This is a genomic window from Leptobacterium flavescens (assembly GCF_010671605.1).
GTDB classification, from domain to species: Bacteria; Bacteroidota; Bacteroidia; order Flavobacteriales; family Flavobacteriaceae; genus Leptobacterium; species Leptobacterium flavescens.
The window spans coordinates 173015-230685 of sequence record NZ_JAABOO010000002.1 but is presented as its reverse complement, the minus strand read 5'-3'; the positions used below and the strand labels follow the sequence as shown (position 1 = coordinate 230685).

Genomic DNA, 57671 nt, shown 5'->3' with positions numbered 1-57671 from the left:
GATCCTGTTGTGGGTTAAATAATCAACCCAGACACTGTTATCATTGTATTTAATAGGTTTTAAGGTTACTTCTTCACCTGAGTCGAATGTCAGGCGGACACTGGATTTGGATTGTATCAGGCCTTCAGCATATAGCAATTCTACGATCGACAGGTAGGAAGCCGATAAGAGGTCCAAAGCAGATGTATTTTCATGGGAAATATATAGGGAGAGTCGCTTTAGGACTTCATCAACCGGATGACCGTTAATATGGGTTAGCTTTTTCCCCAGTAAACGGGCATTGTTTGTCGTTGTGCTTTCCACATAAACCCCATCCGAAAATTTTACGAAGCGCAAGGGTAATACAGAAAACATAGAAACAGCTTCGTTCGGTTTTTCTTCCCTCCTGTGCCCCAGGTACAAGCCCAAATGATCATTATTAACCGGCAGGCTAAGCCGGGTATGTCCCCATTTTAGCAGGGCGGTGAGCTTTGAAAATTCGCTTATGATCTTTTCTTCGGAATAAGTTTCTATATTTTGCTTTATATCGTTTTTTAAACTGTCCAGTGTCTGCTCGGAAACCGTGGTATACGGCTTAAGGTGCCTTGTTTTTATAATATTTACCAGATAGTCCAGGTCTTCTGTCCATTGTTGTGTTGACAACTGATTGCTGTCCGACTGGGCCGATATCAGGTTTAAAGAGAAAACAAAAAGTAAAAAGAATAGTTTTTTCATAGGTAACATCTTTAGTTAATGATCCAAATCTAAAGAGTTAAGTTCCGGGAATTATCTTATATAATAATTCAGGAAGTATAAAACCGGAAAATACTTTCGTGAGGAGATAACCTATAAAAAGTTAGTAGCTGAAGATCAATTACCCTAACCCTTCTTTCTGATAACTGGCAGGAGAAGTACCCGTAATTTTCTTAAACCAGGAATAAAAGGTGGAAGGGGAATTAAAGCCAACGTCAAAACCAACCGCAGAAACCTTTGTATTGCGATAATGATCGGATAACAACAGTTTCTTGGCCTCCCTGATCCTGTACTCATTTATGACATCCGAAAAACTTTTACGGTGGTATTTGTTGAGTAATTCCGATATATGGTGAGAAGGAATATCGGTCTCGGATGAGAGCTCGCTAATCTTATACCCCTCCTTTAAATACGGTTGCTGCTGTTCCAAATACCCGATCAATTTCGACAATAACAGATCGGCATCATTGGCTTTAAGCTTAGAACTCGAATACATAGCCGGAAGCTCTTTATCAAAAACACGCATCAAAGCCGAGTTGTTAAACCCTAAATAACCGATAGTGTAGATAAAGAAGCTTATTAATAAAGACATTATAAAATCTGTAATTATCGGATGGTTGGACAGGGTCATCCTGATCCAGAGATTAGCCAGAGCAATTACCGAAAAGATCCCGAAGAATATGATGATAAGCCTTAACAGTTTTAATCTGGCTGTTCTAAGCTCCCGGGTAAGCAGTTTGTTTTTAGACCGGTAATAGGCATACAAATACACACTGTAAAACAGAATAGAAATGGTATTGGCCGAATTAATAAAAGAGCCTAATGCTTCCCATTTCCACAGAAGCGAATGAATGTCCGGAGAATAACTATAATTCAGATAAACGGGCAGGAAGTAAGCAGAAACAATCATAAACGGAAGAAGATGAAGCAGATCCCTCCTATCTGTTTTTTCAAAAAAGCTTTTAACGTAATAGAATAAAAAAGGACCAATTAATAAGGGGATCGGCCGGTAGATAAAGCTAAGTATATGATATGCATCAAACAATTTGTTCCAGTGACCCACCCAAAAAAGCATTATCGTAGAAAACAAACCGATAAAGGCACTTAAAAAGAGATCAGCCCTTTTATGAGGCCTGTTCTTACGGGTGGCGATCAGGAAACTCAAAAAAAAGCCCTGAATGGCAATACAAAGAAATAAGATGGTCCATAGTTTAACTGTCTCCATATATACAATTGCTTTTAAAATAAGGACGTGATTTATTAAGCAATGTTACAGCCGGTTTATACGGTTCCAGTTAAATATTCGCAACATAAAGTTTTACAATATTTGTAACTTTTTTCTGAACCCCTACACTAATACTGAAAAATAGATCTCAAGATGAAAAAGTTTTTAGGTATTATCAGTTTGTGTTTGCTAACATTCTCCTGCTCAAAGAAAGAACAACCCCTGGATAATTCACTCCTATGGGAAATATCGGGTAATGGTTTAGAAGAACCCTCCTATTTATTTGGAACCATACATGCCATTTGCGATGCGTCCCTGGACGATAAAGTAATAAAGGCCCTGGACAAAACTTCTGTTGTAATACTAGAGCTGGATATAGACGATCTTGAACCGAGTGACGATATGCGGAATCAAGTTAAAATGAAAAACGGTACTACCATTCAGGATCTAACAACTGACAAAGAATACAAAGCTTTGGAAACTTTTGTAAAAAATGAATTGACATTACCCATAGAAGAAATGAATACAATCAAACCATATTTTATTATAGTTCTTACCTATACCAAATTATTTGATTGTCCTATAGTATCCCTAGAGTCTGAATTAATAAAACTGGCATATGAACAAAATGAAGAAGTTTTAGGCCTGGAAACTTTGGAAGAACAATTTAAGATCTTTGATGACATTCCCTATGAGGCACAGGTTACCGATCTGTTAAATTCAGTATCTGATACACTCAAAAGAGATAAGAAAATGTTCAATGAAATGCTTGATCTCTATAATAACGAAAATATAAGCGAGTTACACGATCTACTAAAAGATTATCCAAGCGAAGTATCTGATAAATATTTACATATTTTGGTTGATGACCGAAACAAAAAATGGATCCCTAAAATTAAAAACTACGCTATGGAGCAGCCCAGTTTTTTTGGAGTAGGTGCCGGACATTTACCCGGGAAAAATGGAGTGATCAATCTATTGCGAAAGGAAGGGTATACGGTTAAAGCTGTAAAATAAATATTTATCCCCTCTCCTTTTTAACCCATAAAAAAAGCTCCGGAAATTCCAGAGCTTTTATAGTATCCTTTCCTTCCTTTCCTGCTTTTATAAAACAACTCCCTCTACCCTTCTTTTATTGAATTTTCCAAAGGGCAAAATACCATGAAAACTGCTAAAAACACTGGTCATTCCGGCCTATAACGCCTTATTTTTTTAATCAAAAAAAGCTATTTAACTTGAAGAAAATGAGCTTGTTTTTGCATGGGTTTTATATCGGAAAATAACTTTAAAAAACAATAAAATGAGATCAAACAAATCAATGCTGTCATTTGCCGGCAGAACCATTATCAACTCAAAAATATGCTTGTTATCCGGAATCATGTTGATCGGAACCTTAAATGCCCAGGATAAAGAACCACAATTCGGCCTTACCCTGGGTTATAGCCTGATAGATATAAACTCAAAATCCAGTGATATAGAAGGTGACAGCCAGCCCGGGTTCTTTATCGGAGCTGCAATGAATTTTGAGTTCGGCGCAAAATGGGGGCTGGCTCCTCAGTTATTATATGCCAATTATATTGAAACAGATTTTCTACACATCCCGTTATACCTTCAACTTCAAGTCGACAAAAAGCTCGGGGTCCTGGTAGGGCCTCAAATAACAATTCTCCTGGACGATCCCTTCGATGAGATACATGAGTTCGGTCTGGACATAGGTTTCGGACTTAACTACGATCTATCGGACAAAATATTCCTGAACACACGATATGCCGTTGAACTTGGCAACAGGGCAAAAGATGAACCGGATCCCTTCTTTGAAGAAGATCTAAGCTTTAGTATCAACAGTTTTATGTTTGGCGTTGGCTGTCGTTTTTAATTGAAAGTACTTCAATCGTTTTGCCACACTTTTTTGCAGGATCCGTCTTTAGGGTACTACCGAAAAAATCAAACAAAATGAAAAAGTTACTTTTTATTCTTCTTATGATCCTTCAAACATCCGGATCTGAAGTAATATCCCAAACAGCAGAACTTAAGGAGGTCGGTTCCAGAGGGCGGTACACCACCGTCGGACCTTTTGCAATTTTCGATCCCCATCACGAATCCGTTGAGATCTGGACTCCTCCCAACGGGCAAAAAGTCCCTGTTATAGTATATGCTCATGGAGGTGCCGGTTATCGCGAAGACGACCGTGCCCGGATAGAGATGTTCAGGCGAAATGGTTTTGCTACCATCTCCTTTGATGCCTACGAAATGAATAACATGGATTGGAAATTCGTTACCAGAAGGGTTACCAACTCAGGGAAGCAAAATCTCATTTGGGGTGTTTTTAAAGGAGCAGTTGAATATGCAGCAAAGAGTGATCTTTGGGATAGCCGGAATATTTTCCTTTACGGGGGCTCTAACGGCGGACGGATCATTCTTTATGCGGGAAGCGAATTAAAATATAAAAATATCAGGGGTATTATCTCCGAAGCTCCGGCTGCTACCGGCTATAAGCTTGGCGATCTTAGTATTCCTACTATCATTCCCTTTGGTAAACTGGATACCTGGGCGGGAACTTCCGATACAGATTATGTATGGAAGAGGACCTATCCGTCTTCTCCTATCTCCATAGAACATTGGGTAACCGCACAACAGGAAAAAGGGCATCCGGTTAAATTTATTTTCTATGAAAATGCCGGTCATCTGTTATTTGAAGGCCCTTTAGAAAAAGTTACAGTAAAGAGAGGCAATAGCATTTCATTTACCGCTTATCAGGGAGCAGATCCCGAAGCACTTAAACAGTACGAGCGGGATGTAATTGCATTTGTAAAACGCAATATGGTTCAGTAAAGAATTCAGGTCTGCTCCATAAATAAGCCTGCCGAAAGGCAGGCTTAACCCTACAACCCCACTCTCCTACTTCATTCTTTATCCATTATTAATTTTTACTGTTTTTAAATTGAATCTTTTTCCCATCTAAGGTGGCGCGATAGTATTCCTTTTGGTTTATAATAAACAGAAGTTCCCCATACTCTCCTCCCTTAAGACTGGAATCCACACCATATATTTTGTGATCGTATAATTGAACTACTTCTTTATTAGAGCAATGCCCTACTATAATATGTTTTGAATTTATCCGGTTTAAGATCCCGGAGATCTCTGTGTCTTCTAAGTTATCCGTAAAATAACCCCTATACCATATCGGGCCGCTTCTGCCGAAGTAAATTTTAAAGAGATCCGAAGCTCGTAATTGGTTTGTTTCCCTATCTATCGAATTTCTCATTACCATATTGATCTCAGAAATATCATAGCCGTGAGATAGAAACTGAGAAGAAATACCGCCGTGTACAAAAGTGTCGTTCCCTATTTTGATAACCGTTGCCCTGGAACGTATCCATCGCCCCAAAACCGTTTCAGGCCCGTATAATTCGTCATAACTAATGTTCAAGAGCTTTGAGAGGGTTTCATATTTCTTATGAAGATATCTCAGATCACCCAGTAAGACCATGTATTCATGATTTCCCAGTAAAAAATGAACTTTACCATTCTCCTTTTCTGCCTGTTTTTCAAGTTTATAAAGGAACCATAGCATTTCATTTACCTTCGGGCCTCTGTCAAAGATATCGCCTACAATTACCAGGTGCCCGTTTCCGAAGTTCCAGTTTAATTCAGCGTCGATGATGCCATTATTCTTAAATAATTCGATGGTCAGGTCGTATTGCCCGTGGATATCACTTAGTACAGCAACTTTTTCTACTCCCTTATATTCGCTCTTTTCAGGAGTAAAATCGGTTTTATAAGAGTCTAAGGGTAATTCCTTGCTGTAAACCTTTCCGTTTACGATCCCCTTCTCAATCAGTTTGTCCTTTTCAATAAAAATATACGGCCCTTCATTTAGTTTGGAAATATCTTTGTTATCCGTCCCTGCCGGATTACTATTCGATGATTCCTGCCCGTTTAAATTAAAAAGGGTTATTACCAGAAAGGAAAAAAATAAAATCTTTGTTCTCATTTTGATGTTTTTGTTTGTCAGACTATTATAAAAAACCTGCTATTCAACAATTTTCCCTCGTTTGATCACGAATTTTATGTCTTTGGTGCTTTCTATGTTTTCCAAAGGATTTGTATTTAATACTACCAGGTTTGCTAATTTCCCTTTTTCTATTGTACCAATGTTCTTTTCTTCGCCCAGGCCTTCGGCATTAATGATTGTAGCTGCTTTTATAGCATCTATGTTTGATAGACCTGCCAGGGTTAATAATTCTATTTCTCTGTGAATATTTATGATATTATCCTTAGAGATCATATGGTCTGATCCTGCACCAATCTTTACCCCCATATCATATGCTATCTTAACTGCTTTTACCCCTATTTTATAGCGAGTGGAATCTACTTTTTTTCCGTTTTCAGATGGCTCCAGGCCCAGGGTATAAACAAACATCGTAGCATCTAAAATACTGTTATTGGCTTTCATAGCATTAAAAAGACGTTTTACTTCAGCCGAGTTTTTATCCCAGTTCAGGTTTTGACTCTTCTGTCTGTAAGCTTTTAACTCTTCCTGCGATTTAAATGCGTGTCTGCTTTTTAGATCCCCTTTTATAAATTCGTATTGCACCATAGAAGCTGCATGCGACATTACTTCCGAACCTCCGTTGGTAATATCTATCGCTTTTGTAGGTGGTACGACAGCATGAGACCAAACTTTTAATCTCTGACGTTTTGCTTCTGCAGCTACCTTTCTAAAGAGGTCTTTATCAACATTCAGGTACACTTTTATAGCTGTTGCTCCCAAACCTTTTGCTTCTGCCACAACCTGTCGTAAATCCGAATCATGGGTAATCGCAGTCTGCCAGGGCACTTTTCCCGCTGTTGCACCTTTGGCAACTTCTTTTGGTCTTGGGTCGTTTTCAAAGAATTCCGGTCCTGCGATGATCGTTGAAAAGAATACATCCGGCCCCACATCTTCTCCTATCATTGTATTCTTTTTAAGGAGGGTTAACATTCTTCCGTCACCTCCCATATCTCTTACTCCGGTTACACCTTTTTTTAATGCTGTTTGTAAATGTTCCTGAGCATCTTTTAAGGTGCCATGTGTAATATGGACGTGGGCATCAATTAAACCGGGGATTATATACTTCCCTTCCAAGTCGTAAATAGCTGCTACCTCAGGGATTTGCATGCTATTCGTATAATCAATAGCGGTTATTTTATCGCCTTCGATAAAAACGCTTCCTTTTTTACTTGTATCGGAAATCGCATCGATAATGTTTGCATTTTTCAGAACTATATAGTTTTTATTGGTGACTACCGAATCACTTCCCTTTAAAAGCCTGGCCAGGACTTCTTTTGTATGAGCAGATTTGCTGTTCTCCTGAATAAATACAAGGGCTTTCTTCTTTAGATCTTCATTCGGAGCTGCGCTGATAAAAGACAGGATCTCTTTTTGTATTGTAGAAGCATCTGTTAACTTATCCACTTTTACAGTTAAGTTCTTTAGTCCTTCCTTTATTTGTTCCGGTAACTGTGCCGAAACCGATACAGTGACTAATACGGTAATCAAAAATGCTAAAATTGTTTTTCTCATTGCTATGGTTTTTAATACTCTTCTTTTAATGTTTTGTAATTTTATTAGTTGTTGTTTACAACTATTTTGACAAAAAAATACTGTAAATCGGTTTTGAATATTTGTTAGTTGCTATATACAACCATTTGTTACAAAAAAAAGACATTTTTTTCAGATGCCTTATTTAATCAAGGTTTTTAATTATTTGCTTAATGACTTTAGTAAAGATCTCCAATTCTTCTTTTTCTATATTATCGCCCGCCTTTGCAATAATCTTTTCGGCTGAAGCCATTGCTTTAACTTCAGTATTTTTTCCCTTTTTGGTCAGGAAGATGAGTTTATTGCGCTTGTCTTCCCCATAACTCCTTCTCTCTATCAGCTTTTTCTTTTCCAAAGCATCGATCTGTCTGGCAATAGTACTCTTCTCCTTCTTTGCACGTAATGTCAACTCCTGTTGATTGATCCCATCTTCACTCCACAGATAAAACAATATCCGCCACTGTTCAATGGTAATATCAACTTTATTAGCGGATAGATCCTTTCGCAACTCCCCTATTAATAAGCGTTCTGCAACACTTATTAACCTCGGGAAAGAATCATATGCTTTGTTTTCTTTAATAGCTAAATCTAATTTAGTTGCAATATACAACAGTTGCTTTAATAATCACTAAAATCAATCTGTTTTTATGAACAGTTTATATATTGCTTTTGTGGTATTAGCAAATATCAGGACTCGGTTTCCCTCTCCTATTCCCGGCAGGAAGGAGTGCTTTAATCTTTAAACCGATCGTGAAATACGGCATCAAACTTCTTTTTATTTTCTCCTTTTAAATGTTTTTTGGCCAGGCCAAGTATCCCTTCCGGGCCTTTATTTACCCAAACGCTAAGGTTCTTATCATTACCTTTTGATTCGAGCGCCAGCCAGATCCCAACCGGCAGGGCCGCATATTTCTCTCTAAAGGGGGCACGGGAAACTTTTTCCTGTATCCATTTCTTCTGCTCTAAAGTCAACGCTTTTGTAGTATCCATTGTGATGATCTTATCGGTAAAAACGGGTGACAGCTTTTCGAGTGTTTTTTTGGCAATCGGAGATAAGGAATCTCCCTTTGGGAACCATTTAGGCGACATGGAGCGATAAACACCAAAACCTTCATACCAGATCTCCCATAAGATATGCTTTCTAAAAGCCGTATCCGAAGCATAATGATTGGCAGGTATCTCAAAATCATTATCATCCATCCATTTTTTGGAGAGCAAATGTGTGTATTCATGGCTCATAATACGCATGATCCGATCTTTATTGGTACTATCCCCGGCAGATCCGTAATTGTCGTTTAGAGCTGTTAGATCTAAACACATGGTCCGGTCTTTATACGTAAAAGCGTCATCACGTCCTCTGTAACCCAGCAAAACATAGATAGTATCTGATATCCCTAACTTGCCGAAAGGGACATTTATAGAATCCCGCATTGCATCCCATTCACCGGTTATGGATTCTATCAATTGCTGCCATTCCAGTTCTCCTTCAGACAGAGGTCTTTTTAACTCAGCAATGGAATCGCGGTATGTCTTACTTTCCCTTGTTCGCAATGCTTCCAGCCATTCCCGGCTTATCTTCTGATTTTCCACACCGGATCTTACGATAGTTGTAGTTCCGGTTATTACGCGTTCATCTTTTTTATTCGGGCTTTTGCAACTCAATATCAGCAAGATGATGACAAAAGTTACGATCGTGATTTTTTTCATTATTTATTGGCCTTAATTCGGTTATTCTTTATCGGTAAAGATCTTCATGTATTAAGACAATGAAAAAACATAATTGTTACAGTATAACTCATGGTTTTAAACGCGTAGTTTAAGCTTCCATTAAAGCATAATAATAGCAGCTTATCGCTTTAACGAGCTGAATTTTTCTTCAATCTACTTTCTTTCAGGGATTTAAGGATATCCGAAGCCGGAAGATTAGCATATATTTTCTTGTCTTCCTGTTCTTCATAAACAGATAGTTCTATTCTGTTTTTTCGATCCAACTAACAGGATAGGCTTTTAACCCGCCTCTTTCCTTTTTTACCAGGTAAACCTGCTCCGGAAAATCATATTTAAAAAGTACTTTAATACTTCCTTTTTTTTCTCCTTCCCCTAAAAAACGGACTGATTCTTCGTAATGCATTTTGAGGAGGTCTTCAATAGAAACGAAATGTAGCAACGAAAGCTCTTCCTTCCTGAGAAGCCTGACACGATCCCGATCGGATACTGGAAATGAAAAGGTTTCATTTTGAATATTATATACATATTCTGCCGGATTCTTTTCATACGATTCCTGAAATGATTGCTTATAATCGTATTTCTCCAGGTCTATATAAACAGTGTCCTTGATCTGTGCATTTACTGCCAGGGTTATAAGAAGTGCGGATACTACGGTAAAGGTTGTTTTCATATAAATTAGTTCATTTTAGATAAGTTCATGATCATCGGTTTAGTTGTTCTTTACTACAGAAGGATATTCCTTTTCTATCAGGTCCTTTAGCACTTCAATCAAACTCAGATTTGCGCTTAGGGCCTGTAGTTGCCCTCCGGAATCGGCAAAAATTACCGACAATATATTTTCAAACTCTCTGGATGCGAGTAAATCGTTGTAATTGCTTTTATGGGCGGAGGGCGGTACCTGCATGCCGTATTGCAGCAACAGGGCTTTTAAAGGATAGTTTTTTACGAAATAGGGTAATATAAGGAGTTTAAAATCATCTTCTGCATAGCGGTAATACAAGGCGGCTCCGTCTATAGAGGTTTTATAATCGGAGAGTCTCTTTTGTAATTCCGTAGACCGTATCAGATCTATCTGGTCCGATCCCAAAACCCGTTCCATATCCGCTTTTATCGGTGTATAAGGTGGAAACAGGAAAGCGCGGACCATAATGGAATCAAAGACATGGACAGGGATAGCCGCTTCCTGAGCAGCAGTATAGCCCATAAGGGTAATGGTCATATTAAGGCGGCCCTCAATTTGCGAAGCCACGGAAGTGCTGTATTGCAGGTTTTGATTCAATTCGTCATAAATAGTCTGTACAACCAGTTGTTCTTCATTGCGGTCCTTACGCGATTCGTTCCAGTTGTTCAGTTGTAAGGCGATCAGGATCCCGATAACCACCAGAAAGATCTCTCCGATGGCATATAGCAGATATTTACTGAATTTACGTTCTCTCAGTAACTGTTGCCTGATCCTCCTGAAGAATTTTATCATTAGTTGGTTTGTTAGTTAACAGAACAAAAAACAATGGGAGAAATTAAAAGTACAAAAAAATAAGACCTGATCGAACATTTGGAAAACAGCGATCATTTTAATTACATAAGCAAGCCTCACTCAGATTCGTCTATACATTTCCCGGGTTGGTCTATAAAAACCGGCAAGAAAGCCCAATTTTGCAGAACTTTGTGTAGTTTTTAGGTCGGGAAGGATTTTTGAAGATGTCGATAAGCAATTGAAGTGTTAAATTCTACAGTCTTTACGATATGAATAAGATAAACAGGCAGGTTTTAATACATTTTCTGATATGGTTGGCTATAATCTTAATGGCTGTCCTCGACGCTACATTAGAAGATGATGAATCGCCTGTTCTGTTTTTGATTCGTATTGGGGTTGGGATCATTATCTTCTATATTAACTATCTTATCTTAATACCCAAGCTTTTCTTCAGAAAGAGGATCGCCCTGTATATTCTAAGCGTATTTGCATTGATTTATACCGGCGGTACCATAATATATGAAGTAGAACTTTTAGAGCATTTTGATGGCCTCCATGATGATCCGAATCACGAACACCATAATTCCAAAGCCATTGGTTTTTTGGTCTATACTATTTTTATGGTTTTGGGTACCATTACCAGGACTTATAACAAACTGAACAAAAACGAACTGGATAAGCGGGAAATTGAAAGTCAGAAAAATGCGTCCGAACTGGAGGCTCTGAAAAACCAGATCAATCCTCACTTTTTATTTAATTCATTAAACAGTATTTGTTCACTGGCCGTTAAAAAATCTGATGAAACCCCCGAGGCCATTATCATGCTTTCCGGGTTAATGCGTTATATGCTCTATGAGGCAACCGACGAACTGGTCTTACTGGAAAAGGAGATTGCCTATATAGAGAACTATGTAAATCTGCAAAAACTCCGTTTGGCCAATAAAGACAGTGTATCTCTAACCGTTAGCGGAGCTGTAAATTCTCAGAAGATCCCTCCCCTGCTATTGATCTCTTTTATAGAGAATGCTTTTAAATACGGAGTTGATATTTCGGGAGATACGAATGTAACCATTACGATTAATGTCAATAAAAATACTGTTCGGTTTTACTGCCTTAACCGCATCAGTAAAAAGCAACAGAACGATGAGAACTCCGGTATAGGCCTGCAAAACACCAAAAAACGCCTGCAAATGCTATATCCCGATAATCACAAATTATCCATTGCGGAAGAAAATGGTAATTTTATAGTAAACCTCTCTTTAAAGCTCGATTAGAACTATGAAATGCATAATTGTAGATGATGAACCTTTAGCTGTAGATCTGATCGTTGCATATGTTGAACGCGTCGGGAACCTGGAGATCGTAGCCACAACCAACGATCCTCTGGAGGCATTAAATTTGTTGCAGACGGAGGAAATCGAGTTGGTGTTTTTAGATATTGAGATGCCGAATCTTACCGGCCTGGAACTTGTAAAGACTCTGTCTAAACTTCCGCAATTCATCTTTACGACAGCCTATCCGCAGTATGCTCTTGACGGATTTGAACTCAATGCTACCGATTATCTGGTAAAACCCATTCCGTTTCCCCGCTTTGTAAAAGCAGTCTCCAAAGCCAGGGAATTCCATGAGTTAAAACTTAAAGAAAATAACCCTTTAGCCGTACAGGACGATTTTATTTTTGTAAAGTCCGAATATGAAAATATCAAGATCAAAACCACAGATATAACCCATATTGAAGGGCTAAAGGATTATATTAAGATCCACATTCACGGTTCATCCAGGTCTACACTTACTTTAATGAGCTTTAAGGATATCATGGAAAAACTGCCCACTCAGAAGTTTTTGCGTATCCACCGCTCCTACATCATCAATATAGATTATGTAAGCTCCCATCAGAAGAACAAACTAGTGGTAGGGAACGAGCGCTTACCTATAGGAGAGACTTATAAAAATGAGGTCATGAAAAGATTGGGTATATAAAACTCATTCTATCTGCAGCAAGCTTCCTTAAAACATTAAATACTTTCCAAAACCGTGTTCGTCGATACTTTTTTCGGACTGGTATATTAGATTTCTGCATCCGGTACCCCCATTATACTTTTGGTCAGTAATCGCAATAGGCGATAAGCCAACAATAAAAACCACAAAAATGCGAGTGATTAGATGCCAGCTAATGGCACATGTTTGATTGATGACGAGAGGATGGAGAATAAGTTTGGATTGAGCTCCATCCTTTCTTTCAACGATACAGGCGCACTCTGCAACAACACCAATAAACACCGAAGGCATATGACATAAAATTACACTTGAATCAAAACTAAATTTAATTATATGATTAGAAAAGTGTCCAATTTTATTTTCAAACCTTCAGGAAAAAACAATCTGTTTTTTATTTTTTTGTTCACTCCCCTGTTTTTCTACGGTCAGCAGAATTATACGGTCAGTGGTGTGGTGACCGACATTAATAATGGGGAGACCCTGCTCGGTGCATCAGTCTTCCTTAAAGGAACATCCATAGGTACCACCACCAATGAATACGGTTTTTATTCGCTTACGGCTCCAAGAGGCAATTATACCCTGATAATTTCCTATTTAGGGTTTACCACCATAGAAAGGCAGATTGTACTGGATGGTAGCCAGAAAATAAATATTGAATTACAGGAGGACGCCTCCCGGCTGGATGAAGTGGTAGTTACAGCCGAAGAATCTAAAAAGGTAAATCTCCGAACCCCGCAAATGAGTGTTGCTAAATTGTCTTCAAAAACCATAAAACAAATACCGGCGGTCCTGGGCGAGGTTGATATTATCAAGTCCATCCAATTGTTACCGGGAGTTACCAATGCCGGGGAAGGTGCTTCAGGCTTTAATGTAAGAGGTGGAGCCGAAGATCAGAACCTGATCTTGTTGGATGAGGCCATTATTTATAATTCCTCGCATTTATTCGGTTTCTTTTCCGTCTTCAACGCCGATGCGATCAAAGACGTAAAGCTTTATAAAGGCGGGATCCCTGCTCAGTTCGGAGGGAGGGTATCTTCTGTACTGGATATACGGCAAAAAGACGGTAACAGTAAGAATTTTGCATTATCGGGAGGTATCGGGGCCATCTCCAGCAGGTTAACGGTTGAAGGTCCCACATTTAAAGACAGGGGCTCCTTTTTACTAGCGGGTCGGGCTTCATATGCTCATTTGTTCCTTCAACTGGCAGGGAATGACAACAGTGCCGGTTTTTACGACCTTAACCTCAAGACAAATTACAGGATAAACGATAAGAACAGATTGTTTTTATCAGGTTATCTGGGGCGTGATAATTTTAGTATCTCCAGCTCATTTGCAAACAATTACGGAAATATCTCAGCAAACCTAAGATGGAATCACATCTTCAGCGATAAATTGTTTTCCAATCTGTCTATGATCTACAGCAGGTACGATTATAACCTGGAATTGGTTCTTAACGGGTTAGACTGGGAATCGGATATTAAAAACTATAATCTCAAGTACGACTTAAGTTATTTTCTAAATGACAAGTTGCAGTTGAACTTTGGGGCCAGCGGTATCTATTATCAGTTCAATCCCGGGTTATTACAACCTCTGGGTTCTGATTCCGGTATCAACAGACGAAAACTGGATGATAAATTTGCTTTGGAAGGAGGGCTCTATGCAAGCCTGGAGCACAAAATTACCGACAGGCTTACCGCCCAGTACGGTTTGCGCTACAGTGCTTTTAACCGTTTGGGGTCTCAAACATTAAATGAGTATCAGAATAACCTGCCCGTAGTTTACAATGAACAACTGGGTATTTATGAAAGAGGCGAAGCTATCGGTGAAACAAGTTTCTCCAGTGGGGAATCCATTGCCTCTTTTGGGAATTTTGAGCCGAGGCTTGCCCTCTCCTATCAACTTAACGACAAGTCTTCCGTAAAAGCAAGCTATAACCGGACAGCACAATATTTACATCTTATTTCCAATACCACCTCTGCCACGCCGTTGGATGTTTGGGCTCCCAGTGGAAAATTTCTAAAACCACAACTGGCAGACCAATATGCTGTGGGGTACTTCAGAAATTTTGGTAAAGATAAATACTCTATTGAGGCAGAGGTGTATTATAAAACCGTAGACAATCGTGTAGATTATATAGATGGTGCCGATCTGATTGCGCAGAACAATATTGAAACCGAAATTTTAAACGGAGAATCACGCGCATACGGTTTGGAATTCCTGTTGAGGAAAAACACGGGGGATTTTACAGGCTGGATCTCCTATACCCTCTCCAGGGCAGAACAGAGAACCCTGGGAGGTGCTGCAGGTGGTCCCGGGATAAATAACGGGGATTGGTATAAGACCCCATACGACAGAACACACGATATTTCCTTTACCGGGAATTACAAACTGAATGACAAATGGAGTTTCGGAGCGAATTTTGCCTTTCAGACGGGCCGGCCGGTTACCTACCCCAATGGTCAGTTTCAATATAACGGACTTTCCATCCCTACCTATTCCGACAGGAATGCAGACAGGCTCCCTGCCTATCACCGCCTGGATCTGTCGGCAACCTTAACCCCGAGAAAGAACAGGAACCGGAAATGGCAGGGCGAATGGGTTTTCAGTATTTACAATGTGTATAACAGAAGTAATGCTGCCTCTATCTCCTTCGGTCAAAATGAAGATATCGGAGTTAATGAAGCGACCCGTACCTCGATTTTCGGGATCATCCCATCAGTTAGTTACAATTTTAAATTTTAAGAAGATGAAAAAATCATATATAAAAACTGTCCTGAGCTGTACCTTATTCTCCCTTTTCCTTTCCTGTACCGAAACGGTAGATGTAACTGTTCCCAATGGCGGTGATCGCTTGGTGGTCGAAGCTTCCATCATGTGGGAAAAGGGAACTTCAGGGCAGGATCAATCCGTTAAACTTTCAAAATCCACAGAATTCTTTGCCAGCGACCTGGATATTGCAGTAACCGGGGCATCGGTAGTGATCATCAATAATGACACCGGCGATCAGTTTGTTTTTGACGAACAGGGAAACGGTATCTATTCGACCGATGGTTTTATACCGGTTATAGATGTGTCATATACTATGGAGATCATTTATGATGGTAATACCTACCAGGCAACAGAAACCCTGGCTTCCGTTACCGAGATCACTTCTATAGAGCAAAATGAAGTGAGTGGTTTTGATGGAGATGAAATATCCGTTACCTTATTTTACGAAGATCCTCAGGGTGAACGGAACTTTTATCTGGCAGAGTTTATCCCGTCAAACAGCCCCTTATTGGGACTGGAACCTTCCGATGATGAATTTTACAACGGAAATGAGACCTTTATAGAATACGATGACGGAAACCTTGCTGTAGGGGATGCTGTCGATATAAGTTTACAGGGAATATCTCAGAATTTTTTTAATTATATAGAGCTTTTAACCAGTCAGATCGGTGAGGACGGGCCTTTTCAGACCACTCCTGCCAGATTAAAAGGCAATTGTATTAATATAAATGATCCGGACGAAGAGGTTCTGGGTTATTTCAGGCTTAGTGAAGTTGACAGAGCAAACTTTGTAATTAATTAAGGTTCGTTTTAATAATTGGTGTAGTTTTTTATTAGCCTATGAGTTAAACTCATAGGCTTTTTTTTATTGTTATGATAGGCCTTAATTAGTCCTGTTATAGGTAGGGATTCCCGAATGTTTTATGGAAATGATACCGTCGAATCGCTTTGTTGGAATAAACCGGATATTCCTGCCATTCTCCAATTCGAAACCGGTAACAGGTTCAAACAACCATTGGGTAGAAGGGCCCGGTTTTATATTTGACAGATCCAGGAAGGGAGCGTCTTTATCAATATTCATAAACCGAAACTCAATGGCGGTACTATCGTTGTTTTTAAAGGGAACAGTATTGGCTGTCCAATGTTCATAGGCCTCTCCCTCATAGGCAAAAAGACCGAGTGAATAATAATCTTCACCATAGCGTTCTTTTAGATAATGCCCCATAAGCTTATTGTCATATCCTTCAACAAAGCTTTTTTCTATATGACCATTATGAGCCCATATAATAACCTTTGCTTCCGGATATATTTCATCCAGCAACCAGGTCAGGTTTTCTGCCATAAGTTTATCCCTGAGCTGATATCCCTGAAAGCGATCTTCATAACTAAGATCTGTAGATCTGACAAACATATCCAGGGTTCTCCGGATAATCAAATATTCCATGTTGCTGATCATATTTGTTCGTATAAGGGAATCCTTTTTTGTTTGAAGCAACTGACCAATATCGATCGCGTTTTTAATATAGATATCACGATACTTTATATACCCGACAGAATCGTGTTGACGTGAAGCCCGAAACGATTTTTGAAATGCGTACATCCGGTTGGATAAACTATCTGCCATGGTTTTGTCCAAGGGCTCCAATAACCGCTTGAGTTTTATCATAAAATAATCTGAAGAAAACTGAGTGTCATAACCGGTATATATCAACGGTTTTTTTGTAGTACTGCTTTGCTTTATATAACTAAAAAGCGTGTCGACTTCTTTAGCTTTAAAATTTCCAAAAAGGGTATAGTCTCTTAAGTTTTTCGGGGATATGGAATCGATGTCTGTATAGGCCAGGTTAATATCGCCCAGCCCTGCTTCCATAGCCAGGATGTCATATCCCAGTTCTTTATGCAGGTACATCACCAAAGCCGATTTCATAGCATAAAACTCTCCCAGGCCATGAGTACTTTCACCAATCGCAACAATACGCCGGTTTTTAAGTACATCTTTTAATCCGGAAAAGTCATAAGTTCCGTTCGGTTGAAATTCAAGAGTGTTCTTAGTTAACCACTCCGATTGGGATAATTGATTCTGGCTACAGGAGAATTGCACAAAGCCTGCAAGCATAATAATGATCAAAGAGAAATTCTTCATAACTGATGTCGTTTTTAATTTGTCACAAAGATTAAAGCCCAACCGTCATGAAAAAAGTAATTCTTAAGTATATATGTGCGGAAACCCGGTTTCTGGACGTATTTTATTGTTCGGAGATCTTCTTTTTATAGGCCGTAGGGGTCATTCCGGTGATCTTTTTAAAAGCAGCGTTAAAAGATGATTTCGAGCTAAATCCCGCTTTTTCCGATAAGCTGACCAGGGTATATTTTGAAGCATCTTCAGAAGCCATGAGTTGTTTGACTTCCTCAACCCTGTGCATATTGATATACTCGGAAAAATTCATCCCCAGCGTGTCATTGATGTGCTTTGAAAGTTCTTTAGGTGTAATCCCTAATTCCCTGGATAGATCCGATAAACTGAAATTCGGATTGAGGTATACTTTTTTTTCCAGAATACATTGTTCCAACTTCACGGAAATATCTGAAGCAGTTACACCGGAGCCATCACCTGCATACTTAAACCTATTAAAGAATAAGTGCGAACGGGTGAAGCCCCTGAATCCTATCCAATAAATAAAAGCAGCATTTATGATTAAGGTGGCATAATAGAATCCAAAAGTTTCAATACCTGAATGCATTACCAAATCAAACGTATAGAGTAGAATATCGATAAATGTAATACCGATAAATACCCGGGAGAACTGACTAAGCCAGTTTAGTGCCGGTGCCGATTTTGAAGTTACCCTGTCCTTGTTCTTATTTAGAAATCGCAATGAAGCAATCCCCATATAAAGAGTAAAAAACAAAAAGAAATATTCGTGGATCCTGAAGAAATTCGATTCCACCACCACTTGGGTAATACGATAGCTGTTCTCTTTAACGGCAATGGAAAACCAGTACGTTCTCAAAAACAAATAAACCACTGCAGGAGCTAATAAATACCACTCTCTTCTATGATACACCGGTTTATCGGCAGGAGCAGGAAACTGATATTTAATATAAAAATAAAAACCGGGGCCAATAAGCCATTTATAAGGAAAAGGGAACATGTGCAATGGCCGGTAATATTTAAACAGATCCATATCCAAAAGCGCATAGATCAGATTAAAAAAAGCCAGGGAGAACAGGAACAGGAGAAAAAAATTGACAGACTGCGGATTGGTGTTTCTTTTCTGGTTCAAAAAAATACAGAGGATAAAGCCCTGAATAGCCCCAAACAGAATAATTATATTAAAGAGGTTATAGTCTAAACTCAATAGTAGCGGTTTGTCTTAAAAACGGTTGGTTGTTTATTTCCCGGCAATTTAAATATGTTTTACAAATTACCAAATTTATTCGACTGTGACTTTTTCGGTTGAAATCAGGATATAATTGAGTGTTCTTATAGTTCTGTATTTAACTATAACATCTTCCTCTTTCCTTCTATGCTATCTGGTTATAATTATATTCTCTTAATTTGAGGAATATAGCCCCACCCGGTCCAGGCAAGGCTGCAGGTCCTCTCTAGTCTTTATTATTAAAAATGTTCGACTTTATGAAGTTGAAAGAAATAGTTGGGTGGTATCGCAGCAATTCTTGAACTAAAATTACTGTATTATAATGAGATGTTGATATAGAGCAAAATGCACTTTATATCTCCCTGATCTTCTTTATCAGCTCTACATTTTGGGAATGTTCTGCGCTATACGACATTACAAGGGTGCCTTTTAAGCCATCCTTAGCCGCTATAGCAAATAACTCCGTTTCATCTGCCGGGTTGGTCATTCCCTCAAATCGAAAACTATGAACTATTTTAAGATCTTCGGGTTGATATTCCTTTTTGGAATACAAGGCTACGATACAATGCTCCTCCGCTTTAAAACTATCAGTATATCCTTTTCTGGTAAGGCTGTCTACAGCTACTGAAAGGGTGTCAAAATTATCTGTTTCCATTGCTCTTTGCTTACAGTTTCTTCATCTGTCAATTGTACAATCATTAAATGCCCTTTTAAGGTCATTTATAGCCTTCAGTTTCACTATTTCGTACTAACACTTTACGGTTTTCTGTTTTTCTCCCTGGTAAAAGGTACAAACCGTACTGCCATCAGTTCTTTTTTAACTACTTTGTTCTTCTTTTTATGGACCAATACCAGCTGACGAATGGAATTGTGAGGGCCTACCGGAATGATCATCCTCCCTCCCACTTTTAGCTGGTCGATCAGGGGCTGAGGAATGGATTCGGCTCCGGCGGTTACCATAATGGCATCGAAAGGAGCTTCTCCAGGCCAGCCGTTATAACCGTCTCCCCATCTGACCTCAATATTATCGTATCCCATGTTATACAGCTTTTTCTGAGCCCTTAAAGCCAGGTCTTTTACAATTTCAATAGTATATACGGAATCCACAATTTTGGCCAGGACAGCTGCCTGATATCCGGAACCTGTACCTATCTCCAGCACCTTATGGTCCTGTTTTAATCTCAATGCCTGCGTCATAAAGGCTACGATATAGGGCTGGGAAATGGTCTGACCGTTCCCTATGGGTAACGGGCCATCTGTATAGGCATATATTTTCATACCTTCGGGAACAAAAAGGTGCCTGGGAACCTTAGACATGGCCCTTAAAGTAGCAGGGCTTACAATACCCCTTGCTTTGATCTGTGCCTCCACCATCAGCTTTCTCTTAGCGATATAATCCTCCTGACCAATAGCAGCACCCGTCATTAAAAAAACACATATTAATATACCGGCAATTCTGCTCATGATCAGGCTTATATACGTTGCTCTATAAGTTACGAAACTATTGGTACAATTCCTTCTTTTAAGGGGGAGTTTTTGACAATTATTGATGCTATATTTAAAATCTTATTAGTTTTTAACATCTTTTGGAACAAAGCTTGATGCTATATTTAAGTGGAAAACCTAAAACCCTGATGAAAAATGAAAAGGCTAATTGAATGGTATTGGAAGATCCGTTCTTCCGGGGAAACATTGGCGGATATTGATGAATTTTACGGAACAATCGTGTCAAAAATGCCCTGTGACCAAAAAATAGATTACTGCAGATCCCTGGTTTACCGAACCGAAGATGATCTTAGATATTGCGAATGCAAACTCCAAAGAATAAAGCTTAAACAATTGTTGAGAGCTTCAACACTGGAGTTAAAATACCTGAAAATGGCTGCTGCATAGAATACAGCCCTGCGCTGATCTGCCTAATCAAAAGACCCGTATCCTAAGGAATACGGGCCTGATCAATTTTATACAGTTAAGCGGTCTAAACCCGCTATTTTATCTTCTATTGCTCTTTCGTTATCTCTTTAAGCATTTCACTCGCATTCTTTCCGGTGGCACCTTCAGGGTCCATAGAAAGCGCCTTGCGGTAATACTCGATCGCTTTTTCTTTTTGTCCTGCTTTTAAATAACCTTCGGCCAGGCTGTCCCAGGCATTGGCAGAATCCGGGAATAATTGGGTAACAAAAGTAAAAACCGCAACTGCAGTCTCATGGTCACCTCTTCCCAGCATATCATAGCCGGTCTTATTCAGTTCTCCCTCGAAATCAAAAAACTGGTAAGCCGGGTCATTTATCATCCTTACCGCTTCTTTCTGAAGTTTTTCCATTTCCCCTGCTAGGTACAGATCGGTCATATATTGCATAGGATCAGTTATATACTCAGAATCCGAGAAAGACAGGCTAGCATCGAGAACCGGGTCTCTGTTTTCCTTATAATCCTCAAAGCTCATATCGACGGCTATTTGCGGAGCAGTCCAGGGTCCGTTTTCCCATTGTGGCTTGTCCTGCCACCAGGCAAAGGATAAGAACATGGGGATCTTACTGTTCGGAAGTTCTACCCGTCTGTTATCACCATAAAAGTTGATGTTCTCACCCGTAGGCTCTCCTATAAATATGGCATTCGTATAATTATCAAACTCGTTAACCAGGTTCTGACAGGCAGAAAAAGTTCGCCTTCCGATGATCACATACAGCTTCCCGACCTGATTTATTTTTTTGGATTCAATAATACGGGTAATAACAGCTTTGTTTTTATAGTTGTTTCCACCTCCATTCAGGCGTACATCTATCACTAGCCGTTCTACATCGTTATTTGCTATAAAATTGAAGACTCTATCGTAAAAATCCGGAATGTTTTCCGAAGGATCATCCTGTATCTGACTGTGTCTTACATATACTGTTTTCTTTTCCGGAAGATATTCGTAATAATATATTTTATCAAGGTTCTTAAGGTATAGAGGCGTCTTATCCTGCTTGCGCGCATCCAGCCAGTCACCTTCCTGCTGAACAAATCCGTATTTTATAGGAGCTCTTTCATCAGCAGACATCACCTTCACCGTCTGTTTAAAAGTTTCAGTCCCTTTTTTCAGGCTAAGCTCAACATTATCTGACAATTTATCGATCACCCCCTGTGCATGCAGTATTTCCGGACTTATCATATACCGTAATCCGTATGCCTTAAAGAACTGATCGTTCTCGGCAGGTACAACGGGGTAAACAGCTTTTAGCACATCCTCAACAGGAACGCCTGCAACAGCTGTTACTTTTGCTCCCAATAACTGTTTGTAATCTTTGTGCACTCCCTGTACATAGATCCCATCTTTAAAATAGTACAGATTAAGCGGCAAACTATGGAATTTCCCCGGGATACTTCTGAATCCGAGAGCCGTATGCCCGTATTTAAACGAAGAAATAATCCTGGCTAGGCCTACAATTATTTCATGTTCTTCTAAAGACGGAATGGCTTTGGATAACTCACTGACTGATTTATCAAAATCGGATGCGGTGGTTTTTTTAAATAAAAAGGAATAGTCCGAATGTATCGTATTCTGAAGGAATTTAAGATCGTCCTGCCACTCTTCGGCAGATTGCATGTTTTGTGCGGTCGCCTGCATAGCAAAGCAACAAAGCACCATAATAATTAGTTTTTTCATTTTGACCGGTTGTTGAATATATTATAAGGATATAAATTGTCCTGAAATGTTACACCTATACAGGCATAACATTGACTTATTAGCCTCAAAAAATCAGGCCTTAAGTTGTTTAACTATAAAATATAGTGAATTTATCCCATAAAGGAGGAATCTCCATATAAAAACAGCACTAGTCAAAAGGAAGCAGATCCGGTTTTAAATAAATGGTTCTGGCCGCTTTGGAATTAAAAATATCAAAACTGTAATGACTACCGATCAGTTTTTTAAAGTTGTTTTTTAAGTCCGGGAACTCGCTAATAAAATCTTTAAAATTATCTGATCCTGACCGCTGCATAAAATGATCAACCGCCCTGATGGAAGCGATAGTCAGGGTTGTATTGTACTTATCTTCAGCTCCCACAAAACTTACAAAAGCTTGTAGCTGTGCCTGAATGTTTTTTTCGGCTTGTTCAATTCCGTATTCCTTAATATGTATCCATGCCAGCCTTAAGTGTGCCTCGTGACTAAAATCTAACGGATCCAATTCACAGTTCGCAAACTGTTTTTCGAATTCCTTATCTGTTAATTGAAAATGCTTTTCCATTCCGTTGTATTATACTGTTTTAAGAATACAAAGTAATGGAGCAGCAGCCTCTTTCTCATTTACATTTGTCGATAAATTGTTTTCGGGCCCGGCTTAATTGAGTGGGTGTTATTCCGAGGTAGTTTGCTACATAGTAATGCGGGATACGATTGATCAGATTCGGGTATTCTTTAAGGAAGAGTTCGTATTTTTCCACAGAGCTCAGATTTAAAAGCGATACTAATCGCGACTGTAGCTGATCATTCAGCTTTTGAAATTCCCTGGTGATGATTTCTGTAATCTCCCTGTCTTTATTGACCCAGGACATAACTTCCGCATAATCGGCAATAGAAATCTCGCAGTCTTCCATCGCCTGGATGGTCATCGTCATACTTATATTCGGAATATAGCTCCCAATAATCACATCGCCTTCCTGATAAAAATGAGTGGTTATTTCATCGCCTTCATCATTATAAACAAAACCCCGCATCACCCCGCTTATCAGTTTCCCTATTCGAGTACACGGCTTCCCATATTCAAGAAAGACATCCCCGTTTTTGAGGTATTCGGTTCTGTGTAAAGATTCGTCAAGGGTGCTCCTATGATCCATAAGGTTACAATATTCAGTAGTACCGAAGGTACATAAAATTGAGACTTGGGTTCTCTATCCTATTTGAGGTTTTCTTTAACTTTCATTATCCTGTCGTACGATTCCCTGATACGTTCTTTACTGATCTCCCCCTTCTCTACCAATTCTATGATATGATCTACGGCTTCCTTAGGGATCAGTTCATCATATTCCAGGTTATTACCAAAAACCAGTACATCCACACCGGAATTGATCGAATTTTTAAGGATGGTCTCCGTATCGTAAAGCTTATTCACAGCTTTCATCTGCAGATCGTCCGAAAATATCAATCCCCTGTATTTCCATTGATCCCTTAAAATATCCTGAATGATCTTTTTGGAAAGGGTAGCCGGATAATCAGGATCGAGTTTGCTGTTAAAGACATGAGCCGTCATAATACCCATGCGGTAATCCATCTGACTTAAGCTTTTAAAGGGTTGAAGCTCTTCCTCCGACCAGTAGGCTGTAATATCTGTAAATCCTTCATGCGAATCGGAATCCGAGCTGCCATGTCCCGGAAAATGCTTTAAGGTAGAGATGATCCCTAAAGAATCATGTACCTGTATCCATTCTTTGGCATGGGTGATCACCAGTTCGGCATTGTCTCCGTAACTTCTTTCGTATTTTCCGATCACGGGGTTCTGCGGATTAAGATCTATATCCACTACAGGTGCAAAATTTACATTAAAGCCCATAGTCCTTAAATTATGCGCATTCAGCGAAGCGTAATAACGTGTGGAATCGGGATTATTGATCTTTCCGAGATATGCAGCAGAAGCAATTTGAGGAAAGCCATATTTGGGTTTAAGCCTGTTTACCAATCCTCCCTCCTGGTCTACCGCCATAAAAAGCGGAGTTTCCGACCGTTGCTGGAGATCTGAGATAAGTGACCTTAGCTGTTGCGGGGATCGTATATTTCGGTTGGCAGATCTGCTTACCAGGTCGTAATCAAACAGGATTAACCCTCCCACATAACCACTGTCTATCTGATTGAGGATCTCCTTATCAATACTATCTACTTCCATTCCCCTGAACCCGATCATGATCATCTGACCTATCATTTCTTTTAATTCGGGATCAGCAGATCGCTCTTTATCCTTCCCACAGGAGAATATCAATATACCCAGCAGTATTACTATAAGCTTTTTAAACATCTTTTGGATTTAAGTTCCCGTAAATTTATGTCTTTTCCCATTTAATCCCTTCCGGCAATACCTTTAATTGCCATGATATTGAAGAAATTTAACGGTTATTCCGATTTCGGAGTGACACCTATACTAAATTACGTTTCAACTATCCCTTTCAGCTCAATTTTCATCAAATAAAAAATTATTTCATTAAATTCTTCTTAAGAGAATGCTTATCAGTACTTTATAAAAATCGAAGAATAATTCCATTGCATAAAAGATGAACAGTATGTCATAAAATCAGAAAGTCATTCTAACAAAAAAGGAACTATTACGAAATAGTTCCCTTTATAAATTATTCTCCCACAGTAAATAGGTTCTGATACTCTTTTGAACAGTTTGTTCCTTAAATAGCTTCCTGTAATAACCGGATCTTATTATGTAAATCGGTATTTAACTCTTTATCTGCAATTCCCTCTTCAGAGAAGTTGTTATGGAAAGAAGGCAGGGAAAAATCGGCAACGATATTTCCTCCCAAATGTGGAAAGGATGTTTTAGCGGTCTGAAGCACCGTAGCTCCTCCCCTTGCTCCTGGAGATGTTGCCATTAATAACATGGGTTTGTTCTTCCATACTTTCTGATGGATCCTCGACAACCAGTCGAATGCATTTTTAAAGGCGGTAGAATACGAACCGTTGTGTTCCGCCAGGGAAACCACCAGGCCGTCTGCAGACGCGATCAATTCGTTAAACCTGTGTGCATCTTCCGGAATACCATTATCCTTCTCTTCATCTATCCCGTACAGAGGTAAGGCATAATCATTCAGATCTGCAACCACAACTTCCGAATTATCTATTTGCCTGGCTGCATAGGTTGCCAGGGTTTTATTGATAGAACTTCTGCTATTACTTCCTCCAATGGCTACTATTTTCTTCATTTTTGTTCTCCTTTTAATTTTTTGATTAAGTTTTTTAAAGTTTCTGCTTCCTGCTGACTGAGGTTATTCTTCATAGGTTTATGGAGCGCTTCAACTTTCCTGTTCAGTTTTTTTAATAATGCTTCTCCTTCCTTTGTTATCACTATATCCATCTTTCGCCGGTCGTCCGGACATAGCGTCCTTTCTACTAAACCTTTCGCTTCCAGCTTGTCGACAATACGCGTAACATTACTGGAGCGCTGTACCATACGATCCAGGATATCATTTACCGAAACAGCTTTTCCCCTTGCTCCCTTAAGTATTCGCAACACATTAAACTGAGGTTCATATATCCCGAATTCCTTTAGCTCCCTGGATACTGAATCTGTCATCCAGTGACCTGTTCTGATAATTTCGAAAACAGCTTCGTAATAAGAATTCATTACACCTACATTATTTGTAGGTACAAATATATTAGGTTATTTTAAATAATACAAATATGTACTATCTGTCTTTACAAATTAAACTGAAACTGACTTCTATCCTGCTTTAAAACCTGTAACCCAGTCCGATACCTAAAGCTTTAAACCGGGCATCGTCTACCGGAGAAAGGATATCGCCAAAAATAAGAATGTTATCATTGGCCCTGTCGGTAATTTCAAAGGCATACCTGGCTTCTATAAAGATCCTTTCCGTAATATCAAAACCAAGGCCGAAACTCAGATCTATACCAAACGTTCGAAAAGGATCTCCGAAGGCATTATCGTCGAGCAGTAAAGTAGCCTGCGGGCCTGCCTGAAGGTTGAATCTTTCCCCCAGATAATACTTAAACAATAAAGGGATATATAAAAACTTACTATCCGTTCCATTCCCATAAAGTACTTCCGGTTGAAAGCGGAACTTTTCATTAATATCTATCTCTGCTAGTACTCCCAGGTAAAACCCGTTCTCTGTGTCTTTAATTTCAAAACCACTTGTATCCAGTTTTCCCTCGGTATACAGATACCCCGCCGTAAGACCAAATTCTACTTTCTGGGCATTTGAAATAAAAAGGGAGCCCAGAATTGCAATAATGCTGATTGCCAGTGTTCTCATAATTGTATTGGTTGTTTTTGTATAAGATGCCGGATCAGGAAAATGGTTGCTCTTCTGTGAGAAATTATATGGAAAACCTCCCGAAATTAAAACCTGCTCTTCAGGGTGTTCTTGGTCACTTTTCCCAAAACGTTTCTGGGAAGTTCCTTGTTGATAAGGTATTTGCGGGGAACTTTATATGAAGGCAGGTAGCTTTTAAGCCAATCCGATAGCTGTTTAAAGTCGATCTCATTTTCCTCTGTCACAATACAGGCTGCTACTATTTCTCCCCATTCGGGCTCGGGGATCCCCACCACGGCGCAATCTTTTATAAGTTCGTGCTTTCTAAGAACATCCTCAATCTCCAGGGCAGAGATCTTATATCCCCCCGATTTAATAATGTCTACACTATCCCTTCCGAGGATCTTATAGGATCCCTCATTCAGCACCGCTATATCTCCTGTGATAAACCAGCCGTCCTCCGTAAATGCTTTCCGGGTAGCTTCTTCCTTTTCCCAATACTCTTTAAATACACATGCGCTTTTCACCTGTATTTCTCCTGCAGTACCCTCTTTTACGGGTTGGTTATTCTCATCTACCAGGCGAATAGAAACTCCGGGCAGAGGTAATCCTACATGCCCCGGCCTTCTTTCTCCTCTGTACGAATTAGAGAGTCCCATTCCTATTTCTGTCATCCCGTAGCGCTCCAAAAGGGTCATTCCGGTAATTTCTCTCCATTTTTCAAGTACAGGAACAGGTAATGCCGCCGAGCCGGAAACCATTAATCTAAGCCGTGATGCAGCTTCAGACATCCGGTGCTTCTCATTAGCGCCGGAAGCTTCCCAAAAGGCAATTAATTTATAGTAGATCGTAGGCACGGCCATAAACAGGGTCAGTCTTCCTGAACTGATGACTTCCCATACCTTCCCGGCATCAAATTCCGGTAGAAACTCACAGCAGGCACCTGTCCACAACGCACAACTCATTACATTAATAATCCCGTGAACATGATGTAGGGGCAGGATGTTCAGGATATGATCGTCCTTTTGCCATTCCCAGGCATCTACCAGCGTACTGATCTGCGATTCAATATTGGCATGGGTGCTTACCACTCCTTTCGGTTTGCTCGTAGTACCACTGGTGTACAGGATCATGGCCCTCCTTGTGTTTTCTATATCGGGTAAGACAGCAGAGGCTTCTTTCATAATCTCATCTATCAGAAGCAGGCGTATCCCTATCTCTTCTTCCAGGGGCCTGAGAAAAGCTTCGTAATCCCGATGTGTTATAACAATTCGGGCTGCCGTATCCTCCAGCACATATTTAATAGATGGCAAAGGATGTAACACACAAAGAGGAACAGCAATCCCTCCCGCTGCCCAAATACCCCATTGTACGGCAGTGTATTCGAAGGAAGGCGGAACCAGAAAAGCAATACGTTCTTCTTTCAGATCGTCCTGTCCTGAAAGTAATTGGGCAGCAACATTCCCGGAGGATCTTAAAAGTTCATGATAACTAAAGGATCTCCCGTCAGAGACAATAGCTTTTCGCTCCCCGTATGAAGCGGCTTTTTCTAATAGCTTGATCATCGGCTAAAATTAAGAAAAGCATTTGGCAAATTGCAACATAAACACGGAAGAATATCACTATTTCCTTTCCTGATCTCTCTACTTCCAAAAACAGCTTCCAACGTTATAATCAAATTGGAAAAGCACCTCGAAAACTGCTATAAACATTGGTGTTTACGTCCTATGAACCATGTTTTTTTTAATCTGAATTTTCCGCTTACATTTAATTGAAAAGCAGGGTTTTTAGTTGAAAGTTGATGAAATATTGACCCTGAATTAAAAAGAGTAAAATGAGTAAAACAGATTTGGTAAAAGTGTACAATTCTCAAAGCAAAATGTACAAAAAAGGGTTTAAAACTTTTCTAAAACACACGGATCAGAAAGTGAAGCTATTAAAATGGCTGGAATCGTATATAGAGGCCTTACCTCAGCGATATCAGTTTATCGATGCAGGAGCCGGGACCGGAGAGCTTACCTCCTGGGTGGCCCGTTACTTCAATTCTACACTGGCCATTGAACCCAATGAATATTTACGCAGAGAGTTTCGCAAAAATTTCCCCCGTTGTCTGCTCTTACCCGGCTTTATAGCCGAATCCAAAGTACCGGCGGCAGCCGATCTGGTACTTTGTTCTCATGTGTTTTATTATATAGATCCTGCCCTGTGGATGCTTAATCTTGAAACACTCGCATCCTGGCTAAAACCCGGAGGCGTTGCCCTGATCATTCTTCAGAACGGGCAAACAGATTTTAATAAGATGTCCGGGCACTTTCTCAATAAACACGCAGATCTCAACTCTCTTGCAGATCTGTTTAAAAAGAGACACGGAAAAGCCTTCTCCCTGAAGATGGATACCATATACGCTTATTGCACACCTCCCGATATCTGCTCCGCCTATATGGTTACCGAGTTTATGCTTAACCTCCACCCTATTATAAACCCGCCGGTACGAAAGGATGTCAGGGCATATATTGAGAAGAACCACCTCAACCCTCAGGGAACCTATAGCTTTCATGCCATCAGGATATCCTGCAAATTCGCAGGAAGCCTTAATTCAGGTGAGGAAGTCTTCTCCATATCCGATCCATCGAAGAGCTTCCATAAAACTTCCTCTTTAAAAACTCCGGCAGTATGTGACGCGGTTTACTGTTAAACTTTTGTTTACAGCCGTAAATCAGTGTTTTATGCCTTTACTTTTCTAAAAAAAACAGCTAAATTTATTATTGATTATTACCATCGATTAAAATTGCTATAACTATTAAAAATTAACACTATGAAATTGAAAACACACACTTTTGTTTTTGTATTAATCGCATTGATCAGTTTAACAACAGTAAGGGCACAGACCAAAGATAAGGGGCCGTGGTGGCCGCATCCTATCTGGGGAGCCGGTGATCAGGCCGGAGCATCTAACTGGATCACTCCCGAAAAAGTCCTCGAGGCCACAAGTCTGGTTAAAACCGGGAAAGTTTACGAACTGGGGCAGGTATACGAGACCGGGATGCCACTATTCGGCGCCCGCACCTACGAACTAAGAAGTCCCGGGGCTCCGACAGGTGGGCCTTTTGGAGAGAACAAGCTGGTTTACAACGATGAATTCATAACCACAGAGATCGGCCAGGTCGGGACTCAATTCGACGGTTTAGGGCATATTGGTACACGCCTGAAGTTTGATGATGGTAAGGAACGTGATGTCTTTTACAATGGTCATACGGGAGATGAGATATACAGTCCTTATGGTTTAAAGCAACTGGGAATTGAAAATATAAAACCTATTATAACCAGGGGTTATCTGATAGATATTGCAGGTTATAAAAATGTTGAGGCTCTCGATCATAGCTATGAGGTTACTCTGGCTGATGTAAAAGGGGCTATGGAAAAGCAAGGGATCAAAGAAGCCGATCTTAAAAACGGAGACGCGCTGTTCTTCAGATATGGCTGGTCGAAGTATTGGAATAACCCGGATAAATACAATACGAATCCTCCCGGGATCGGTATGGAAGTAGCCCGTTGGCTGGCATCCAAAAATGTATCCATGATCGGATCTGATCAGTACGGGACGGAAGTTGAACCCAGCTCAGTACCCAATGCGGCCTTTCCTGTGCATCAGTTCCTGATAAATCAACACGGTATTCTGAATCTGGAAAATCTCACCTTCGACAGTCTTGCAGAGGACAGGGTCTACCAATTCATGTTTGTTTTCACCCCGGTTCCTTTTAAAGGTGCAACGGGATCTCCGGGACGCCCTATTGCTATCCGATAAGTATATTTAAAAAATAAGCCCTGTCGCCGTCGGGGTACAGGGCTTTTTCACACATTGCCACTTCAATGGTTTTGGAATAAATCACGTGTGAAGGATTATAAAAACTCGTGGTTTCTCAGTATTTTAAAAATTAAGGACCTGTACCAGGGGCTTAAATCACAACAAAAATGGTTCTCCGCTACAGGTCCTCTACAAAAAGAAGAATTCGTAATTATCTCGAAATTACACATACAATTAATTTTCAAATCAAATCTTCTTTTTGCCCTCCAATAAACATCCTACAAAACGATACGTCTTTTTTTCCATTACCAAAGAAAGTGTATATCAGAGTTCCGATACCTGTTCCAGTAAAATAGAGATTATGAAAAGCGTAATAACCAGATACAACCCTTCTTTACCTTCTTTTTCTCTCAACACCCTGTGTGTGCTCCTGTGATAATCCTGTCAGGAATAAATATTGGCAATCAGAGACAGAGCGCAGAAAATCACTTTAGCGATGTTCCAGATCATTTTGCAAATGCTATGAACCTAAAATACTACAGAATACTAATCGTTTTGACAGATTTTCATCAAATACAATTCTGTTTCACGAAATCATTTTCAGAAGGTTGATTATCAAATGTTTAAAAATAAGACAGAGTGATTTTATGTCATGAAAATACATAGGTAGTCTATCAACTGTAGAATTTAAAGGAGGTCGCTGGAATGATCACGGGTTTTCCCTGAAATAATCTCTCATCAATGCCCTAAGTTGGTTATTGGTCATACTATCTGTTTTTTGCACGGTTCTGATCTTAGCGGCGATTTCTCTATATGATTCTTTTAATTCTTTATCCAGCTTCTGATAGGTTTCTGCCGGGCCGTAAATAGCAATCACTTCTGCCGTTTTAAGATAATCGATAACTCTCTTAAAATAATCTCTTAACTGGTGTTTCTGACGTTCCAGGTATTTGCTGTCCTGAACCACATCCTGAGGCCCCCATTTAGTCTTTGATCGGGAGCCACCGTGTACACGATAATTTTCCACCCCGGAGAGAACGGTTATAAATTCTTCCTTTCCTTTATTGATCAATAATAGGTGTGCCTTTTCTTTATCTATCCAGACCCCTGCTTTTTTCATTTGTTTGGTTTTATTGTTTTAAAATATTCTCATGTTCAATTTTAATAAGAGATCTTAGCCGTATCGGGCATCACCAAAAAAGGTATCTTCACATGAAACCCGATAGAGTCTACATTTTGTTTTAAAAGGAGACGCTCAAGAAAAGAGTGCTTTCTCTTCATCATTGCAAGCATATTAAAATCGTTATCCCTGATATAATTGTGTATGGCATCGGGCATAAGTTGCTTGTGAATTTCCTTAAAATGATGATCTGTTTCCTCAAGGCACTCATCGAGAAATTCTCTGTTAGATTTTTGTTTTTCCGTTAATTCCCTTTCACCAACAACATGCAATACAGTAATCTTTGCATTACGGGCTTTAGCCATCCTGATCATCGGTTTTAACTCTCTTCTTTTGTAAAAGGTCATATAATCGGTTGGAAAAAGTATTTTTTCCAGTTCATGGAACATGCTCTTTTCGGGAATTACAAGGACAGGTACTTTAGCTTTACGGATAGTGAACACCGCATTAGTACCAAGAAATATCTCCTTTGAGCCTGTAGCTCCCTGGGTGCCCATAACTACGAGGTCTATCTTCTCTCTTGCCACTACTTCATTGATCTCGTCGGTCAGAAGATTAAAAGCGGACAGGCATTCATATGAGTGCTTGGAGTTGGAATAACGCTCCTTTACGTTCGTAAGTGTCTTTTCCAGCCCGGCAAGTGATATCTGCCTTAGAGCATCCGGAGTACTGTACATGGCAACCCCTCCCATAGTATAATCCGTTCTGTAAAAATGAGGGATATAAGTATGGAGGAAATAAAAAGTACACTCCTCATCCTTAAAAAAATCCAGAGCGTAGCAAACAGCATTCCAGGCATTAGATGAAAAATCGGTGGGTACTAATATTTTTTTCATGATTTCTTTATTCTTTTATTAAAATTACGGATCAGGTTCTGCTTATTCCATGATAATTATCAGGCAAAGAACATACTTCAGGTATCCCTGTTTAGTTGAAGGGTTTAATCTTCCTTACTTCAGGCAACCTCATTTCTAAAATAGTAGATATCAGCGACTTAAAAAATGACAAATGTCATAAGGCCCTCCCCGGGTAGAAAAGATAATGGGAGAGAAAACATAAGCTTTATATCTAACGATATCCATCAGACACAAAGCAAAGAGATATTGATCCACCTCTGTAAATAGCTGTTGTATTAAACAGCTCTAAGACGGTAGTAAAACATATTCTAAACCAATCGGATTTTAAGCAAATGCGGGTAGCTCGTATTTCGGACGGTCATCCTCAAACTCAAACAGTTTGGAGTAATCCATTACATTTGGAACCCCGTCAAGTTTGCATAAGAACTCCACTACCGCACAGAGCGCGTTAAATAATAATTCTTTGTCTGCGGGGTCCTTTGGTTTTTTAGCATTAAATGCCAAAGGGATCTCATATCCGCAAGCGGTAAGGAACACTGCTTCAATCTGAAGTAGTTCCGAGGGAGAATAACCGAATACCTTTCTTCCGAAAGCTTCATTTAACTGTCCAATATAACTCAGTTGCAGGGAGCCGTGTCCGTTTGTGAGATGGGTCCAGGTGGTCGTATTATCGCAGATATTCCCCACTGCACAACTCATCCGGCACTCCGGATGTAAAGTATTCGTGTGAAAGGCTGTATATAGTTTGCTTATAGCGTTTTCCAGTCGTTGTGATATTTTCATAGCGTATTTCTTTAATCAACACTCTAAATTACGCATAATTTGCTAGTTTTCTATTAAATAATATACAAAAAACATGTGAGTAGTGAGTACAAAGTATTAAGTCCCGATAGCTATCGGGATGAGAAGGGTGTCACTTCGAGCGCAGTTGAGAAGTTGGAATTTGGTTGTTGCTCTTTCGTCAAGACTTCAGAGCACGTTGTTAGTTGTTGGTTGGTGGTTGTTAGCGGTCAGTATTGTCCCCTTGAGGATTTCGTTCTCCCCTGGAGGGGAGAAAACAAGAGGGGTACACGAACCACCCCGCCTACCTAGAGGTAGGCACCCCTCCTTTGAAAGGAGGGGAATTTTGTATATCTCCTGCTTAAAAAAATTCCTTCCCTTAAATAAGGGAAGGTGGCTTTAACACAGTTAAAGACGGAAGGGTTAAATCTGCAGGAAAAAGTATCGAGAACAGTTATAAAGGATAAACACAAAATTCGATTCTCGATACAATCCCTTTGGGACCACTCGAATTGACAAATTTTGATTTCACTCATTTGGGATTTGATATTTCTTCATATATGTGGTAAATGTGAAAACACAGCAGCTTAAACATTCTCTGAACAACTATCCTAGCTTAAATTATTTATCCGATCTTGTATATGAAGGAGTTTGATTTTCTTGCTAATATAATCCTTGTCGAGGCAGTCCAATCTGAATGCGACCTCTTCTTTATAGGTGGGTTTGGTAGGGTCTTCTCTTTTGGTTTCCCTAAATGATAAAACGTGCTTTTCTATGGTCGGATCAAGGAATAGTCCCAATCTGGATTTACATGAGTTACAGATCGTATAACCATATAATTCTTCGAGTTGGTTTTTGGAAGTATCTCCGCATTTATAGCATTGTTCCTGAGTTTTTTTCATCATTCAATTTTTATTAGATCCCTATATTTCAAAAATACGATTTAGTTGTTAATTAGCATTACGTAGTGAGTCCCGATAGCTATCGGGATGAGAGAAATGTCAGTTCGAGTTTTTTCCGCAGGAAAAAGTATCGAGAACAGTTATAAAGGATAAACACAAAATTCGATTCTCGATACAATCCCTTTGGGATCACCCGAACTGACAAATTTTGTTTTCATTCATTTGGAATTTGGAATTTGGAATTTGTTAATTGTTAATTGATCATTGATCATTGCTCATTGCTAATTGCTTTACTCACCTGGAATGCCCTGGAGATATTAAAGCCGAAATGAATATCTCCTTTAAAGAAATCACCTGTGGTTTCGGCAATAAACCCTTTTTCTATCATGGAAACCGCATTGGTAAATATAAGCTGGAATATATGTCCGCCTGTTTCTATATCTACTCCGAAGGCGATGGAATTCTTAACGTCTCTGGATTCGAAGGGGTTCAGATTGTAATAATACTCTCCGTTCAGAGACACCCTCTTACTGATCTTAACCCTGGTCCCTGCCCCCAGAGCAAACATATTGTGAGGATCGTCCGGAGAATTCACCCGATTAAAATGTATAAAAGTCGGTGCCAGTTGAAATGAAAAATTCTGATTGAACTTCCGGGCTATCAGGATCTGACTCGTATAACTAAGCCTTCTTCCAAAAGTAGCATCGCTCTCGTCTTCAAAATCATCTATGGTCTTAATCGTCATACTGCCAAAAAGAGTTGCACTGATGGGAGAAGCCTTTTTTCCTGTTTTCTGTCGAATCAACCTGTATTTGACATATCCATCATAGGTCTTTTCAAAAGAACTTCTTCCGACTGCCAGTGTGAGTCGATCGTTAAAGGCATATTCGAATGCAAAGCGGATATTGGAATCGTCCAGCCCGAAAAACTCATCAAAACCGGAGTTGACACGGTCAAATCTGTGAGAGATCAGGAATTCGAGCACTCCTTTTTTCCTCGTTTCTATAGAATGTCCGTTCAGTAAACGGGTACCGTTAAAGCTTCCTAAAACCAGCTCCGTCCCGTTTGCGGATTCCTTTTCTAAAATAGCTTCCAGTTCCTGCGAATTCGCTGTAAACGAAAGCAGACCTATAATAATGGTTAAGAGAAAATATTTCATGATTTTATTTATATGGTTTGTGGTGTAGTTCAAAACTGACCTTTACAATTTTGGCAATATTATCCCTTACCAATGCAGGGATCTTGATATTGTAATCTGCAACGACAACATTAAAATCTCCGCTAAGGGTAATTTTATCTGCTTCTATTCTAACCTGAGCTTTGGTACTGACTTCCTTTTCAACACCGTGAATACTGAGTGTCCCCGAAATTTCGGTTTCATAAGGGTTCGTATCATTTAATTTTATTTCCGCGATCCGGCCTGTGAACTTTGCCTTGGGATAGATATGCGATTCTACATAATTCTCATTAAAATGCTCCCGCATCAAGGCTTTTTTAAAGGTAAAAGACCGCATTAAGAGCTGTATTGCAAGCTCTCGGCTCTCCGTATCGATCACGCTTAACACCTGGTGGTTATCGGCTTTTATATCCTCTATCAATGCATGCGAATAAAAGGAAATATGGCCGTCCTTAGTAAAATACCTGGTCTGGGCATTAACAGCTACAGTTGCCAGGAAAAAACACAGGCATATGGTATAAAGTTTTATCATGATCTTAATCTTTTAGTATGCATTTAATCATCATCACATCGATCAGGTAGCCGGTACAAACGCCCTTTAAGGTTATTTGCTGCTCTTTTTGTAAGCGGGTTACTTTTGAGTTTTCTTCCGGAAGCATATGGCAAATAATGCCCGATTCCGTTTCATTCCCATACAGGCTTATTACATGGTATTCCATTACCTTCTTTATTTCGCTGATCCTTCCGCTTACCTCTATGATACTTTCGGAGTACTTTTTATTCGCCAGGGCCTCATCCTTATCATAATCCGCTATAAGATTACCGGCAGACAGAATGTAAGTAGCCTCTGCCCTTCTGATATGGGCATAAGGTTTACTGTTGTAAAGCAGGTATATTGTTATTCCCCCAACAAGGAATACCAAAGCAATTAGTGTGATTTTGAGTTTTCTTGAAGCCATATGCTAATTGTTTTGCGCTCCCTGTTCTACCCAGCAACGTATATCGTTTATCTCCTTATCGGTAAGGCTGCCTCCCAGGGGCATTCTTCGCGACTGAGTAACTTCTCTCACCAGGTCTGCAAGGTTGTTAACGGCATTAAAGGTGGTCAGGTCTGGAGCACCGGGCTCGGTGCCATCACCATTGTGGCAGGGCATACAGTTTAGATTGATCAGCGGACGGATTGTTGTAGTATAGGAAACCGGATTTTCACATTGAACATCTATTGGCTCTTCCTCATTTTCCACAAAATTTTCGCAGGAAGCCAGGAACACTGAAAGCCATAGAAATAGACTGAAGAATTGTTTTTTGGTCATGGCCGGATTGTTTTTGACTGTTTCAGGAGTCAAAGTAAGTCCTCTGTAATCCGGGGATCAAATAAAACTTTCCGAAGGGGAAAAACGAGCTTTGAAAAGGAAATTTCCGTGTTAAAATTTCCGCTGAAAAAGGGTCGATGTCATCTTTTTTTCTTCAAATGAAGGACATAGGTGAAATTAAAGCCGAAATGCAGGTTCCCGTCATTAAAATTAAAATTATTGAAGGTCTGAGTACTAAAATTACCTACTTCTATATTTCTTGCATTGGTCAGGTAGAACTGTAGGATCACATCGCTGGCCTCCCAGTTCACTCCTATCGCAAATGCATCAAAGGTATCTACAGCCCGTATAGGGTTGGTGAGATAGTGATACTCCGAAACCACTGCTAAATGATTGTTCACTTTATATCTTGCTCCCAATCCCAGGGCAAACAGATTCTGACGATCTTCCGGAAACAGTAGCGAGCCCCGGTGAATATAGGTTGGTGTTAGCTGAAGGGAGAAATTGGGAGTAAATTTCCGCGCTATAAGCAGTTGACTGGTAAATGATAACCTATTGCGAAAATTATCTGTGGCTGTTATATTCGGATAGGAATCGCTCCGGTAGCTTGCATTCTGAAAAAGGGTAATACTAAAAGGAGCTCCTTTTTTATCTGTTCTTTGCCATATAAGCCTGTATTTCAGGAAACCGTCAAAGATCCCGTCCCAGGTGGTTCCTCCCAAACCAAAACTAAGCCGGTCTGAGACTCCATATACAAGGCCTATTCTGGCGCTTACCTTATCTGCAATGAAACTTTGTGTCCGTCTGTCGGGAATATTCCAGAACCTGCTCATAAACTGCCATTCCAGAACTCCTTTTTTGCGTGTTTCTACCGATTGCCCGATAGCAATACGTGTGGCTTTAAAGGTAGCCAGCGTATAAAGCACAGTATCTTTCTGTTCCTGCTCTATGAGTTTCAGCAGATCCTGTGCGCTCAAGCTGTAAAATCCGCTTAAGAACAAAAGAAGTATTATATATAGCCTGTTATTTTTCATAGGGTATATATTTAAAACTGAATGTCACAGAAATGGTTTTGGCTATATTCCTCGCAAGAATGGGAGGTACTTTAATTTCATAATCTTTGATCCTTAGTTCAAAATCTCCGGAAAGGACATAGGTTCTGCCCGTTTTCTCTATTTTGGTCTTGATCTCTGTTTCTCTGGTAACCCCGTGAATGGTCAATTGTCCTTTTACGATCCGTGTCTGTTCTCCGTTAATAGAAGGATCGAAATCCTGTATCTGTCCCTGGAAGGTGGCTTTGGGGTAAATATCGGATTCTATATAACTCTCGTTAAAATGTTCTTCCATCAGCGACTTTTCGAAAACGAAAGCCCGCATCAGCATACTCACAGCAATCTCTTTTTTGGAGAGGTCAATAATGCTCAGCACCTGGTTATTGGTAGCCTGAATGTTCTCTACAGAGGTATATGAAAAAAACGACGCCTGCCCCTGACGGGTTATGTACTGATCAGGTTCCTGAGCGCACCCGATCCGTACTATCAATATGAGTATTAGCGTAATGGTTTTATTCATTTATTTTTTGGTTAAGCAATACACAGTTTAACAGGATAGCATCTTTTAGAAATCCCTTGCATATACCTTTAAGGAGGACTTTTTGACCTGGCTTCAGCTTTTTCACCTTCTCAATCTGATCGGGTTGCATATCGCACATCAGGCAGGACCACTTATCCCCTCCCTGCAAAAATACGGTATAACGATCATTTAAATAGGTGATTTCGTCAATAATCCCCTGAACCTCAATTACTTTCTCTACATACCGGTTGTTTGCCAGAGGTTCATTTGCTAAAAAAGATGCCACCAGATGCTCCGAACTGATACGGATCTCCGCAGGGGTTTTGATCATATCAACCTCCTTAAAAAATATACGGTACAAGCCGGCATAAAGTATGAGCAAGCCCACAAAAAAAAGTATTGCAATGTTTTTGATCAACTGCTTTTTCATCCCATCAAACTTTTATCTCATGCCAACTCCCTTCAATATGCATTTTAAAACCCATAAAGCAAATCAATTAATGTTTTGCAATATGGGTTTTCTTCGGTAAACCGGGAATACGGGTCTTTTTCATAACAACCAATTCCCACTACAGTGATACAGGATCAACAGATCACTATTTTATTCTCAGTTATTACCGCTACCTAAGGTGGGGGTAGTATCTTCACTCCAATCGGCGGAGGTATCTCCGGTACCATCATAGGCTATACTGGACCCTACTGCGACATTGGGGACAAATCCTCCGGCATCCCAGATACCGGCATCAACGGCAACACTTTCCCTTGCATTCCCTGCTGCTCCCCATTGTACAAAGTCCCTGATGGTAGAAGAATCGGCAAAATTACTGTCGTTTATATACAGTCCGATCGCACCTGCTGCATCCGGGGCATCCAGGTTTACTGCCGAAACCACCAGGAACTCTCCCGGTGCCAGGCTAATATTTCCGCTTATGATATCGGTCATAGCAGGATCGCCAATCCTGAAATAAGCTCCGGGACCGAAGCACAACCAGTAATCGGTCAGATCTACGGGTGTATCACCACTGTTGTAGAGTTCTATCTGATCATCTACGAGATACTCCACCTCATTTATAACAACAGAACGTACCGGAGGAGTAACCGAATTTGCCGCTCCCAGGGTAGGTGTTGTAGTTTCCGCCCAATCTGAAGCTGCATTTCCGTTTCCGTCAAATGCAATACTGTTATCCGCATCAGAAACGACCTCTACAAACTCTCCTGCCGTCCAGATTCCTGCTGCTACCGCAACATTTTCTCTGGGGCTGCCATCGACTCCCCACTGTACAAAATCAGCCAGGGTATCAGGGTCTGCGAAATCGGAATTATTCCTGTAAAGCCCCAATCCTCCTTCGGCCCTTGGCATTGCATATGTAATTACCAGGTATTCTCCAGGTGCCAGGTTTGCATTTCCTTGAAGTTGCAGGTCCCCTATTCTTCTATAGGTTCCCGGCCCCAGGCACAGGAAATAACTGCTGAGATCTACATTGACATTCCCATTATTAAAGAGCTCTACCTCATCACCCAGGTAGGCTACCTCATTGATCACTACGGATGGATTACCCGAAGGCGGGGGCGGCGGAGTTCCACCATCATCATCGCCAGAGCAACTCCAGGCTGCAAAAATTACCGTTAACACTAATAGGTACTTTTTCATCTTATTATGCTTTTAAAGGTTAAATCAGTACCAAAAGAACATATTAAGGCCGGGGATACATAAAAAAAGAGTGTGAAAGGGAAAAACAAGCCTTAAGAGGGAATAATTCCGTTTTCGGGAACAGGTAAAGCGCTTCTTAAATCTGATAATCATACAGTTACAAATTATAGTTTATCTTAGCATATACTATTGAACATTGTCATCCCATAACCCCCGTGTATCATGAAAAAGGACAAATTGTATTTTTTTACTTTTTTAGCGATATCCGTCATATTTATCATTATTGCCGGGATTTCCATCAGGTACTTTATACAGGCCAGTGCCAATCAGTTATTAAACACCCAATTGGAATCGAGTAAGAGAGAGGCCAAGGAGATAGCCAGTCTCATTAGCTATCAACTGGCCAGCGGACTCCCGAAAGATTCCATTATAAATAATATTCAGAAAACCATAGAGAACACAGACCTGGAAACGGGATCAATCAGTATGTTCGATTGGTCGGGGATTGAGATCTGCAACCCGGACATCAAAAAAGTGGGGCAACAGTTAAGCCCTAATGAGTCTTTTGTTTCCGGTATAAAAGACAATATAAGTTCCGAAGATTTCTACGATCTTCTGATGAGCAGGCGCCAGGTGGGTGGTATCCGCGATTTTGGGAATGCAGAACGGGAATCGGAGATCATCTATCTCTATCCGGTGGATAATTCTGATTGGATCATCGCAGCCCATGCCAATATTACCCGGATATACACCCAGATCGACGGCCTGAGGAATACCTTTTATGTCATTTTTACCATTATGGGCTTCTTTATTATCCTGTCTTCGGTTATCATGGTTCGCCTTATCGGAAGTGCGTATGAGAAAAGGCTGGAGCTCAAAAATCAGAAGCTTGAAGATGAGATTATCAACCTGGCCAAATTAAACAGTGCCCTGGAGAAATATCAGCAGAGGGCTATCGATGAAAAACCGCAGATCAATACGGTCGGGAAAAAGACGGAAAAAGGAAAAAAGAGGATCCTTACCTATTTGCGAAATGAGCTCTTACCGGTTCCAACGGAGGAGATCGCCTATATTTTTACCGAGCACACCATTACCTATGTGGTAAATTTTGACGGTAAACGCTCAACTACCAATAACAGCCTGGATGAACTCTTCTCCAATTTAAATGAAAGCGATTTTTACCGGGCCAACCGCCAGTTTATTATTGCTATCTCCGCCATAGAAAAGATCATCCGCTACGGAAATAACCAGCTAAAGATACTGGTGAGTCCCAATTCTGAAGTAGATGTAATTATCAGTAAGAACAAAGCAGCAGAATTTAAACAATGGCTTAATTTGTGAAGTAGTAGTTATGAGTACAAAGTATTGAGGTTCATAGATTATGAATGTTCAATTTTAAATGTTGAATGTTGATGTTTTGGTTGTTAGTTGTTGGTTGGAGGTTGTTAGTGTATAGTCTCTGGAGTTGTCATCTCGAGCGCAGTCGAGAGATTGGAATTTGGGTTTTGGTTGTCACACCTTCACTAAAGTTTGCGCCTCCGCTGGAGCTATGGCGGCACGCGGGCGGTGTACGTTGGTGGTTGGTGGTTGTTAGTGTATAGTTTCCAGAATTGTCATCTCGAGCATCTCGACTACGCTCGATACAGGCTCGTCGAGAGATTGGAATTTGGGATTTGATTATTAGTTGATTGTTTTTAGTTGTTAGCAATTGGTGATTAGCATTGTCCCCTTGAGGATTTCGTTCTCCCCTGGAGGGGAGAAAACAAGAGGGGTGTATCTTAAGTACTGGACACAAAGAATTGAATATTAAGAGGAATGTCAGTTCGAGTTTTTTCCGCAGGAAAAAGTATCGAGAACAGTCATAAATGGCAAACACAAAATTTGATTCTCGATACAATCCCTCTGGGATCACTCGAATTGACAAATTTTGATTTCACTCATTTGGAATTTGGTGCTTGGAATTTGGTTGTTAGTGCATAGTTTCCAGAGTTATCATCTCGAGCATCTCGACTACGCTCGATACAGGCTCGTCGAGAGGTGAAACTCAAAAATACAAATACCGAATCTGAACCTAAAATTCAAATCCGGCATCTGCTTAAGGTGGAGGATCAATCCCTCTCCTCTCTGTTCACCCTTTGATTGATAATTATTTATTGATTATTGTTCACTGTTAATTGCTCATTGCTCATTGCTAAAGCATTTCTCTCCTTCCTCCGTTATCAAACACTCTATAGTACTTCCCTCCTTCTATCATTAATGCTTCCGATCTCCTTTTTGGCCAGCTTTTGCTATAGTCCTTAGGATGGTGAACATCTATTCCTATAACTTTCCCCTGGAACTTGCGATTTACTTTTCGCTGGATCGTGTGTCCCACGATTACCGCTTTGGCATCAAACTTATCCAGTCCGCGTTCTACTTCTTCCTGAGTCAGGTTTTCTCTAAAATAACCGCGGTACCACGACGGGCCAATTCTGGTAGAAACAAGCATTTGTTCCGTACTTTTTGTTGCTTTGGGATAGTAAGCCTTGTAATAGTTCTTTCGTACGGTTTCATTAAGTTGTTCCAGGCTAATGTTTGTATCGGCAAGATCGGGATGAAGGCCTCCGTGGGTAAAAAGATTCCCGTTAATACGTTCTACGGTATTCTTACTGCTCAGCCATCGCCCTATAAAAGAATCGGAGTTATACAGTTCAAATTGCTGCTTTTCCAGAATATTGGAAACTGCCAGGTATTTGTCGGAAGCAGCCCCATAATTCCCCTGAAGGTTCTTTAATTCATGGTTCCCCAGAATAAAATGTACCATTCCGCCTTTCTTTTGAGCTTCCTGTTCCAGTTTATAGATAAACCAAAGCACCTGGGTTGTCGAGAAGCCCCTGTCTACAAAATCGCCTACCAGAACCAGATGTCCATTTCCGAAGGTCCAGTTTAATTCGGCATCAATCACCTTACTGTTGATCAGGAAATCCCTGAAGGTTTTGTATCCGCTTTCAATATCAGATATAGCCAGTATTTTATTTCCGTCATCATAGGTAGTTTTCGGAGTTTTAAAATCTGTTTTCAGGGAAAAATTAAAATCCGTGGCATCGAGTGAAAAATAACTGGTAGCCTCGATCTCGGAACCGATCGGATATTCTTTTTTATCTACATAAAAGCCTTTATCGCGATTTCCCCTGATATGGTTTACGCTTAAAACACTGTCATTTTCAAAAAAGACATAAGGTCCTTCCTTCTCCATGTTCCATTTTCCGGGCCTGTCTGCATAATTCAGGCTCGCCCCCATATAGAGCCCGATCAGAACAGCTGTGATTCCCAATACAAGGATGGTTAGAAATAAATGTTTGAAGTATCTTAATAATTTAGTTTTCATTTTTTAATGTTTTTAAAGGATTGAGTAGCAAACTTAGATCCTGCCTAAGGCCTGGAGTAATAAATGTGATAAACAGACAGTTAAGGAACACAGATAACCCGCAGTTGTATATTAAGGGATTTGATCCCGTTTCTGAAGAGGTTGATCCCCCTAAAATATACGTTTGTCAACTTCTTTGGCTGCCATGTTTTATTTAAGTAATATTGGACATGCAATTTTTGAGAAAAAGATTTAGATGGATATTGATGGCGGGGATCGGAGCCTTGCTGATCGTAATGGAGAATTATGATACCGAGCCTTTTTTCTCCCTGTTTACCTTCATATACTTCATGGTCATATTTTTCTGGATCATCCGGGAATTAAGGTCGCTGATCAGGCTGAGAAATGAAAAAGCCAAAACCGAATTGCTTCACCTAAAAAGTCAGGTGAACCCTCATTTCTTTTTTAATACCCTGAACAATCTCTACGGTTGGGTGGAAAAGGACGGTAAAAAGGCCCAGGAACTTATCCTGAAACTATCGGATATGATGCGATACAGTATTTATGACGGGCAAAAGGATTGGGTTACTTTGGAGGAGGAAATAGACTATCTGAAGAATTATACCGAATTGCATCGTATGCGTTATCACAAGGAGATAGACATTCGGTTTAATGTTAATATAGAAACCGAAGGATATAAGGTGATGCCCCTGTTGTTTATTATTCTCCTGGAGAATGCCTTTAAACACGGAGTAGAAAACCTTAGAGAAAATGCCTATGTTCATATAGAGTTCAACGCCACTTCAAAAAGCATACAGTTTATTGTGGAGAATAATTTTGATGCCGAAGATGTTCGCGAAGGAACCGGTATCGGGCTGGAAAATCTAAAGCGTAGACTGGAACTCGTGTATCCTTATAAACACTCCCTGACCTTTTCTTCTTCCGGAGATATGTACAGGGCCAGATTAATTTTAAAACACTTATGATAAAATATCTGATCATCGATGACGAATTTGTAGCCCATGATATTATTAAGGGATACTGCGATCTGCTTCCGAATATGAAGCTCATGAAAAACTGCTACGATGCCCTGGAAGCATTTGAGTACCTGGCAAAAGATGAAGTAGATCTTATCTTTCTGGACCTGAATATGCCTAAGCTAAAAGGTTTTGAATTCCTGAAAACGCTTCCCTCTCCGCCTAAAGTTATCGTGACGACTGCTTATAAGGAATACGCCCTGGAAGGCTACGAACTCAATATTACGGACTATTTACTCAAGCCTTTTGGTTTCGAGCGATTTCTGAAAGCCATTAATAAAGCAATAGGCTCTGCCGGGAAATTACCAACACCGACGGTTAGCGGAGAACCTGTTCCCGAAACAAAAAGCATCTTTCTTAAAAGTGATAAAAAGTATATTCAGGTAAATATTGATGACATTCTCTATATAGAAGCAGCAGGAAACTATACCAAGGTGTTTACCCAAACAGAGATGATTACCGTTCGGGAAAAGATATCCGATCTGCTTGGCTCATTTTCGGGAGACGACTTTATGCAGGTTCACAAATCTTTTGCAGTGGCAGTAAAACACATCAAGAGTATAGAAGGAAACAGGATCTTTATCGGAGAACATATTGTTCCTATCGGAAAGCTTTATAAAATGAATGTTTCAGGCTTACTGAAATAACCCCATTATCCCGATTTAAAAGTTTCTAACAGGAGTTTGTTTATTTTTCTTGTTTTCTACGGATGGAATACCGTTTTTAATTTCTTTATTTTGATGGTACTAAAACCCACCAATGAATATTGCAGAGTATTTAAGGCGACTCCGTTTCTCTGATGATAGCCGGGCAGATAAAGATACTTTTATCCGCCTGCATCGGCAGCATATTCTCAATATTCCGTTTGAAAACCTGGATATTCAGAATAAAAGGGAGATTGTTCTGGAAAAAGAAGCTCTTTTCAAAAAAGTAGTCGATAGGAACCGGGGCGGGTTCTGTTACGAGCTTAATTATTTATTCCATTGGCTCCTGAATGAGATCGGGTTTGAGGTAAGGATCATTTCTGCAAGTATATTCGATGATCAGGGGATACTTGGGCCTCCTTTCGATCATATGGCTTTAATAGTAACTATTGAAGGGAAATCCTGGCTGGCAGATGTGGGTTACGGAGACCTGTTTATCGAACCTATACAGTTGCTTCCCGGGTTAAAACAAACCGATAAGGCGGGTGTTTTCCGTATAGACCGCTCCGACAATGGCAAATATCTCCTTTCGGGAACCGCTAAGAACGGAAAGTTGGAAAAGAAGTATGTTTTTGATCTGCAGGAAAGGCATATCGCTGATTTTATGGAGGAATGCGAGCTTAAACAACATACTCCCGATTCTCATTTCGTAAAAAACAAGATCTGTACCCTGGCCACGTCAGACGGGCGTAAGACCATTTTAAACTCCAAATACATCCGAAGATCAAACGGAAACAAAACGGAAACTCCGCTGCTTACCGAAGAACAGGAAAAGGACATCCTGAAAAATGAATTCGGTATCCCCGATTAAGGAGTCTTATTTCCGATTGTTATAAACCGGTATCAGAATTTATAGTGGTTTGAAATAAACTCTACGGTATTTTTTTCAAAAGCCGCATCATCGATAAACTTTTCCTTAAAGGTATTGAAGTCCGCTTGGCTGATCCCGCTTTGCATGGCGGCCTTTTCCCAGAGATCGAGGCTAAGCGATTCGGTATTCGCAAAATTGATCAGGGTTTTTAAGGTATTATTGGTTTTTTCTCTTCCGAAATTCAGATCAAAACACTTGAGGATGAGCGGGGCCATTCTGTAACGGTAGGTATCCCCTATCTGCCCGGGGCTTTCAATCTGACTCAGGGGAATAAAATCTTTGTTCTTTACACTGTTGACATGGTTTTTAAGTATCCCTGACAAGTATTCTTCTCCGGACATTTCCTCGGAAATATTATAGGACAAATACTCGGCAAAGGATTCCAGCCAGAACCAGGACAAATTCCCCGACATTACATTGTTCCCGAAATAATTATGCGCAAACTCATGCCCGAAGTATTTAAAGATGTTATCGGTAAAGCGTCCTTCTTCGTTCACCAGAGTACCGAAGTCCAGGCCGGTAAACGCAAAGGCGGGATAGGTGTTAAATCCCCAGCTACTTCCCTTTCTTCTTTTGTTGATGGGTTTATGTTTTATTAAATAAATATTATCGGTAAAGGCAATATCCAGCTTTTGGGCCAGATAGGATTTTATGGTTTCTATATTGCGGAAGATACCGGAGGCTATCTCCTTGTTTATAGACGCGTTTAATATATAGTTGCCGTTTTCACCCACAAAATCATAATCCCCGGCAAATAGTAAAAGGGGTACAGCTTTGGTTGAAGAGAATTGGGCCTTCTCAGCCTGCTGAGGCGCCGATCCGTTAATAAAGATGGTCTTCGCCCCTTTAACTTCCACCGATAACTTATAAGTATAACTGTTTATGTGGCGGTCGTTCTTTGCATCGTAGATCACCGGATACCATTTGGTCTGCTCCGCTGCCCTGATGGTCTGGTCATTCAATGCGATGATCCCCTTAAAATCGATATGATTCAGGGAATCCGTATACTTCGGAAAAGCTCCGATATAGGATACTTCAAATTCCGAAGGCAAATCCTTTTCCTTCCTTTTATCATCCGTCAGGGCATATTCCGTACCTTCTCCCCTTACATTAGGATCATAATAACCACTGTAAGGTATGATCTCACCTCCGGCGCCCTTAAAATATTTGATATTCATCCCTTTATTGAGCAGGATCTTATACTCCTTCAGCTCCGGAAGCCCGGACAATTTAAGATTGCATTTAAACAAGCCTGTATCCATATCAATAAATACGTTTCCGCTTATATGAGGTTGTGCATTTACAACAAGAAGGTTTATAAGAAAGAAGGCAACTGAAAGAATTAGATATTTTGATTTCATTGATCAAAGGTTTAAGGTCGGTTATACTAAATAGTAGTTCGTTCTATCCAAAAAGTTACATTATTGGAGGTTTTTAGTTGTTAGGGTTTAGTTGTTGGTTGTTGGTTGTTGGTTGTTGGTTAGTACTAAGTACAAAGTAGTGAGTATTGAGAGGTTGGAATCTGGAATTTGGTCCCGATAGCTATCGGGATTGGAGCTTGGAATTTGGTTGGTGGCGTTTAGTTGTTCGTTGGTAGCCCTTAGCTTTTAGCGGTTAGCATTGTCCCCTTGAGGGGACTTTAGGGGTGTGTTTTTAGAATTAAGTACTGAGTACAAAGTATTAAGTAGTGAGAGGTTGGAATATGGAATTTGGTCCCGATAGCTATCGGGATTGGAGATTGGAATTTGGTTGTTAGCGTTTAGTTGTTCGTTGGTAGTGAGTAATGAGAGGAATGTCAGTTCGAGTTTTTTCCGCAGGAAAAAGTATCGAGAACAGTTAAAGTGGATAAACACAAAATTTGATTCTCGATACAATCCCTCTGGGATCACTCGAATTGACAAATTTTGTCTTAATTGATCATTGCTAATTGTTCATTGTTTATTGCTCATTGTCTATTGCTCTTATACCACAGATTCAACAGCAATCCTCCTATGATCATTGCCATTCCGGTAACGCTGTACCAGGAATAGGTCTCTCCCAGAAAACCGACCCCTACCAGAATAGCGAATACTACTTCCACGTATTTTATAGGAGCAATAACATTGGTTTCTCCCAATTGAAAGGCTTTGGTCATAAACAACTGCCCAAAAAAGCCAAAAACACCAAGGCTTAGCAGCAACAATGTATCTTCAAAAGTAGGCGGTATCCAATTAAAGATGGACAAGATTCCTCCTACCAGTGTGGCTACACACATAAAATAATTGACAATCACGACCGGATGTTCCGCCTTCCCCAATCTTCTGATGATGATATATACAAATCCGCTAAAAAGTGCGGATATCAACCCTAAAACAATCCCTATGGTACTTATCTCCCCGTTAAATCCTTTAAGGACGAGAACTCCGGCAAAGGCTATGGCAAAAAACAGCCATTGAAGGGGTTTTATAGTCTCCCTTAACAATAAAACAGCAAAAATAGCTGCAAAGATCGGCGATGTATAACGCAAAGCCACAGCAGAGCCTATGGGCATATAGTGAACCGCCATAAAGAAGAGAGACATTGCCGTTACCCCTACCAGTCCGCGGACCAAAAGGAGTTTACGGTTATTCCCAAGTAAGGGCACTTTATATCTGAATAAATATCCGAAGGTAAATACCAGCGACCCCACCGATCTGAAAAATACCAGCTGGTATGCTGTATACTCGGTCAGGTACTTGATAAGCCCGTTCATTCCGGTAAAGGCCAGAGTACTCAGGATCATAAAGTAAATGGCTTTCCGGAGCTCCATAATTTTTCGCGGATTAGTCTATTTGGTCCGTGAGAGTTTCTTTTGATATTTTGACTGGATAATATCGATCACCACCAGCACGACGATCACAAAGTAAAAGGTGGTCTTGCTCATTGGAGTGATCTCATTTCCGAAGAGCTTCAGATGTGCCAGGTGTCCTCCTTCCGATAACAGCATGATCCCAACGATAAAAAGGATAAACAATCCCAGTACCTCGTACATCCTGTTCTTTTTAAGGAAACTGGTTACCCTGCCCGAAAGCCATATCATAAGTAATCCTCCAATAATAATGGCTGTTGCCATCACCCAGAAAACATCGGTCAGTGCCATTGCGCTAAGAATAGAATCGAAAGAGAAAACTATATTCATGATCACGATAGAAGTGATGATCATATTTATGGATTTAGGCTTCTTATCCTGAGAGGCATGATCCTCTTCCATTTTCAGCATATGCCAGATCTCCTTTACTGCGGTATACATGATAAACACTCCTCCTGCAAGGACGATCAGGCTGTGAATATTAAAGTGCCCTTCGATAACATCTTTGGCATCGAAGCCAAAAATAGGGTCCTGGAAATAAGCGATCACACGAATAAGCAGGAATAAAAGCGCAATACGCAAAATAATAGCGAGTCCGATACCTATAGATCGAACCCGGCTTTGTTTTTCTTCCGGAGCCCTTTTGGATTCCAGGGAGATATAAAGCAGGTTATCGAGACCCAAAACTGCCTGAAGCAGCGTTAACATTCCTAAAGTGATAAAATTGTCCAGCGTAAAAATCTGTTCCATAAGAGATATGATGTATTTTCTGTAATGAAGTCTCAAATATAAGTTAAAAAGCACATGCCGAGCAAAATTGCAACTCCTTCCCTTCTTCTTTTTTTCAACAACCTGCTTTGGCATTAATATTGTGCTCATTTCCACAACATTAAAACCATATATTATGAGAACTCCGAGAAGACAAGAACCGGTAAATGCCGGCTCCATGGCAGATATTGCCTTTTTATTACTGATCTTTTTCCTGGTAACCACCACTATCCAGGACGACGAAGGGATCAATCGCCGACTTCCAAGGGATTGTGAAAATCCACCCTGCACTGTAGACCTGAATGAAAGAAATGTATTCAGGATCCTGATCAACAAACAAAATCAGCTCTTTGCAGAGGATAAGGTTATAGAATTATCTGAGTTAAGATCGCTTGCCGTTTCCTTTATCGATAATAACGGAGATGGGACTTGTACTTACTGTTCAGGGAAAAAACTGGCCGACTCCTCAGATAACCCTCAGGAAGCGATCATCTCACTTACCGCAGACCGGGAAGCCTCCTATCGTTATTTTGTGGCTGTACAGAACGAACTCTCCGCCGCATTTACCGAATTGAGAAATAATTATGCACTAAGAGAATTTGGCAAATCTATAGGTGAACTCACCGATTCCGAGATCAAAAAACTGGAAAAAGCCTACCCTCAGGTGATCTCCGAAGCAGATACGAAGTGATTGTTTGGTTGTTAGCGTTTAGTTGTTGGTTGTTAGTTGTTAGCCTTTAGCTTTTAGCTGTTAGAAGTTGGTCATTGCTAATTGATCATTGGTTATTGGTTATTGGTTGTCACACCTTCACTATCCACATGCTGCTGAAGCTTTAGCGGAGGCGCAAGTTTCGGTGCGCGTTGGTGGTTGTTAGTTTTTAGTTGTTTGATGTCACCTCGAGCATCTCGACTACGCTCGATACAGGCTCGTCGAGAGGTGGAATTTAAAAACTTTCTAATCCAAAGATCACACATTCAAAACTTAAAATTCAGCATTTATAATTTCAAAATTTGAAGCAAAATCTGATAATTAACAAAAAGTAAAATTGAGTGCGTTTTTTACCGTTCGTCGATGATTTTTGACTGATTATCAGATTTTTACTATATTTAACCAGCCTTAAATCTTAAAAATCATGTTATTTGGAAAAAAATTACTCCTATGGATTAGCCTCGGGATGTTATTTTTACCTTCTAAGACTGAAAACAAAATAACCATCCTGGATAAGGAAGCAGAGATCAATATTCATCTGGCTTCAAAAGATATTACGGGTTCTATTGGCGGACTTACCACCAAAGTATTCTTCGACCCGGATAAACTGTACAATTCCTATGTTCACGCCGACCTAAAAACAGAGTCCGTCCGGACCGGAAGTAAGATCAGGGACATCAAACTGATGTCTAAAAAATTTCTTTATAAAAAGAAATTCCCCACTATCAGCTTCCGAAGTACCAAGATCATGGAAATGGATCACGGTTATATAGTGGATGGAAAGCTTACCATCAGAGATGTTACAAAGAAAGTATCCCTGGATATCATGTATTCAGAAGGTATTATAGCGGGTTTTGCTTCTATCAACCTAATGGATTTCGGAATTGAAATGGCCGATCTGCGTCGTGAAAACAAGCTGGATGTCTATATCAAAGTACCTGTAAACCGGCATGCAAAGGAAGCCGACGCTACCGATCTGGATAATTAGTCGTCAGTACTATATGCTAAATCCCGTATTTGATAAAGACAGGGTAGTTTTAAAGTAAAAGGGAAGCCAAATTCTTTCTTTTATTTGGGATTTGTTGTATACTTACTTCAAATTTGAATACAAGAATGGACGACTCTATCTTAAATGACTTGCTGGAAGCTTTGTCATTCTCTCCTCAAAATATCCCCCTGAGATGCAGGATCGCTAAAATTTATCATCAGCAAAATCAATACAAAGAAGCAGAAGAGCACTATCTGGAAGTTTTAAGGTTGAACGATACGCATACAGAGGCGAAGTACGGCCTGTCTGCCAATTACTTTAAACAGCAAAAATATATGGCTGCTGAGGTTATTCTGGAAGAATTGATCCAGCAACATGCAGAAATACGATTCCTTGAGCTACTGTGTTACTGTCATATAAATCAGGAACAATACCCGGAAGCTAAAGAAAATTATGAAAAGATACTTCAAACAGATCCCGCCTACGAAAATGAGGACTTTGATGCTGTTTTAAAATTAAAGTCGATTCCAGTTTCAGATGAGAACTTTACCGATGAAGATGCTTTGCGTTTTATAAAAAAATCCGATGTCAGATTTGCCAATGTCGGAGGAATGGAAAATGTAAAGGAGGAGATCTCTCTGAAAATTATAAAGCCTCTGGAGCATTCTGAGTTATACAAAGCATATGGAAAGAAGGTCGGAGGAGGTATCTTGCTATACGGACCTCCCGGATGTGGAAAAACACATTTGGCAAAGGCAACTGCGGGTGAGATAAACGCTAATTTCATCAATGTGGGGATCAATGAGATCCTCGATATGTGGATAGGGAGTTCTGAGCGAAATCTTCATGAAATTTTCGAAACAGCCAGGAAAAACAAACCCTGCGTAATATTCATCGATGAAATAGATGCGTTGGGAGCTAACAGGAACGACATTAATAAAACAGCAGGACGCACTGTTATAAATCAGTTTCTTGCCGAATTAGACGGAATAGAATCCGATAACGATGGGGTTCTTGTATTAGGAGCGACCAATGCCCCCTGGTATTTGGATCCAGCCTTTAGGAGACCAGGCCGTTTTGACAGGATTATTTTTGTTTCCCCACCTGACCTTGAGGCTAAAATAGCCATCTACAATATACTGCTTAATGATAAACCTATAGAGAATATCGATTACAGGTCTCTTGGAAAAGCTTCCAAAGATTTTTCCGGTGCCGATATTAAGGCGGTGATCGATATTGCCATCGAAAACAAACTACAACAATCATTTTCAGACGGGATCCCGAAACCCTTAAGTACAAAGGATCTGCTTAAAGCAATAAAAAAAGTAAAGCCTAGTACAAAAGAATGGTTTAGTTCTGCTAAAAATTACGCTTTATATGCAAATGACAGTGGTTTATATAACGATGTTCTCGATTTCCTAAACATAAAAAAGTAAATGGAATCCAAAAATTTAGACAGAGGTACGCAACTCTTTGAGATGGGGCGTTACGAAAATGCCGAATCATTTTTTCACAAAACACTGCAGGAAGATCCGCATAACTGGAATGCTAAATTCTATTTGGCTTTATGCTATTTCAATACTGAAAAGTATAATGAAGCCAATAAATTGTCAGACGCACTTCTATCTGAAAACCCGAATGAACCTCATGTGTTTTATCTCAAATCGAAGATAGCTGCTGAAAAAGAGGATTTTAACAATGCGCACAAGTTTATTGATGAAGCAATTTCTCTCTTTCCGAATGATGCAGATTTCTTTGGTCAGAAAGCAGCGGTCTTTATGTCTGAAAAACAATATTCTCTGAGTCTTGAATATGCAGACAAAGGTCTGCAGATCAACCCTAAGAATCAATTTTGCCTGAATTTAAGGGCGCAGGCGTTAACTAAATTAAAACGAAAGGTAGAAGCAAGTGAGACGGTAGAAAACATCTTGTATGATGATCCGGAAAATGCAATGTCTCAAACAAATGTCGGTTGGGTAGCGCTGGAAAACGGAGACCATAAAAAGGCCCTTAATCATTTTAAGGAGGCATTAAAACTGGATCCCAATAACGATTATGCCCGTAACGGAATGAGTACGGCTTTAAAAGCCAGGAATATTGTTTACAAATGGTATTTAAAATATGCTTTCTGGATATCTAATAAATCCGATAAGAATCAATGGTTCTTTATTATTGGTATTTACCTTGTATACAGATTTGCAGTTAAAGCACTTAGTGCAACCGGAATGACTTTTTTAACCGTTCCTATCATTGTAGCCTATCTGGTATTTGCTCTTGGAGGATGGATTATGGAACCTCTCTCCAATATGATACTCAATTTCGATAAATACGGGAAATACTTGTTGGATAATGATGAGAAATATAGCGGTCTCAGCTTTTTCTTCCTCCTTATCTGGGCTACGATTGCCGCAATAGCCTTCTTTGTATTAAAATCGGATTATTTTATGGTGCTGACAGTTGCAGGTTTATGTGCGCTACTCCCCATACCCCGTGCATTTTTGCAATACTCCAGAAATGCCAGGATCTTTGGTCTGGCATATGGAGGAATAATGCTTTTACTTGGTGTTTTCGGCTTTCTTTTTATTGAATCCTCATTCACCAACGGTCTTGTTATAGGCGGAATGCTGATACTTTTTACGTGGATAGGGAATGCAATTAAATAAGATCTAATACTCCAGCAGATCCTTTAGCTCCTTTTCAAAGCGGCCTTTAGGAAGGAACTGGTCCTCCAGAGCCTTACTGAACGGAACCGGGGTATCCATACTGGCAACACGTTTAACCGCTGCATCCAGGTGTTCGAAACAGTTCTCCATGATAAGGGCTGAAATATCACTTGCTATACCTCCAAACATGGTATCTTCCTGCAAGATAATTGCTTTCCCCGTCTTTCGTACGGATCGGTATATCGCTTCCGTATCAAGAGGTTGAAGGCTTCTAAGATCGATAAGATCAGCATTTATATCAGGATTGTTATCCAGGGTTTCCAGGGCCCAATGTACCCCTGCTCCATAACTGATGATAGTGATATCGTTTCCTTCTCTAAGCAAGGAAGCCTTTCCAATTGGTAAAGTATAGTAATTAGTCGGAACATCTCCGTACACACTTCTGTACAGGGCTTTGTGCTCAAAGAATAATACCGGGTTCGGATCGTTGATAGCACTTATCAACAGGCCTTTGGCATCTGCAGGAAATGCGGGATATACAACCTTAAGTCCAGGAGTTTTGGTAAACCAGGCCTCATTGGTCTGTGAATGAAAGGGTCCTGCCTGAACACCGGCCCCGCAGGGCATTCTGATAACCACATCGGCATTTTCATCCCATCTGTAATGTACCTTGGCCAGGTAATTGACTATCGGGTTAAATCCGCTGGAAACAAAATCGGCAAACTGCATTTCCATTACCGCTTTGCACTTATTGATAGATAATCCCATAGAGGCCGAGACTATAGCCGATTCGCAGATAGGCGTATTACGGACTCTTTCTCTGCCAAAAGCTTCAACAAAACCTTCGGTGATCTTAAAGACCCCGCCGTATTCTGCTACGTCCTGCCCCATGATCACCAGGTTGTCATATCGTTCCATGGATTGCTTCAACCCCTGGGAAATCGCATCGATCAATCTTATGTTTTCTTTCTCGCTTCCCGCTTCAACAACTTCATCTTTAAAAGACTGATAAACATCATCCAACTCTCTGCTCTCATCAGCTTCTACCGGTTCCTCTGCAAAAGCCTTTTGCAAATGACTTTCGATCTCCGCTTTGATAAGGAGCTTTAGTTTGTCATCTTCTTCTTCGGAAAGCAGACCTTCATTCTTTAAAAAGTTACGGTAATTGGATAAGGGATCCTTTAACGCCCAGGTATCCATTAATTCCTGAGGTACATATTTTGTTCCGCTGGCTTCCTCATGGCCACGCATCCTAAAGGTTTTGAATTCCAGGAGTACGGGTCTCGGATTATTTCTTATATCTTCTGCAAGTTCGGATACTTTGGTATAAACTTCCAGGATATTGTTTCCGTCTATAATATGGGATTCCATCCCGTAGCCTATTCCCTTATCTGCTATATTTTCACATCTGAATTGTTCGCTGGTAGGTGTGGAAAGGCCATAACCGTTATTCTCCACACAAAAGATCACCGGAAGTTCCCATACAGAGGCTACATTCAGGGCTTCGTGAAAATCGCCTTCACTGGTTGCACCTTCCCCGGTAAATACTGCACAGACATTCTGTTCATTTCTCAGTTTATGTGCCAGAGCTATCCCGTCTGCCACTCCCAACTGAGGCCCGAGGTGAGAGATCATTCCCACTATATTGAATTCCTGGGTCCCGAAATGAAAACTCCTGTCCCTTCCTTTGGTAAATCCACTTTCTTTTCCCTGCCATTGAGAGAACAAGCGGTATAAAGGGATATCCCTGCCGGTAAAAACCCCCAGGTTCCTGTGCATCGGAAGGATATATTCCTCTTTGAGAAGAGAAGCAGTTACCCCTACCGATATGGCTTCCTGTCCGATCCCGCTAAACCATTTGGATATCTTACCCTGCCTGAGCAAAATAAGCATCTTCTCCTCTATCATCCTGGGTTTAAGCATTTTCTTGTAGAGGTCGATCAGCGTTTGATCTTCCAGGTTTCCCCGGTCGTACCGGATAAATGTAGCTGTTGGAACGGAATTCTTCATCTGTTGTGTTTATGAAAGCGTAAAATTAGAAAAAATAAAATCGCATTTATCACTTTCTTTTTTATAAATTTTTATAGCACTCCCTGTACGGTGCAGGTAGATTTTCTTTACCTTTGTAGGTGCTCCCTTTACCTTCCTGTTGCGGATAGCGTAATCGGAAAGCAGAAAATAAAAATAAGGCAATCCCTAATTGCATAATCACTTATAAACAAAATTAAAACAGATGAAAAGTATTCCAAGTGTAGATTTAAGAGATTTTCTAAGCGATGATCCGGCATCAAAGCAAAAATTTGTCAATGAGATCGGTAGTGCTTATGAAAATATTGGTTTTGTGGCGCTTAAAGGACATTTTTTAAGTGATACACTGGTAGAGAATTTATACGGTGAAATAAAAAAATTCTTTGACCTTCCCGAAAATGTAAAGTCGAAATATGAAATTGAAGGGATCGGTGGTCAGAGAGGGTATACTTCTTTCGGAAAAGAACATGCAAAAGGTAAGAAAGAAGGAGATCTGAAAGAATTCTGGCACTTCGGTCAGTACGTGGAAGATGATCCCAAGCTGGAAAATGAATATCCCGATAATGTTATGGTGGATGAGTTACCAGGGTTCAACGAAACGGGAAAAGAAACCTATAAAATGCTGGAAAAGACGGCGAAATATGTTTTAAGGGCTCTTGCACTTCACCTGGGACTGGAAGAAACTTATTTTGACAATTATATCAAAAACGGAAATTCTATTCTAAGGCCGATACACTACCCTCCTATTACTTCCGAGCCTAAAGAAGCAGTAAGGGCTGCAGCTCACGGCGATATTAACCTTATCACCCTTCTTATGGGAGCACAGGGAAAAGGACTTCAGGTACAGAATCACGAAGGAGAATGGATAGATGCCATCGCTCAACCGGATGAATTGATGATCAATGTAGGTGATATGCTTTCAAGACATACTAACAACAGGTTAAAATCTACTATCCACCGTGTGGTAAACCCACCTAAGGAGCTTTGGGGGACTTCAAGATACTCTATTCCTTTCTTTATGCACCCTGTTAGTGAAATGCCTCTCAACTGTCTTGATAATTGTATAGACGAGAAGAACCCGAAATTATATGATGATATCACCGCCGGGGAATTTTTGCACGAGCGTCTGATCGATCTTGGCTTAATTAAAAAATAATCTAATGGCCAAAAAAAAGCTGAACAGTTTGGAAGATCTGGGCGGATTTGTTTTTTCTACCGACCGGGACTTTGAACCGGAAACCGATGAAGGTCAGGAAACTTTATCGCCTTCCGAACAATTGCTGGAGGCTCACTTCAGCAATAAGGGTCGCGGAGGTAAAACAGTAACGGTTATCAAGGGATTCAACGGGAGTGACAGCGATCTAAAAGACCTTGCTAAGCTTCTGAAAACCAAATGCGGAGTGGGTGGTTCTGTTAAAGAAGGTGAAATAATTATCCAGGGGAACTACCGGGATAAAATAATTGACATATTAAATACGTTAGGATATAAAACAAAGCGGGTTGGCGGATAAATTTAACACTTAATCGTATAGTTGATTAATTAAAATTTATATTTTTACCTTCCTAACTAACTAAAATTAATGAGCAAAATTCTTCACATTACCAATGGAGATAGCTTTACCTCCA

At 40.2% G+C, this 57671-nt stretch carries 58 protein-coding genes (2 of these 58 running past the window's edge); 21 read left to right on the top strand and 37 right to left on the bottom strand.

Annotated elements, in window-relative coordinates; translation table 11 throughout:
• Nucleotides 1–714 carry the beginning of a tetratricopeptide repeat protein gene (locus GWK08_RS08550; RefSeq protein ID WP_163606522.1) on the bottom strand. The gene continues 990 nt to the left of window position 1, outside the view, so 714 of the gene's 1704 nt are visible here — the first part of the coding sequence; its start codon is at nucleotides 712–714; the stop codon falls past the left edge of the window.
• Nucleotides 715–853: 139 nt separating this feature from the next.
• Entirely contained in the window at nucleotides 854–1957 is a 1104-nt protein-coding gene (locus GWK08_RS08545; RefSeq protein WP_163606521.1) for a helix-turn-helix domain-containing protein, read from the bottom strand.
• Nucleotides 1958–2110: 153 nt separating this feature from the next.
• Here GWK08_RS08545 and GWK08_RS08540 point away from each other — a divergent pair, with 153 nt between their 5' ends.
• From GWK08_RS08540 to GWK08_RS08530, 3 genes are all read left to right on the top strand, one after another.
• Nucleotides 2111–2974, top strand: a complete 864-nt coding sequence (locus tag GWK08_RS08540; protein ID WP_163606520.1) for a TraB/GumN family protein — start codon at nucleotides 2111–2113, stop codon at nucleotides 2972–2974.
• A 283-nt stretch (nucleotides 2975–3257) separates the two neighbouring features.
• On the top strand, nucleotides 3258–3833 hold the full coding sequence (locus tag GWK08_RS08535; protein ID WP_163606519.1) for a porin family protein: 576 nt from the start codon (nucleotides 3258–3260) through the stop codon (nucleotides 3831–3833).
• Nucleotides 3834–3910: 77 nt separating this feature from the next.
• Nucleotides 3911–4789: an alpha/beta hydrolase family protein gene (locus GWK08_RS08530; RefSeq protein ID WP_163606518.1), complete on the top strand. Its 879-nt coding sequence runs from the start codon at nucleotides 3911–3913 to the stop codon at nucleotides 4787–4789.
• A gap of 88 nt (nucleotides 4790–4877) precedes the next feature.
• Here GWK08_RS08530 and GWK08_RS08525 read toward each other — a convergent pair whose 3' ends face one another.
• The 6 genes from GWK08_RS08525 to GWK08_RS08500 all read right to left on the bottom strand — a co-directional run bounded on the left by GWK08_RS08525 (nucleotide 4878) and on the right by GWK08_RS08500 (nucleotide 10743).
• Complete coding sequence (locus GWK08_RS08525; protein WP_163606517.1) at nucleotides 4878–5951, bottom strand: metallophosphoesterase; 1074 nt, start codon at nucleotides 5949–5951, stop codon at nucleotides 4878–4880.
• 39 nt (nucleotides 5952–5990) lie between these two features.
• Complete coding sequence (locus tag GWK08_RS08520; RefSeq protein ID WP_163606516.1) at nucleotides 5991–7523, bottom strand: amidohydrolase family protein; 1533 nt, start codon at nucleotides 7521–7523, stop codon at nucleotides 5991–5993.
• Nucleotides 7524–7686: 163 nt separating this feature from the next.
• Nucleotides 7687–8151 (bottom strand): MarR family winged helix-turn-helix transcriptional regulator, encoded by a 465-nt coding sequence (locus tag GWK08_RS08515; RefSeq protein WP_163606515.1) that lies wholly within the window; start codon nucleotides 8149–8151, stop codon nucleotides 7687–7689.
• Between the two features lie 122 nt (nucleotides 8152–8273).
• The gene (locus tag GWK08_RS08510; RefSeq protein ID WP_163606514.1) at nucleotides 8274–9248 is read right to left on the bottom strand and encodes a hypothetical protein; all 975 of its coding nucleotides are present in this window, start codon (nucleotides 9246–9248) and stop codon (nucleotides 8274–8276) included.
• 262 nt (nucleotides 9249–9510) lie between these two features.
• Nucleotides 9511–9939 (bottom strand): hypothetical protein, encoded by a 429-nt coding sequence (locus GWK08_RS08505; RefSeq protein ID WP_163606513.1) that lies wholly within the window; start codon nucleotides 9937–9939, stop codon nucleotides 9511–9513.
• 39 nt (nucleotides 9940–9978) lie between these two features.
• Nucleotides 9979–10743, bottom strand: coding sequence for a DUF6090 family protein (locus GWK08_RS08500; RefSeq protein WP_163606512.1), 765 nt, complete (start codon nucleotides 10741–10743; stop codon nucleotides 9979–9981).
• A gap of 269 nt (nucleotides 10744–11012) precedes the next feature.
• Here GWK08_RS08500 and GWK08_RS08495 point away from each other — a divergent pair, with 269 nt between their 5' ends.
• The 4 genes from GWK08_RS08495 (at nucleotide 11013) to GWK08_RS08480 (ending at nucleotide 16312) form a co-directional block, all read left to right on the top strand.
• On the top strand, nucleotides 11013–12017 hold the full coding sequence (locus tag GWK08_RS08495) for a sensor histidine kinase (protein ID WP_163606511.1): 1005 nt from the start codon (nucleotides 11013–11015) through the stop codon (nucleotides 12015–12017).
• A 4-nt stretch (nucleotides 12018–12021) separates the two neighbouring features.
• Nucleotides 12022–12723, top strand: a complete 702-nt coding sequence (locus GWK08_RS08490; protein WP_163606510.1) for a LytR/AlgR family response regulator transcription factor — start codon at nucleotides 12022–12024, stop codon at nucleotides 12721–12723.
• Between the two features lie 351 nt (nucleotides 12724–13074).
• On the top strand, nucleotides 13075–15483 hold the full coding sequence (locus tag GWK08_RS08485) for a TonB-dependent receptor (protein ID WP_163606509.1): 2409 nt from the start codon (nucleotides 13075–13077) through the stop codon (nucleotides 15481–15483).
• Nucleotides 15484–15487: 4 nt separating this feature from the next.
• Nucleotides 15488–16312, top strand: coding sequence for a DUF4249 family protein (locus GWK08_RS08480; RefSeq protein ID WP_163606508.1), 825 nt, complete (start codon nucleotides 15488–15490; stop codon nucleotides 16310–16312).
• 81 nt (nucleotides 16313–16393) lie between these two features.
• Here GWK08_RS08480 and GWK08_RS08475 read toward each other — a convergent pair whose 3' ends face one another.
• From GWK08_RS08475 to GWK08_RS08460, 4 genes are all read right to left on the bottom strand, one after another.
• Complete coding sequence (locus GWK08_RS08475) at nucleotides 16394–17653, bottom strand: erythromycin esterase family protein (protein WP_163606507.1); 1260 nt, start codon at nucleotides 17651–17653, stop codon at nucleotides 16394–16396.
• 103 nt (nucleotides 17654–17756) lie between these two features.
• Nucleotides 17757–18869, bottom strand: a complete 1113-nt coding sequence (locus GWK08_RS08470) for a helix-turn-helix domain-containing protein (RefSeq protein ID WP_163606506.1) — start codon at nucleotides 18867–18869, stop codon at nucleotides 17757–17759.
• Nucleotides 18870–19242: 373 nt separating this feature from the next.
• Nucleotides 19243–19545, bottom strand: a complete 303-nt coding sequence (locus GWK08_RS08465) for a phosphoribosylpyrophosphate synthetase (protein ID WP_163606505.1) — start codon at nucleotides 19543–19545, stop codon at nucleotides 19243–19245.
• 101 nt (nucleotides 19546–19646) lie between these two features.
• A complete protein-coding gene (locus GWK08_RS08460; protein ID WP_163606504.1) occupies nucleotides 19647–20354 on the bottom strand; it encodes a protein-L-isoaspartate(D-aspartate) O-methyltransferase in 708 nt (235 codons plus the stop codon).
• A 177-nt stretch (nucleotides 20355–20531) separates the two neighbouring features.
• On the opposite strand from GWK08_RS08460, the gene GWK08_RS08455 reads away from it, so the two are divergent.
• Nucleotides 20532–20783: a hypothetical protein gene (locus tag GWK08_RS08455; RefSeq protein WP_163606503.1), complete on the top strand. Its 252-nt coding sequence runs from the start codon at nucleotides 20532–20534 to the stop codon at nucleotides 20781–20783.
• Nucleotides 20784–20889: 106 nt separating this feature from the next.
• On the opposite strand, the gene GWK08_RS08450 is transcribed toward GWK08_RS08455, so the two are convergent.
• From GWK08_RS08450 to GWK08_RS08415, 8 genes are all read right to left on the bottom strand, one after another.
• Nucleotides 20890–22539, bottom strand: coding sequence for a tetratricopeptide repeat protein (locus GWK08_RS08450; protein WP_163606502.1), 1650 nt, complete (start codon nucleotides 22537–22539; stop codon nucleotides 20890–20892).
• A gap of 169 nt (nucleotides 22540–22708) precedes the next feature.
• Nucleotides 22709–23122, bottom strand: a complete 414-nt coding sequence (locus GWK08_RS08445; RefSeq protein WP_163606501.1) for a hypothetical protein — start codon at nucleotides 23120–23122, stop codon at nucleotides 22709–22711.
• Nucleotides 23123–23177: 55 nt separating this feature from the next.
• On the bottom strand, nucleotides 23178–23711 hold the full coding sequence (locus GWK08_RS08440) for a Crp/Fnr family transcriptional regulator (protein WP_163606500.1): 534 nt from the start codon (nucleotides 23709–23711) through the stop codon (nucleotides 23178–23180).
• A 59-nt stretch (nucleotides 23712–23770) separates the two neighbouring features.
• A complete protein-coding gene (locus GWK08_RS08435; RefSeq protein WP_163606499.1) occupies nucleotides 23771–24883 on the bottom strand; it encodes a glycoside hydrolase family 3 protein in 1113 nt (370 codons plus the stop codon).
• A 379-nt stretch (nucleotides 24884–25262) separates the two neighbouring features.
• Nucleotides 25263–25793: an NADPH-dependent FMN reductase gene (locus GWK08_RS08430; protein WP_163606498.1), complete on the bottom strand. Its 531-nt coding sequence runs from the start codon at nucleotides 25791–25793 to the stop codon at nucleotides 25263–25265.
• Nucleotides 25790–26215: a MarR family winged helix-turn-helix transcriptional regulator gene (locus GWK08_RS08425; protein ID WP_163606497.1), complete on the bottom strand. Its 426-nt coding sequence runs from the start codon at nucleotides 26213–26215 to the stop codon at nucleotides 25790–25792. Before GWK08_RS08425 ends, GWK08_RS08430 begins: the two co-directional genes overlap by 4 nt.
• 106 nt (nucleotides 26216–26321) lie before the next feature.
• Nucleotides 26322–26867, bottom strand: coding sequence for a porin family protein (locus tag GWK08_RS08420; protein WP_163606496.1), 546 nt, complete (start codon nucleotides 26865–26867; stop codon nucleotides 26322–26324).
• An 86-nt stretch (nucleotides 26868–26953) separates the two neighbouring features.
• Nucleotides 26954–28432: an acyl-CoA synthetase gene (locus GWK08_RS08415; RefSeq protein WP_163606495.1), complete on the bottom strand. Its 1479-nt coding sequence runs from the start codon at nucleotides 28430–28432 to the stop codon at nucleotides 26954–26956.
• A 269-nt stretch (nucleotides 28433–28701) separates the two neighbouring features.
• On the opposite strand from GWK08_RS08415, the gene GWK08_RS08410 reads away from it, so the two are divergent.
• Nucleotides 28702–29562 carry a class I SAM-dependent methyltransferase gene (locus tag GWK08_RS08410; protein ID WP_163606494.1) on the top strand — a complete coding sequence of 287 codons (861 nt, stop codon included), beginning with the start codon at nucleotides 28702–28704 and terminating at the stop codon, nucleotides 29560–29562.
• 120 nt (nucleotides 29563–29682) lie between these two features.
• On the top strand, nucleotides 29683–30672 hold the full coding sequence (locus tag GWK08_RS08405) for a cyclase family protein (protein ID WP_163606493.1): 990 nt from the start codon (nucleotides 29683–29685) through the stop codon (nucleotides 30670–30672).
• A gap of 709 nt (nucleotides 30673–31381) precedes the next feature.
• Here GWK08_RS08405 and GWK08_RS08400 read toward each other — a convergent pair.
• The 12 genes from GWK08_RS08400 to GWK08_RS08345 form a co-directional block, all read right to left on the bottom strand.
• Nucleotides 31382–31792 carry a hypothetical protein gene (locus GWK08_RS08400; protein WP_163606492.1) on the bottom strand — a complete coding sequence of 137 codons (411 nt, stop codon included), beginning with the start codon at nucleotides 31790–31792 and terminating at the stop codon, nucleotides 31382–31384.
• Between the two features lie 41 nt (nucleotides 31793–31833).
• Nucleotides 31834–32688: a universal stress protein gene (locus GWK08_RS08395; RefSeq protein WP_163606491.1), complete on the bottom strand. Its 855-nt coding sequence runs from the start codon at nucleotides 32686–32688 to the stop codon at nucleotides 31834–31836.
• 345 nt (nucleotides 32689–33033) lie between these two features.
• Entirely contained in the window at nucleotides 33034–33492 is a 459-nt protein-coding gene (locus GWK08_RS08390) for a Na(+)-translocating NADH-quinone reductase subunit F (protein WP_163606490.1), read from the bottom strand.
• A gap of 608 nt (nucleotides 33493–34100) precedes the next feature.
• Nucleotides 34101–34394 (bottom strand): hypothetical protein, encoded by a 294-nt coding sequence (locus GWK08_RS08385; protein WP_163606489.1) that lies wholly within the window; start codon nucleotides 34392–34394, stop codon nucleotides 34101–34103.
• A 265-nt stretch (nucleotides 34395–34659) separates the two neighbouring features.
• Nucleotides 34660–35550 carry a DUF5777 family beta-barrel protein gene (locus GWK08_RS08380; RefSeq protein ID WP_163606488.1) on the bottom strand — a complete coding sequence of 297 codons (891 nt, stop codon included), beginning with the start codon at nucleotides 35548–35550 and terminating at the stop codon, nucleotides 34660–34662.
• 4 nt (nucleotides 35551–35554) lie between these two features.
• A complete protein-coding gene (locus tag GWK08_RS08375; protein ID WP_163606487.1) occupies nucleotides 35555–36100 on the bottom strand; it encodes a YceI family protein in 546 nt (181 codons plus the stop codon).
• Nucleotides 36101–36104: 4 nt separating this feature from the next.
• Nucleotides 36105–36527 carry an OB-fold protein gene (locus tag GWK08_RS08370; RefSeq protein ID WP_163606486.1) on the bottom strand — a complete coding sequence of 141 codons (423 nt, stop codon included), beginning with the start codon at nucleotides 36525–36527 and terminating at the stop codon, nucleotides 36105–36107.
• A 3-nt stretch (nucleotides 36528–36530) separates the two neighbouring features.
• Complete coding sequence (locus GWK08_RS08365; RefSeq protein ID WP_163606485.1) at nucleotides 36531–36881, bottom strand: c-type cytochrome; 351 nt, start codon at nucleotides 36879–36881, stop codon at nucleotides 36531–36533.
• Between the two features lie 140 nt (nucleotides 36882–37021).
• Entirely contained in the window at nucleotides 37022–37915 is an 894-nt protein-coding gene (locus GWK08_RS08360) for a DUF5777 family beta-barrel protein (RefSeq protein ID WP_163606484.1), read from the bottom strand.
• Nucleotides 37905–38453 (bottom strand): YceI family protein, encoded by a 549-nt coding sequence (locus GWK08_RS08355; RefSeq protein WP_163606483.1) that lies wholly within the window; start codon nucleotides 38451–38453, stop codon nucleotides 37905–37907. The genes GWK08_RS08360 and GWK08_RS08355 overlap by 11 nt, the downstream gene beginning before the upstream one ends.
• Nucleotides 38446–38883, bottom strand: a complete 438-nt coding sequence (locus GWK08_RS08350; RefSeq protein WP_163606482.1) for an OB-fold protein — start codon at nucleotides 38881–38883, stop codon at nucleotides 38446–38448. The genes GWK08_RS08355 and GWK08_RS08350 overlap by 8 nt, the downstream gene beginning before the upstream one ends.
• Nucleotides 38884–39060: 177 nt before the next feature.
• Entirely contained in the window at nucleotides 39061–40104 is a 1044-nt protein-coding gene (locus GWK08_RS08345) for a lamin tail domain-containing protein (RefSeq protein WP_163606481.1), read from the bottom strand.
• Nucleotides 40105–40326: 222 nt separating this feature from the next.
• Here GWK08_RS08345 and GWK08_RS08340 point away from each other — a divergent pair, with 222 nt between their 5' ends.
• Complete coding sequence (locus tag GWK08_RS08340) at nucleotides 40327–41445, top strand: LytR/AlgR family response regulator transcription factor (RefSeq protein WP_163606480.1); 1119 nt, start codon at nucleotides 40327–40329, stop codon at nucleotides 41443–41445.
• A gap of 850 nt (nucleotides 41446–42295) precedes the next feature.
• On the opposite strand, the gene GWK08_RS08335 is transcribed toward GWK08_RS08340, so the two are convergent.
• Nucleotides 42296–43471: a metallophosphoesterase gene (locus tag GWK08_RS08335; protein ID WP_163606479.1), complete on the bottom strand. Its 1176-nt coding sequence runs from the start codon at nucleotides 43469–43471 to the stop codon at nucleotides 42296–42298.
• A 218-nt stretch (nucleotides 43472–43689) separates the two neighbouring features.
• Here GWK08_RS08335 and GWK08_RS08330 point away from each other — a divergent pair, with 218 nt between their 5' ends.
• The 3 genes from GWK08_RS08330 to GWK08_RS08320 all read left to right on the top strand — a co-directional run bounded on the left by GWK08_RS08330 (nucleotide 43690) and on the right by GWK08_RS08320 (nucleotide 46002).
• The gene (locus tag GWK08_RS08330; RefSeq protein WP_239524889.1) at nucleotides 43690–44436 is read left to right on the top strand and encodes a sensor histidine kinase; all 747 of its coding nucleotides are present in this window, start codon (nucleotides 43690–43692) and stop codon (nucleotides 44434–44436) included.
• The gene (locus GWK08_RS08325; RefSeq protein ID WP_163606477.1) at nucleotides 44433–45134 is read left to right on the top strand and encodes a LytR/AlgR family response regulator transcription factor; all 702 of its coding nucleotides are present in this window, start codon (nucleotides 44433–44435) and stop codon (nucleotides 45132–45134) included. Before GWK08_RS08330 ends, GWK08_RS08325 begins: the two co-directional genes overlap by 4 nt.
• 112 nt (nucleotides 45135–45246) lie before the next feature.
• Entirely contained in the window at nucleotides 45247–46002 is a 756-nt protein-coding gene (locus tag GWK08_RS08320; RefSeq protein WP_163606476.1) for an arylamine N-acetyltransferase family protein, read from the top strand.
• A gap of 32 nt (nucleotides 46003–46034) precedes the next feature.
• On the opposite strand, the gene GWK08_RS08315 is transcribed toward GWK08_RS08320, so the two are convergent.
• The 3 genes from GWK08_RS08315 to GWK08_RS08305 all read right to left on the bottom strand — a co-directional run bounded on the left by GWK08_RS08315 (nucleotide 46035) and on the right by GWK08_RS08305 (nucleotide 49639).
• Nucleotides 46035–47423: a M1 family aminopeptidase gene (locus GWK08_RS08315; protein WP_163606475.1), complete on the bottom strand. Its 1389-nt coding sequence runs from the start codon at nucleotides 47421–47423 to the stop codon at nucleotides 46035–46037.
• A gap of 584 nt (nucleotides 47424–48007) precedes the next feature.
• Nucleotides 48008–48850, bottom strand: coding sequence for a DMT family transporter (locus GWK08_RS08310; RefSeq protein WP_163606474.1), 843 nt, complete (start codon nucleotides 48848–48850; stop codon nucleotides 48008–48010).
• 18 nt (nucleotides 48851–48868) lie between these two features.
• A complete protein-coding gene (locus tag GWK08_RS08305) occupies nucleotides 48869–49639 on the bottom strand; it encodes a TerC family protein (RefSeq protein ID WP_163606473.1) in 771 nt (256 codons plus the stop codon).
• A 154-nt stretch (nucleotides 49640–49793) separates the two neighbouring features.
• On the opposite strand from GWK08_RS08305, the gene GWK08_RS08300 reads away from it, so the two are divergent.
• The 4 genes from GWK08_RS08300 (at nucleotide 49794) to GWK08_RS08285 (ending at nucleotide 54017) form a co-directional block, all read left to right on the top strand.
• Nucleotides 49794–50348 carry an ExbD/TolR family protein gene (locus GWK08_RS08300; RefSeq protein ID WP_163606472.1) on the top strand — a complete coding sequence of 185 codons (555 nt, stop codon included), beginning with the start codon at nucleotides 49794–49796 and terminating at the stop codon, nucleotides 50346–50348.
• Between the two features lie 442 nt (nucleotides 50349–50790).
• Complete coding sequence (locus GWK08_RS08295; protein WP_163606471.1) at nucleotides 50791–51354, top strand: YceI family protein; 564 nt, start codon at nucleotides 50791–50793, stop codon at nucleotides 51352–51354.
• Between the two features lie 125 nt (nucleotides 51355–51479).
• Nucleotides 51480–52790: an ATP-binding protein gene (locus tag GWK08_RS08290; RefSeq protein WP_163606470.1), complete on the top strand. Its 1311-nt coding sequence runs from the start codon at nucleotides 51480–51482 to the stop codon at nucleotides 52788–52790.
• Complete coding sequence (locus GWK08_RS08285; protein ID WP_163606469.1) at nucleotides 52791–54017, top strand: tetratricopeptide repeat protein; 1227 nt, start codon at nucleotides 52791–52793, stop codon at nucleotides 54015–54017.
• A gap of 3 nt (nucleotides 54018–54020) precedes the next feature.
• Here GWK08_RS08285 and GWK08_RS08280 read toward each other — a convergent pair whose 3' ends face one another.
• Nucleotides 54021–56027: an alpha-ketoacid dehydrogenase subunit alpha/beta gene (locus GWK08_RS08280; RefSeq protein ID WP_239524888.1), complete on the bottom strand. Its 2007-nt coding sequence runs from the start codon at nucleotides 56025–56027 to the stop codon at nucleotides 54021–54023.
• A 223-nt stretch (nucleotides 56028–56250) separates the two neighbouring features.
• On the opposite strand from GWK08_RS08280, the gene GWK08_RS08275 reads away from it, so the two are divergent.
• The 3 genes from GWK08_RS08275 to GWK08_RS08265 all read left to right on the top strand — a co-directional run.
• Nucleotides 56251–57201 carry an isopenicillin N synthase family dioxygenase gene (locus tag GWK08_RS08275; RefSeq protein ID WP_163606468.1) on the top strand — a complete coding sequence of 317 codons (951 nt, stop codon included), beginning with the start codon at nucleotides 56251–56253 and terminating at the stop codon, nucleotides 57199–57201.
• Nucleotides 57202–57205: 4 nt separating this feature from the next.
• Nucleotides 57206–57556 (top strand): translation initiation factor, encoded by a 351-nt coding sequence (locus tag GWK08_RS08270; RefSeq protein ID WP_163606467.1) that lies wholly within the window; start codon nucleotides 57206–57208, stop codon nucleotides 57554–57556.
• Nucleotides 57557–57625: 69 nt separating this feature from the next.
• On the top strand, nucleotides 57626–57671 hold the beginning of the coding sequence (locus GWK08_RS08265) for a DUF1835 domain-containing protein (RefSeq protein WP_163606466.1). 887 nt of this gene lie beyond the right edge of the window; the window shows 46 of its 933 coding nt (coding positions 1–46); the start codon lies at nucleotides 57626–57628; the stop codon falls past the right edge of the window.

Coding starts and splice junctions, on each gene's coding strand:
- GWK08_RS08365 (WP_163606485.1), bottom strand. CDS start 36,881: ATGACCAAAAAACAATTCTTCAGTCTATTTCTATGGCTTTCAGTGTTC.
- GWK08_RS08340 (WP_163606480.1), top strand. CDS start 40,327: ATGAAAAAGGACAAATTGTATTTTTTTACTTTTTTAGCGATATCCGTC.
- GWK08_RS08385 (WP_163606489.1), bottom strand. CDS start 34,394: ATGATGAAAAAAACTCAGGAACAATGCTATAAATGCGGAGATACTTCC.
- GWK08_RS08435 (WP_163606499.1), bottom strand. CDS start 24,883: ATGTTTAAAAAGCTTATAGTAATACTGCTGGGTATATTGATATTCTCC.
- GWK08_RS08485 (WP_163606509.1), top strand. CDS start 13,075: ATGATTAGAAAAGTGTCCAATTTTATTTTCAAACCTTCAGGAAAAAAC.
- GWK08_RS08415 (WP_163606495.1), bottom strand. CDS start 28,432: ATGATCAAGCTATTAGAAAAAGCCGCTTCATACGGGGAGCGAAAAGCT.
- GWK08_RS08540 (WP_163606520.1), top strand. CDS start 2,111: ATGAAAAAGTTTTTAGGTATTATCAGTTTGTGTTTGCTAACATTCTCC.
- GWK08_RS08475 (WP_163606507.1), bottom strand. CDS start 17,653: ATGAAGAATTTCTCTTTGATCATTATTATGCTTGCAGGCTTTGTGCAA.
- GWK08_RS08430 (WP_163606498.1), bottom strand. CDS start 25,793: ATGAAGAAAATAGTAGCCATTGGAGGAAGTAATAGCAGAAGTTCTATC.
- GWK08_RS08460 (WP_163606504.1), bottom strand. CDS start 20,354: ATGAGCAGAATTGCCGGTATATTAATATGTGTTTTTTTAATGACGGGT.
- GWK08_RS08525 (WP_163606517.1), bottom strand. CDS start 5,951: ATGAGAACAAAGATTTTATTTTTTTCCTTTCTGGTAATAACCCTTTTT.
- GWK08_RS08335 (WP_163606479.1), bottom strand. CDS start 43,471: ATGAAAACTAAATTATTAAGATACTTCAAACATTTATTTCTAACCATC.
- GWK08_RS08275 (WP_163606468.1), top strand. CDS start 56,251: ATGAAAAGTATTCCAAGTGTAGATTTAAGAGATTTTCTAAGCGATGAT.
- GWK08_RS08505 (WP_163606513.1), bottom strand. CDS start 9,939: ATGAAAACAACCTTTACCGTAGTATCCGCACTTCTTATAACCCTGGCA.
- GWK08_RS08315 (WP_163606475.1), bottom strand. CDS start 47,423: ATGAAATCAAAATATCTAATTCTTTCAGTTGCCTTCTTTCTTATAAAC.
- GWK08_RS08280 (WP_239524888.1), bottom strand. CDS start 56,027: ATGAAGAATTCCGTTCCAACAGCTACATTTATCCGGTACGACCGGGGA.
- GWK08_RS08300 (WP_163606472.1), top strand. CDS start 49,794: ATGAGAACTCCGAGAAGACAAGAACCGGTAAATGCCGGCTCCATGGCA.
- GWK08_RS08360 (WP_163606484.1), bottom strand. CDS start 37,915: ATGAAAAATAACAGGCTATATATAATACTTCTTTTGTTCTTAAGCGGA.
- GWK08_RS08270 (WP_163606467.1), top strand. CDS start 57,206: ATGGCCAAAAAAAAGCTGAACAGTTTGGAAGATCTGGGCGGATTTGTT.
- GWK08_RS08380 (WP_163606488.1), bottom strand. CDS start 35,550: ATGAAATATTTTCTCTTAACCATTATTATAGGTCTGCTTTCGTTTACA.
- GWK08_RS08295 (WP_163606471.1), top strand. CDS start 50,791: ATGTTATTTGGAAAAAAATTACTCCTATGGATTAGCCTCGGGATGTTA.
- GWK08_RS08500 (WP_163606512.1), bottom strand. CDS start 10,743: ATGATAAAATTCTTCAGGAGGATCAGGCAACAGTTACTGAGAGAACGT.
- GWK08_RS08480 (WP_163606508.1), top strand. CDS start 15,488: ATGAAAAAATCATATATAAAAACTGTCCTGAGCTGTACCTTATTCTCC.
- GWK08_RS08420 (WP_163606496.1), bottom strand. CDS start 26,867: ATGAGAACACTGGCAATCAGCATTATTGCAATTCTGGGCTCCCTTTTT.
- GWK08_RS08510 (WP_163606514.1), bottom strand. CDS start 9,248: ATGAAAAAAATCACGATCGTAACTTTTGTCATCATCTTGCTGATATTG.
- GWK08_RS08495 (WP_163606511.1), top strand. CDS start 11,013: ATGAATAAGATAAACAGGCAGGTTTTAATACATTTTCTGATATGGTTG.
- GWK08_RS08405 (WP_163606493.1), top strand. CDS start 29,683: ATGAAATTGAAAACACACACTTTTGTTTTTGTATTAATCGCATTGATC.
- GWK08_RS08325 (WP_163606477.1), top strand. CDS start 44,433: ATGATAAAATATCTGATCATCGATGACGAATTTGTAGCCCATGATATT.
- GWK08_RS08425 (WP_163606497.1), bottom strand. CDS start 26,215: ATGAATTCTTATTACGAAGCTGTTTTCGAAATTATCAGAACAGGTCAC.
- GWK08_RS08445 (WP_163606501.1), bottom strand. CDS start 23,122: ATGGAAAAGCATTTTCAATTAACAGATAAGGAATTCGAAAAACAGTTT.
- GWK08_RS08285 (WP_163606469.1), top strand. CDS start 52,791: ATGGAATCCAAAAATTTAGACAGAGGTACGCAACTCTTTGAGATGGGG.
- GWK08_RS08465 (WP_163606505.1), bottom strand. CDS start 19,545: ATGGAAACAGATAATTTTGACACCCTTTCAGTAGCTGTAGACAGCCTT.
- GWK08_RS08545 (WP_163606521.1), bottom strand. CDS start 1,957: ATGGAGACAGTTAAACTATGGACCATCTTATTTCTTTGTATTGCCATT.
- GWK08_RS08320 (WP_163606476.1), top strand. CDS start 45,247: ATGAATATTGCAGAGTATTTAAGGCGACTCCGTTTCTCTGATGATAGC.
- GWK08_RS08345 (WP_163606481.1), bottom strand. CDS start 40,104: ATGAAAAAGTACCTATTAGTGTTAACGGTAATTTTTGCAGCCTGGAGT.
- GWK08_RS08450 (WP_163606502.1), bottom strand. CDS start 22,539: ATGAAAAAACTAATTATTATGGTGCTTTGTTGCTTTGCTATGCAGGCG.
- GWK08_RS08370 (WP_163606486.1), bottom strand. CDS start 36,527: ATGGCTTCAAGAAAACTCAAAATCACACTAATTGCTTTGGTATTCCTT.
- GWK08_RS08305 (WP_163606473.1), bottom strand. CDS start 49,639: ATGGAACAGATTTTTACGCTGGACAATTTTATCACTTTAGGAATGTTA.
- GWK08_RS08390 (WP_163606490.1), bottom strand. CDS start 33,492: ATGAAAATATCACAACGACTGGAAAACGCTATAAGCAAACTATATACA.
- GWK08_RS08400 (WP_163606492.1), bottom strand. CDS start 31,792: ATGAAAAAAGCAGGGGTCTGGATAGATAAAGAAAAGGCACACCTATTA.
- GWK08_RS08310 (WP_163606474.1), bottom strand. CDS start 48,850: ATGGAGCTCCGGAAAGCCATTTACTTTATGATCCTGAGTACTCTGGCC.
- GWK08_RS08490 (WP_163606510.1), top strand. CDS start 12,022: ATGAAATGCATAATTGTAGATGATGAACCTTTAGCTGTAGATCTGATC.
- GWK08_RS08535 (WP_163606519.1), top strand. CDS start 3,258: ATGAGATCAAACAAATCAATGCTGTCATTTGCCGGCAGAACCATTATC.
- GWK08_RS08520 (WP_163606516.1), bottom strand. CDS start 7,523: ATGAGAAAAACAATTTTAGCATTTTTGATTACCGTATTAGTCACTGTA.
- GWK08_RS08290 (WP_163606470.1), top strand. CDS start 51,480: ATGGACGACTCTATCTTAAATGACTTGCTGGAAGCTTTGTCATTCTCT.
- GWK08_RS08375 (WP_163606487.1), bottom strand. CDS start 36,100: ATGATAAAACTTTATACCATATGCCTGTGTTTTTTCCTGGCAACTGTA.
- GWK08_RS08455 (WP_163606503.1), top strand. CDS start 20,532: ATGAAAAGGCTAATTGAATGGTATTGGAAGATCCGTTCTTCCGGGGAA.
- GWK08_RS08350 (WP_163606482.1), bottom strand. CDS start 38,883: ATGAAAAAGCAGTTGATCAAAAACATTGCAATACTTTTTTTTGTGGGC.
- GWK08_RS08410 (WP_163606494.1), top strand. CDS start 28,702: ATGAGTAAAACAGATTTGGTAAAAGTGTACAATTCTCAAAGCAAAATG.
- GWK08_RS08440 (WP_163606500.1), bottom strand. CDS start 23,711: ATGGATCATAGGAGCACCCTTGACGAATCTTTACACAGAACCGAATAC.
- GWK08_RS08530 (WP_163606518.1), top strand. CDS start 3,911: ATGAAAAAGTTACTTTTTATTCTTCTTATGATCCTTCAAACATCCGGA.
- GWK08_RS08355 (WP_163606483.1), bottom strand. CDS start 38,453: ATGAATAAAACCATTACGCTAATACTCATATTGATAGTACGGATCGGG.
- GWK08_RS08395 (WP_163606491.1), bottom strand. CDS start 32,688: ATGAAAAAAATATTAGTACCCACCGATTTTTCATCTAATGCCTGGAAT.